53 protein-coding genes, 1 tRNA gene, 1 other RNA gene and 7 pseudogenes are annotated in these 52,767 nt (G+C 70.9%); 29 read left to right on the forward strand and 33 right to left on the reverse strand.

What is annotated here, in order from left to right:
• Nucleotides 1-55: 55 nt before the first annotated feature.
• From ACRWND_RS17900 to ACRWND_RS17915, 4 genes and pseudogenes are all read right to left on the reverse strand, one after another.
• Nucleotides 56-673 (reverse strand): YceI family protein, encoded by a 618-nt coding sequence (locus ACRWND_RS17900; protein ID WP_431950465.1) that lies wholly within the window; start codon nt 671-673, stop codon nt 56-58.
• Between the two features lie 26 nt (nt 674-699).
• The gene (locus ACRWND_RS17905; protein ID WP_431950467.1) at nt 700-957 is read right to left on the reverse strand and encodes a hypothetical protein; all 258 of its coding nucleotides are present in this window, start codon (nt 955-957) and stop codon (nt 700-702) included.
• A gap of 82 nt (nt 958-1,039) precedes the next feature.
• A pseudogene (locus tag ACRWND_RS17910) lies at nt 1,040-1,525 on the reverse strand (HhH-GPD-type base excision DNA repair protein); the annotation flags it as partial.
• Between the two features lie 39 nt (nt 1,526-1,564).
• Complete coding sequence (locus tag ACRWND_RS17915; RefSeq protein WP_431950469.1) at nt 1,565-1,822, reverse strand: GntR family transcriptional regulator; 258 nt, start codon at nt 1,820-1,822, stop codon at nt 1,565-1,567.
• Between the two features lie 442 nt (nt 1,823-2,264).
• Between ACRWND_RS17915 and ACRWND_RS17920 the strand changes: the two genes are divergently transcribed.
• Nucleotides 2,265-2,717, forward strand: coding sequence for a hypothetical protein (locus tag ACRWND_RS17920; protein ID WP_431950471.1), 453 nt, complete (start codon nt 2,265-2,267; stop codon nt 2,715-2,717).
• A 312-nt stretch (nt 2,718-3,029) separates the two neighbouring features.
• Here ACRWND_RS17920 and ACRWND_RS17925 read toward each other — a convergent pair whose 3' ends face one another.
• Nucleotides 3,030-3,407: a hypothetical protein gene (locus ACRWND_RS17925; RefSeq protein WP_431950473.1), complete on the reverse strand. Its 378-nt coding sequence runs from the start codon at nt 3,405-3,407 to the stop codon at nt 3,030-3,032.
• A gap of 149 nt (nt 3,408-3,556) precedes the next feature.
• Here ACRWND_RS17925 and ACRWND_RS17930 point away from each other — a divergent pair, with 149 nt between their 5' ends.
• Nucleotides 3,557-4,117, forward strand: coding sequence for a hypothetical protein (locus ACRWND_RS17930; protein ID WP_431950475.1), 561 nt, complete (start codon nt 3,557-3,559; stop codon nt 4,115-4,117).
• Between the two features lie 498 nt (nt 4,118-4,615).
• On the opposite strand, the gene ACRWND_RS17935 is transcribed toward ACRWND_RS17930, so the two are convergent.
• From ACRWND_RS17935 to ACRWND_RS17975, 9 genes and pseudogenes are all read right to left on the reverse strand, one after another.
• Entirely contained in the window at nt 4,616-4,948 is a 333-nt protein-coding gene (locus ACRWND_RS17935; protein WP_431950477.1) for a phage head closure protein, read from the reverse strand.
• Entirely contained in the window at nt 4,945-5,517 is a 573-nt protein-coding gene (locus ACRWND_RS17940) for a hypothetical protein (RefSeq protein WP_431950479.1), read from the reverse strand. The genes ACRWND_RS17935 and ACRWND_RS17940 overlap by 4 nt, the downstream gene beginning before the upstream one ends.
• Before the next feature lie 65 nt (nt 5,518-5,582).
• Nucleotides 5,583-6,425, reverse strand: a complete 843-nt coding sequence (locus ACRWND_RS17945; RefSeq protein ID WP_431950481.1) for a P22 coat protein - protein 5 domain protein — start codon at nt 6,423-6,425, stop codon at nt 5,583-5,585.
• Nucleotides 6,426-6,458: 33 nt separating this feature from the next.
• A complete protein-coding gene (locus tag ACRWND_RS17950) occupies nt 6,459-6,893 on the reverse strand; it encodes a hypothetical protein (RefSeq protein ID WP_431950483.1) in 435 nt (144 codons plus the stop codon).
• A complete protein-coding gene (locus ACRWND_RS17955) occupies nt 6,890-7,108 on the reverse strand; it encodes a hypothetical protein (RefSeq protein WP_431950485.1) in 219 nt (72 codons plus the stop codon). Before ACRWND_RS17955 ends, ACRWND_RS17950 begins: the two co-directional genes overlap by 4 nt.
• A 129-nt stretch (nt 7,109-7,237) precedes the next feature.
• Nucleotides 7,238-7,813 carry a hypothetical protein gene (locus ACRWND_RS17960; protein WP_431950487.1) on the reverse strand — a complete coding sequence of 192 codons (576 nt, stop codon included), beginning with the start codon at nt 7,811-7,813 and terminating at the stop codon, nt 7,238-7,240.
• A gap of 529 nt (nt 7,814-8,342) precedes the next feature.
• Nucleotides 8,343-8,858, reverse strand: a complete 516-nt coding sequence (locus ACRWND_RS17965) for a hypothetical protein (RefSeq protein WP_431950489.1) — start codon at nt 8,856-8,858, stop codon at nt 8,343-8,345.
• Nucleotides 8,859-8,936: 78 nt separating this feature from the next.
• The gene (locus tag ACRWND_RS17970) at nt 8,937-10,457 is read right to left on the reverse strand and encodes a recombinase family protein (protein WP_431950491.1); all 1,521 of its coding nucleotides are present in this window, start codon (nt 10,455-10,457) and stop codon (nt 8,937-8,939) included.
• Between the two features lie 92 nt (nt 10,458-10,549).
• Nucleotides 10,550-10,678: pseudogene (locus ACRWND_RS17975) on the reverse strand (HhH-GPD-type base excision DNA repair protein); the annotation flags it as partial.
• A 140-nt stretch (nt 10,679-10,818) separates the two neighbouring features.
• Here ACRWND_RS17975 and ACRWND_RS17980 point away from each other — a divergent pair.
• The 3 genes from ACRWND_RS17980 to ACRWND_RS17990 all read left to right on the forward strand — a co-directional run bounded on the left by ACRWND_RS17980 (nt 10,819) and on the right by ACRWND_RS17990 (nt 15,457).
• Complete coding sequence (locus ACRWND_RS17980) at nt 10,819-11,244, forward strand: DUF7144 family membrane protein (protein ID WP_431950493.1); 426 nt, start codon at nt 10,819-10,821, stop codon at nt 11,242-11,244.
• Nucleotides 11,245-11,374: 130 nt separating this feature from the next.
• Nucleotides 11,375-13,597, forward strand: a complete 2,223-nt coding sequence (locus ACRWND_RS17985) for a family 2 encapsulin nanocompartment cargo protein terpene cyclase (RefSeq protein ID WP_431950495.1) — start codon at nt 11,375-11,377, stop codon at nt 13,595-13,597.
• Between the two features lie 612 nt (nt 13,598-14,209).
• The gene (locus tag ACRWND_RS17990; RefSeq protein WP_431950497.1) at nt 14,210-15,457 is read left to right on the forward strand and encodes a serine hydrolase domain-containing protein; all 1,248 of its coding nucleotides are present in this window, start codon (nt 14,210-14,212) and stop codon (nt 15,455-15,457) included.
• A gap of 54 nt (nt 15,458-15,511) precedes the next feature.
• Here ACRWND_RS17990 and ACRWND_RS17995 read toward each other — a convergent pair whose 3' ends face one another.
• On the reverse strand, nt 15,512-16,963 hold the full coding sequence (locus tag ACRWND_RS17995) for an amidase (RefSeq protein WP_431950499.1): 1,452 nt from the start codon (nt 16,961-16,963) through the stop codon (nt 15,512-15,514).
• 98 nt (nt 16,964-17,061) lie between these two features.
• Complete coding sequence (locus ACRWND_RS18000) at nt 17,062-17,619, reverse strand: cysteine hydrolase family protein (RefSeq protein WP_431950501.1); 558 nt, start codon at nt 17,617-17,619, stop codon at nt 17,062-17,064.
• A 302-nt stretch (nt 17,620-17,921) separates the two neighbouring features.
• On the opposite strand from ACRWND_RS18000, the gene ACRWND_RS18005 reads away from it, so the two are divergent.
• Nucleotides 17,922-19,217 (forward strand): ferritin-like domain-containing protein, encoded by a 1,296-nt coding sequence (locus ACRWND_RS18005; RefSeq protein ID WP_431950503.1) that lies wholly within the window; start codon nt 17,922-17,924, stop codon nt 19,215-19,217.
• A 398-nt stretch (nt 19,218-19,615) separates the two neighbouring features.
• Here ACRWND_RS18005 and ACRWND_RS18010 read toward each other — a convergent pair.
• Nucleotides 19,616-19,822 (reverse strand): annotated as a pseudogene (locus ACRWND_RS18010) (hypothetical protein); the annotation flags it as partial.
• 233 nt (nt 19,823-20,055) lie between these two features.
• Entirely contained in the window at nt 20,056-20,487 is a 432-nt protein-coding gene (locus ACRWND_RS18015; protein WP_431950505.1) for a hypothetical protein, read from the reverse strand.
• Between the two features lie 703 nt (nt 20,488-21,190).
• On the opposite strand from ACRWND_RS18015, the gene ACRWND_RS18020 reads away from it, so the two are divergent.
• The 3 genes from ACRWND_RS18020 (at nt 21,191) to fmdA (ending at nt 23,588) form a co-directional block, all read left to right on the forward strand.
• Entirely contained in the window at nt 21,191-21,487 is a 297-nt protein-coding gene (locus ACRWND_RS18020) for an FmdB family zinc ribbon protein (protein ID WP_431950507.1), read from the forward strand.
• Between the two features lie 132 nt (nt 21,488-21,619).
• Nucleotides 21,620-22,261 (forward strand): AmiS/UreI family transporter, encoded by a 642-nt coding sequence (locus tag ACRWND_RS18025; protein WP_431950509.1) that lies wholly within the window; start codon nt 21,620-21,622, stop codon nt 22,259-22,261.
• A gap of 79 nt (nt 22,262-22,340) precedes the next feature.
• Nucleotides 22,341-23,588 carry a formamidase gene (fmdA, locus tag ACRWND_RS18030; RefSeq protein ID WP_431950511.1) on the forward strand — a complete coding sequence of 416 codons (1,248 nt, stop codon included), beginning with the start codon at nt 22,341-22,343 and terminating at the stop codon, nt 23,586-23,588.
• 82 nt (nt 23,589-23,670) lie between these two features.
• On the opposite strand, the gene ACRWND_RS18035 is transcribed toward fmdA, so the two are convergent.
• From ACRWND_RS18035 to ACRWND_RS18050, 4 genes are all read right to left on the reverse strand, one after another.
• Entirely contained in the window at nt 23,671-24,342 is a 672-nt protein-coding gene (locus tag ACRWND_RS18035) for a hypothetical protein (protein WP_431950513.1), read from the reverse strand.
• A 74-nt stretch (nt 24,343-24,416) separates the two neighbouring features.
• Nucleotides 24,417-25,010, reverse strand: coding sequence for a hypothetical protein (locus tag ACRWND_RS18040; RefSeq protein ID WP_431950515.1), 594 nt, complete (start codon nt 25,008-25,010; stop codon nt 24,417-24,419).
• A complete protein-coding gene (locus ACRWND_RS18045; protein WP_431950517.1) occupies nt 25,003-25,554 on the reverse strand; it encodes a SigE family RNA polymerase sigma factor in 552 nt (183 codons plus the stop codon). The genes ACRWND_RS18040 and ACRWND_RS18045 overlap by 8 nt, the downstream gene beginning before the upstream one ends.
• 137 nt (nt 25,555-25,691) lie before the next feature.
• A complete protein-coding gene (locus ACRWND_RS18050; RefSeq protein ID WP_431950519.1) occupies nt 25,692-26,192 on the reverse strand; it encodes a MarR family winged helix-turn-helix transcriptional regulator in 501 nt (166 codons plus the stop codon).
• 197 nt (nt 26,193-26,389) lie between these two features.
• Here ACRWND_RS18050 and ACRWND_RS18055 point away from each other — a divergent pair.
• Nucleotides 26,390-27,239, forward strand: a pseudogene (locus ACRWND_RS18055) (alpha/beta fold hydrolase).
• A gap of 86 nt (nt 27,240-27,325) precedes the next feature.
• Here ACRWND_RS18055 and ACRWND_RS18060 read toward each other — a convergent pair.
• Complete coding sequence (locus ACRWND_RS18060) at nt 27,326-28,192, reverse strand: hypothetical protein (protein ID WP_431950521.1); 867 nt, start codon at nt 28,190-28,192, stop codon at nt 27,326-27,328.
• Between the two features lie 21 nt (nt 28,193-28,213).
• The gene (locus ACRWND_RS18065; protein ID WP_431950523.1) at nt 28,214-28,747 is read right to left on the reverse strand and encodes a SigE family RNA polymerase sigma factor; all 534 of its coding nucleotides are present in this window, start codon (nt 28,745-28,747) and stop codon (nt 28,214-28,216) included.
• A gap of 70 nt (nt 28,748-28,817) precedes the next feature.
• On the opposite strand from ACRWND_RS18065, the gene ACRWND_RS18070 reads away from it, so the two are divergent.
• Both ACRWND_RS18070 and ACRWND_RS18075 read left to right on the forward strand, forming a co-directional pair.
• Nucleotides 28,818-29,102: a hypothetical protein gene (locus ACRWND_RS18070; protein WP_431950524.1), complete on the forward strand. Its 285-nt coding sequence runs from the start codon at nt 28,818-28,820 to the stop codon at nt 29,100-29,102.
• Nucleotides 29,084-29,405: pseudogene (locus ACRWND_RS18075) on the forward strand (DNA-binding protein); the annotation flags it as partial. The gene ACRWND_RS18070 and the pseudogene ACRWND_RS18075, both read left to right, overlap by 19 nt.
• Nucleotides 29,406-29,435: 30 nt before the next feature.
• Here the strand turns inward: ACRWND_RS18075 and ACRWND_RS18080 are convergent.
• The 3 genes and pseudogenes from ACRWND_RS18080 to ACRWND_RS18090 all read right to left on the reverse strand — a co-directional run bounded on the left by ACRWND_RS18080 (nt 29,436) and on the right by ACRWND_RS18090 (nt 30,861).
• Nucleotides 29,436-29,879: a cytidine deaminase gene (locus ACRWND_RS18080; protein ID WP_431950526.1), complete on the reverse strand. Its 444-nt coding sequence runs from the start codon at nt 29,877-29,879 to the stop codon at nt 29,436-29,438.
• Nucleotides 29,880-29,914: 35 nt separating this feature from the next.
• Nucleotides 29,915-30,097 (reverse strand): annotated as a pseudogene (locus tag ACRWND_RS18085) (PIN domain nuclease); the annotation flags it as partial.
• A gap of 134 nt (nt 30,098-30,231) precedes the next feature.
• On the reverse strand, nt 30,232-30,861 hold the full coding sequence (locus ACRWND_RS18090; RefSeq protein ID WP_431950528.1) for a TetR/AcrR family transcriptional regulator: 630 nt from the start codon (nt 30,859-30,861) through the stop codon (nt 30,232-30,234).
• A gap of 68 nt (nt 30,862-30,929) precedes the next feature.
• Between ACRWND_RS18090 and ACRWND_RS18095 the strand changes: the two genes are divergently transcribed.
• Nucleotides 30,930-31,574 carry a peroxiredoxin-like family protein gene (locus tag ACRWND_RS18095; RefSeq protein ID WP_431950530.1) on the forward strand — a complete coding sequence of 215 codons (645 nt, stop codon included), beginning with the start codon at nt 30,930-30,932 and terminating at the stop codon, nt 31,572-31,574.
• Nucleotides 31,575-31,897: 323 nt separating this feature from the next.
• On the opposite strand, the gene ACRWND_RS18100 is transcribed toward ACRWND_RS18095, so the two are convergent.
• Nucleotides 31,898-32,470 carry a GNAT family N-acetyltransferase gene (locus tag ACRWND_RS18100; protein ID WP_431950532.1) on the reverse strand — a complete coding sequence of 191 codons (573 nt, stop codon included), beginning with the start codon at nt 32,468-32,470 and terminating at the stop codon, nt 31,898-31,900.
• A 96-nt stretch (nt 32,471-32,566) separates the two neighbouring features.
• Between ACRWND_RS18100 and ACRWND_RS18105 the strand changes: the two are divergent.
• From ACRWND_RS18105 to ACRWND_RS18115, 3 genes and pseudogenes are all read left to right on the forward strand, one after another.
• A pseudogene (locus ACRWND_RS18105) lies at nt 32,567-32,790 on the forward strand (site-specific integrase); the annotation flags it as partial.
• Nucleotides 32,791-33,124: 334 nt separating this feature from the next.
• A complete protein-coding gene (locus tag ACRWND_RS18110) occupies nt 33,125-33,409 on the forward strand; it encodes a hypothetical protein (protein WP_030973973.1) in 285 nt (94 codons plus the stop codon).
• Nucleotides 33,391-33,804: a DNA-binding protein gene (locus ACRWND_RS18115; protein WP_431950535.1), complete on the forward strand. Its 414-nt coding sequence runs from the start codon at nt 33,391-33,393 to the stop codon at nt 33,802-33,804. Before ACRWND_RS18110 ends, ACRWND_RS18115 begins: the two co-directional genes overlap by 19 nt.
• A gap of 139 nt (nt 33,805-33,943) precedes the next feature.
• On the opposite strand, the gene ACRWND_RS18120 is transcribed toward ACRWND_RS18115, so the two are convergent.
• Both ACRWND_RS18120 and ACRWND_RS18125 read right to left on the reverse strand, forming a co-directional pair.
• Nucleotides 33,944-34,348, reverse strand: a complete 405-nt coding sequence (locus ACRWND_RS18120; RefSeq protein WP_431950567.1) for a plasmid pRiA4b ORF-3 family protein — start codon at nt 34,346-34,348, stop codon at nt 33,944-33,946.
• A gap of 327 nt (nt 34,349-34,675) precedes the next feature.
• Nucleotides 34,676-34,954, reverse strand: coding sequence for a hypothetical protein (locus ACRWND_RS18125; protein WP_431950537.1), 279 nt, complete (start codon nt 34,952-34,954; stop codon nt 34,676-34,678).
• Between the two features lie 113 nt (nt 34,955-35,067).
• Between ACRWND_RS18125 and ACRWND_RS18130 the strand changes: the two genes are divergently transcribed.
• Entirely contained in the window at nt 35,068-35,790 is a 723-nt protein-coding gene (locus ACRWND_RS18130; protein WP_431950539.1) for a hypothetical protein, read from the forward strand.
• Between the two features lie 38 nt (nt 35,791-35,828).
• A complete protein-coding gene (locus tag ACRWND_RS18135; RefSeq protein WP_431950541.1) occupies nt 35,829-37,160 on the forward strand; it encodes a helicase-associated domain-containing protein in 1,332 nt (443 codons plus the stop codon).
• A 232-nt stretch (nt 37,161-37,392) separates the two neighbouring features.
• Here ACRWND_RS18135 and ACRWND_RS18140 read toward each other — a convergent pair.
• A tRNA-Ser gene (locus ACRWND_RS18140) sits at nt 37,393-37,480 on the reverse strand.
• A 73-nt stretch (nt 37,481-37,553) separates the two neighbouring features.
• On the opposite strand from ACRWND_RS18140, the gene ffs reads away from it, so the two are divergent.
• The 9 genes from ffs (at nt 37,554) to ACRWND_RS18185 (ending at nt 46,149) form a co-directional block, all read left to right on the forward strand.
• Nucleotides 37,554-37,650: signal recognition particle sRNA small type (ffs, locus tag ACRWND_RS18145), an RNA gene on the forward strand.
• Between the two features lie 122 nt (nt 37,651-37,772).
• Nucleotides 37,773-39,983 carry a DNA polymerase III subunit gamma and tau gene (locus tag ACRWND_RS18150; protein ID WP_431950543.1) on the forward strand — a complete coding sequence of 737 codons (2,211 nt, stop codon included), beginning with the start codon at nt 37,773-37,775 and terminating at the stop codon, nt 39,981-39,983.
• Between the two features lie 156 nt (nt 39,984-40,139).
• Nucleotides 40,140-40,472: a YbaB/EbfC family nucleoid-associated protein gene (locus ACRWND_RS18155; RefSeq protein WP_431950545.1), complete on the forward strand. Its 333-nt coding sequence runs from the start codon at nt 40,140-40,142 to the stop codon at nt 40,470-40,472.
• 27 nt (nt 40,473-40,499) lie between these two features.
• Nucleotides 40,500-41,099, forward strand: coding sequence for a recombination mediator RecR (recR, locus tag ACRWND_RS18160; RefSeq protein WP_431950547.1), 600 nt, complete (start codon nt 40,500-40,502; stop codon nt 41,097-41,099).
• Nucleotides 41,092-41,739: a DUF5063 domain-containing protein gene (locus ACRWND_RS18165; RefSeq protein ID WP_431950549.1), complete on the forward strand. Its 648-nt coding sequence runs from the start codon at nt 41,092-41,094 to the stop codon at nt 41,737-41,739. The genes recR and ACRWND_RS18165 overlap by 8 nt, the downstream gene beginning before the upstream one ends.
• 259 nt (nt 41,740-41,998) lie before the next feature.
• Nucleotides 41,999-43,273, forward strand: coding sequence for an aspartate kinase (locus ACRWND_RS18170; protein ID WP_431950551.1), 1,275 nt, complete (start codon nt 41,999-42,001; stop codon nt 43,271-43,273).
• Between the two features lie 291 nt (nt 43,274-43,564).
• Nucleotides 43,565-44,227: a SigE family RNA polymerase sigma factor gene (locus tag ACRWND_RS18175; RefSeq protein WP_431950553.1), complete on the forward strand. Its 663-nt coding sequence runs from the start codon at nt 43,565-43,567 to the stop codon at nt 44,225-44,227.
• Nucleotides 44,224-45,246 carry a hypothetical protein gene (locus ACRWND_RS18180; RefSeq protein WP_431950555.1) on the forward strand — a complete coding sequence of 341 codons (1,023 nt, stop codon included), beginning with the start codon at nt 44,224-44,226 and terminating at the stop codon, nt 45,244-45,246. The genes ACRWND_RS18175 and ACRWND_RS18180 overlap by 4 nt, the downstream gene beginning before the upstream one ends.
• A gap of 48 nt (nt 45,247-45,294) precedes the next feature.
• Entirely contained in the window at nt 45,295-46,149 is an 855-nt protein-coding gene (locus ACRWND_RS18185; protein WP_431950557.1) for an SURF1 family protein, read from the forward strand.
• On the opposite strand, the gene ACRWND_RS18190 is transcribed toward ACRWND_RS18185, so the two are convergent.
• The gene (locus tag ACRWND_RS18190; RefSeq protein WP_431950559.1) at nt 46,105-47,895 is read right to left on the reverse strand and encodes a prolyl oligopeptidase family serine peptidase; all 1,791 of its coding nucleotides are present in this window, start codon (nt 47,893-47,895) and stop codon (nt 46,105-46,107) included. The two genes, ACRWND_RS18185 and ACRWND_RS18190, sit on opposite strands and share 45 nt — an antisense overlap.
• 379 nt (nt 47,896-48,274) lie before the next feature.
• On the opposite strand from ACRWND_RS18190, the gene ACRWND_RS18195 reads away from it, so the two are divergent.
• Both ACRWND_RS18195 and ACRWND_RS18200 read left to right on the forward strand, forming a co-directional pair.
• Nucleotides 48,275-48,739, forward strand: a complete 465-nt coding sequence (locus ACRWND_RS18195) for a GNAT family N-acetyltransferase (protein WP_431950561.1) — start codon at nt 48,275-48,277, stop codon at nt 48,737-48,739.
• Nucleotides 48,740-48,944: 205 nt separating this feature from the next.
• On the forward strand, nt 48,945-50,519 hold the full coding sequence (locus ACRWND_RS18200; RefSeq protein WP_431950563.1) for an alpha/beta hydrolase: 1,575 nt from the start codon (nt 48,945-48,947) through the stop codon (nt 50,517-50,519).
• 128 nt (nt 50,520-50,647) lie between these two features.
• Here ACRWND_RS18200 and ACRWND_RS18205 read toward each other — a convergent pair whose 3' ends face one another.
• Nucleotides 50,648-52,669, reverse strand: a complete 2,022-nt coding sequence (locus ACRWND_RS18205; RefSeq protein ID WP_431950565.1) for a hypothetical protein — start codon at nt 52,667-52,669, stop codon at nt 50,648-50,650.
• Between the last annotated feature and the right edge of the window lie 98 nt (nt 52,670-52,767).

The raw sequence follows: 52,767 nt of genomic DNA on the forward strand, positions 1-52,767 counted from the left end.
ATCCGCCCTCTGCCGCGCCGTCCATCGCGGCCGGGGACAGCCGACGTCAGCGGTTTCAGGCCGCCTTGATCGCGGAGATGTCGAAAGTCAGCTTGACCTTGTCGCTGATCAGGACACCGCCGCCCTCGAGAGCCGCGTTGTAGGTGAGGCCCCAGTCGCCGCGGTTGACGGTCGTGGAGCCCTCGAAACCGACGCGCAGGTTGCCGTAGGGGTCGGTGGCGGAGCCGTTGTAGGTGAAGTCGATGGAGACCTGCCGGGTGGTGCCCTTGATCGCGAGGTCACCGTGCATGCGGTAGGTCTCGTCGTCGACCTGCTCGGCGGAGGTGCTCCGGAAGCTGATCTCGGGGTAGGTGGCGGCGTCGAAGAAGTCACCGGTGCGCAGGTGCTCGTCGCGCTGGGCCTGGTTGGTGTCGATGCTGGCGACCTTGATGGTGACCTCGGCAGAGGAGTTGGCGGGCTTGCTGCCGTCCAGCCGCAGCACGCCCTCGTACTCCGCGAACTGGCCGCGCACGGTGGTGACCATCGCGTGGCGCACGGCGAAGCCGATCTCGCTGTGGGTCGGGTCGATGGTGTACTCGCCGGTCAGGTGCGTCAGGTCGGCGGACGGCGTGGCGGCGACGGCGGTGGTCGCGGCGGTCTCGGTGGTGTCGCTCTTGCGGCTGAACAGGCCCATGGTGAACTCCTCGGGGACGATTTGGTTTACGATTCAACCTCCTTCACTATAGCGGCATTCCCTTGAACCTTCAAGGAGTCTTGTGGCGCGGCCCACTTTCGAGGGACGGGGATGAAGCGCCGGAGGTCCCGACCGCGGGGCCGTCGGCAGCGGATCGCGGCGGCGCAGTGTGCGACGAGCGCGTCGATGCGGTGCGCCAGCTCCGGGCTGAACAGCGCGATGAGCAGGCCGAGGGCGGCCAGGAACACGCCCACGGCGAAGAGCAGCGGAGTCTCGGACATCACGCCGCAAATCTGACTATCCGACGTATGGGCGTCAGGGGAGCAGGGCCGCCCGGGCGGCGGAAGACCACCCGGGCGGCTTAGGTTAGGCTGAGGACCCCTTCGCGGCCTTCGCCTCCTTGGCGGCCCGCTTCTGCTCCTGCTTGAAGGCCCGCACCTTCTCCAGCGACTTCGGGCCGGTGATGTCGGCGACCGACCGGTGGGAGCCCTGCTCCCCGTAGGGGCCCGCCGCTTCGCGCCAGCCCTCGGGCGTCACGCCGAGCTGCTTGCCCAGCAGGGCCAGAAAGATCTGCGCCTTCTGCTTCCCGAAACCGGGCAGCTCGTTGAGCCTGGCCAGCAGCTCGCGGCCGTCGGCGGCATCGCGCCAGACCGCTTCGGCGTCGCCGTCGTAGTGCTCCACGAGGTACTGGCACAGCTGCTGCACCCGCTTGGCCATCGACCCCGGGTAGCGGTGGACGGCGGGCTTGCGCGAGAGCAGATCGGAGAAGGCCTCGGGGTCGTACGCGGCGATCTCGCCGGCGTCGAGGTCGTCCTGGCCCATGCGCTGCGCGATGGTCCAGGGCCCCGAGAAAGTGGACCCTACACCCTGGTATCTGTGTCTGACCAGCCGTTACAACGTCTCAGCCGGCGGCAGCGGATCGGCCACGAAGGTGCCGCGCGCCGGACGGGTGACCACCAGACCAGCGTCCCGCAAGATGCTCAGCGCGCGCCGAACCGTGCCCGGACCGACTCCGAAGTCATGCGTCATGGCTAGCTCACCCGGCAGGCGCGAACCGGGCGCGTACTGACCAGTGCGGATCTTGCGTTCAAGAATCGCCGCAAGTTGCTCGTACACGTAATCGGGGGAGTCGGGGTTGATCCTGTCCACGCGTCGACCGTAAGCCGCTACCCGCCACCACGCATTACCCAGCACCACCACCAACCACTACCCACCACTACCTACTACGCGCTACGCTCGTTTACCCGAGAAACAAAGCGCCCCGGCAGGACGCGGCTACGTCCGTACCGGGGCTTACCGAAGATGGAGCTTCGGCTATGTCGAACCTTATCGCTGCGCTGCTCGCGTGGCTCTTTCCTGCCCGTGGTCGACGTCGGGCCGTAGCGCCCGTGCCAGCCCAGCGCACAGCACCCAGCGCGCTGCCCAACCACCGTTCCCCGCGTCCGGCGGCGGTGATCGAGTCTGACGACCTGCCGCTAGTGCCGCTGTATCTCGTCCACCATGAACGCGCGGAGGAAGCGCGCCGGCAACGGGAACGGCGACGGGCGCTCGCGTTGGCAGCGCTGGGGCAGGACATGCCGGGGGCTGCGGCATGAGCACGGCGGTAAAGACTTGCGACCAGCACCGGCCCGGATACGAGCACGGCGGCACCGGACGCGGCTACCTCCGCTGTGCCCTACCCGCCGACCACGAAGGGCACCACCAAAACATCTTCCGCGACACGTGGTCCGGCTACCTGCCGATCATCGACGCCGAGCCAGCGCGCGACATGACGCGGCGTCTCCTGCCATGGGGCGGTAAGCCCGCGTACGTGTCAGCGGGAGGTGCGATTGCCCGCATCGCTGACCGCATAGAGGCTGTGCAGCTCAACACAGCGGCGGAGCTGCTGACTCACGCGCGCCTCATGCTCGCGGACGACGAGCCCTTAACGCCGGAACAGTCGCGCTTCGTCGTCATGCGCCTCAGCGAGGCACTGTCGGACACGCTCCGCGTCGCCCAGTCACGGGGCATGCGCCTTCCGGGGGGCGGGCACGATGCTGAGTGACGAATGGCAGTACGCACCGCTTGCGCGCCTGTACGCCGAAATGCTCGCTACGGACGCTGCCGCTGGCCCGCGCACGCTGCTCCGGATGCGCACGAGCACGGACAGCGGGGAGACGTGGTCGGAGCCCGTTGACGTGGCCAGCAACGAGAACTTGCCGCCGCTGTATTCGCATCGGTGGCCGCCGTGTGAGTGTCCGCGCTGTGGGTCCGCGAGTAGGTGGCGGTAGACAGGCTGAACGCGACAGAGCCCCGCACAGACCACCATGCAGGCAGGTCAGTGCGGGGCTCACTCGTGTGGTGGTCTAACGGGTCATTAGCTGTGGCCAGAGTTCTCCCAAGCCCACCACTCGCCAAACACCACTTCCCAATCCTTGCCGCTCTTTTCCACCGCTGTGTCCAAGTTGTCGGCTCCATAGTTAGTCTGGAACCAATCGAGTTTGCGTCGTTCGTAAGCCTGACGGTCCGCCTCCCGCTGCTTAGCGGCGCTTAGGTCACGTTGCCGCCTGACTTCGGCCGCATCGGCCGCAGCAGAGACGACGCTCCTGCTTTTCTGGACGAGCTTCGCAGCGCAGTCCGGGCCCACGTAGAGGGGGCCAACAATGACTGCCTGTTCGAGCACACGACCGCACTTGTCGCACGTGGCCACTTCACTCGTGATGCCCTTGATGTCCCTCACGCTGTACGTCGCCATGCTCCCGCCCCTTCACGCTGGTGCTCGCTGACAGTCTGCCGGGGGCGCTCTTCAGTTGTCAGTCGAAGGGCTCAGCGGTACTGGCGGTCTCCGACTAGCTAGGTCAATCCGCCCCCGTGCTGACCGTCCACTGAGGCACCATACCTGGCATGGACGCCGGAACAGCCGCCGTACTGGGGGCACTTGCAGGTTCGGTCGCGACGGTTGGCGCAGCGCTGGCAACAGGCTGGGCACAGAGGGAAGGGGCGCGCATCGCTGTTCGCGCTGAGCATCGCAGAGAAAGGCGAGAACCCCGCCTCGCGGCCTACAAGGAGTTCATATCCGTAGCCTCCGCGTTCCGTAGCGAATCCTCGCCGTACACCATCCCCGGACTAATTCCCGACGATCTTGAGGACGAAGCGGCTGATTCGATAAGCGAAGCGGCGGCGGAGCTAAAAAGGAGTGCGATGGACGTAGCGCTGGCTGGCCCGCGGCGAGTAAGCAAGGATGCCATAAGGATTGAGCGTCTCGGCAATCATCTGGCAATCAGCATTCGGCTATTCGTCCACTTTGCGCCACAAGCAAATGCGGCAATCGATGAAAAACTATTTCAGCGGATGCGGCGTAGAGGTGTAGTGTCACTAGCCAGGAAGGTGAACCGAGCGATAGACACCTTTCTGCTTCGGGCGCAAGCAGCGTTGGACGACGACGGCAGCCTGGGCAGGCGCTAGCACTGCTGGCCCACTGCGGGCATGTGCTCCGCCTCGCGCCATGGCCGATCACCTCCGCCGGCTGGTCACAGTGCGTGCGTGTGTCGCACGTCACAGACGGGTCTTTGAACCGGGCAAACCAGGCAGCGCCCTCCCCCGCGTTCTGTAGGTCCGGGGCCTAGGGGGTCCTACGGGTGGGGGTGGGGTACCCAGCGTGACGGTCCGAACGATCACGAGCGACCGAGCGACGCCCAGCAGACCAGCGCACGGTACGCACGCACGTCGGGCAGGTGGCCGGCACGCTGGGCACCCATGGCACGCAGCCTTCGAACGCACGTTCGTCTTCTCGCAGCTCGTCTGTCCGCTGGGCGCGCAGGTTGCACAGACTCCTCACGGTGAGTGGGTTGAGCCTGTGCAGCACCGCACAGCACCGCACCGCGCATGGGGGTCAGGGTGTCGCCGCTGTCAGCAGCCCCCCGGGGGGTGGTTTTCAAATCGCGGGTGCCCACCCCCTTAGCTTCATCCCGCTGCCTGCCTCACCACACAGTCCGCCCGCAGGTACGTGCCCGGCACGCTCGGCTCATAGGTCGCGGTCACGTCGAACACGCGCCCGTCCTGCCGCAACTCGTCCCCGCGCAGCACGTCAGCAGCCGCCGGCAGGAACACGACGTGGGATAGCTCGCTGCCGCTCTGCGCTGCCACCGTTCGTTCCGTGGCGGACGGCTGGGAGAACCGGGCGCGCACCGTAGCGACACGCGCCCACGCCTCCATCCAGCCCCCCATACCGTCCGCTGTGCGCGTGTACCTCCACACCTCCGCGGAGCCGTTCAGCAGCCGGCTAACACGACTCACCGCGACGTCACCCCAGCGACGGAAGCGCCGAAGCGGGCAGCGAGACGAGCGCGCAGGTACTTCGGCAGCTCCATGTCGGAGTACGACACGTCGTATCCATAGGTGACGGAGTAATCGCCTATGCGCTCCTGAATCACAGGCTTGGCCGCCGGGTCGCCGGACCGGTACGCGCTGAGCCCACGAGCGGCCATACGGCACACCAGGTCCACGATGTCAGCGGGCACAGCGGGCAGGCCGTGCGTATAGGTCACGCTGATCTCTGCGCCCCGTGCAAAGCCCGCGTCACGCACCACAGCGCCGGTACGCAGCGTCCAATCCGATACGGGCACGTCGTTCACTGCCAGCGCGACAACGGCCGTTGTAGGCAGACCAGGCAGCACAAGACGTGTCCCGCCGTTGCCCGGCAGCGTGACCGTGCTCGTGGTCTCGATGATCGGCGAGCCGGCAGCCTCGCGTACAACGGCCGAAGCGATCCCCAGCAGGGCTTCCGCTACCGGCTCTTCCGCTGAGTCGACCACAACGCCACGGGCGGCCAAATCGGCGGCAGTGGCAAGGTTGGGCAGCACCACGCGCCCGCTCCTTTCTGGAAAGCACGAAGGGGGCCGCCACCGTTACGGTAGCGACCCCCCAGCGATCACGCGCCGATTACGTCACGAGCAACGAGCGCAGTCGGACGGATGACCTTCGCGCCGTAGACGTGCAGCCCGCGGAGCCGGTCGGTGAAGCGGTCGGGGTGGCGCAGCGCCTCCACCTTGCTGATCTGGTCAGCGTAGGTAGTGGCCAGCGCGTGACCAGCGATGATGAGCTTTCCAGCGCCGGTACCCGGACCGTCCGGAGCCTGCGAACTCTCTAGCACGGCGAAGCCCGCAGCCTGCCCCACAACGCCACTGGAGCGCGTCACGTCGGCACCGCTGGAGCCCTGCACAAAGCGCGTGTCCTTGAGGAGCATGCTGTGCAGCTTGGGTGTGACCACGACCCAACGGCCATCAACCGGGACATCGGCTTCGCTCAGCGCGGTTCGCATGTCAACCAGCAGGTCGAACGCGTCGGCGGGGTCGGTGAGAGTCACCTCAGTACCGGGGGTCACCGCGGCGGCCATCTGAGCGGCAATGTACGCGTCCGCGCTCTTCGCCAGCAGGTGAGCCGCACGGTTCGACACCTTGCCGATGAAGTCAGCGTCGTCGCGAGCCTGAGCGGAGTCGACGTCGTCGATGTCGAGCGACCACGCCTTCCGCTGGTCGACAGGCATAGTCTGCTGCGTCGAAGCAGCGTTCCCGCCGGTCATGTTCGTGTACGGGACGTAGTCCTCAATGGTGGGATCGGCCACCGTGTTGATGACGACGCTGCCGCCGTACTCGGAGACGGTCCCCTCATATTCACGATTAATCACGCCCAGCGAGCCATACGCTAGCGTGGTGTCAAGCGCGGTGAGAGTGGCCGCAGCGTAAACGGCCGGAATGAAGTTGGTCAGTGCCATGGTTAGGCACTCCTTTCGTCAGAGAGACAGCGGCTAGTTCCAAGCCCGGCCGCTGAGCAAATCCCGCAACTGGCCGGCCTTACGCGCGGCCTCAATCGCTGCGGGAGACATCCCACGAAGGTCGTCATTCCCAAGCTGTCGGCGCATGCCGGTAAGGTTGTGGGAGTCGCCTTCGTGGACAGGCCCCGCGAATTGCGGTGCCTTCGGCTGTGACGTGTCAACGGGCGTCGCGCTCGCATCGTTGTCAGCGCCAGGAACCGAGTCGCTCGTGTTCTCTGACGTGGAATCCTCCGCGGGGGCGGCATCGCGCGCGCCTTCGCTGTTGGGCTCCATAGCCTTCAATTTGGCCTTGAGTTCCTTGACTTCGGAACGAAGGGCGGCCAGTGCCCTTTTGCCGGCGTCGCCCAGTGCCGCATCCGGCGTGGACTCCGGCGCGTCCGCCATAGCCTCAGAAGCCTGGTTGCTCACGCGCTCACCTCCGGGCGACGCGTGCGCATCTCGCCTACGTGGCGCGAAGCTTCAATGCACATGCGCCCGTAGTCGGCAGCAGCGTGTACAAGTTCGGCGAGCGCAGACACAGCCGCGGGTTCGTACTCGTTGTCTGCGAGCATCACCGTGGCGGCTGCGAACGTGGCTTCGTTTACGCGGAAGCGCAACGTCGTGTTTGTGATCCTGTCATCCATGCTGTTCACCTGTCGTTGTTGTGTGCGCTATGCGGAGGAGCCGGCGGGCAGTTGGCACAGGACTGCCACGCCGGCTCAACCCCTGGGAGGAGAGCAGCGGAAATGCCGCTCCCCTGCGGTTTGTGTGTGCTACACGGCGTCAGCAGTTGCGCGCATCATGCGTCGTGCGCGCTCTTTGCTCGCTGTGTTGCGCGTCGCGCGCTCGATACGCGCACGCGTCCATCCCGCGCATTCCATCTGCGCGACCAGTTGCGCATCGCGCTCCGCTGGCGTCAGTTGGTCGTCACGCTCGACTGCGCGCACGTTCGCTCGCTGGAAATCGCGTTCAGCGCGCAATGCGCGAGGAACCTTCGGTGCCGCAGTGGCGTACAGCTTGCGGTAAGCGCGTCGATCCGCCGCCATCGCGCGTTTTTCTGCCTTTGAAAGGCGCGCCGTTGCGCGGAAGTACCGCCACATAAACTCGTAGACGTCCGCACCGCGACGCTTCATCCCGTCGAACGCACGGTGGTCGCGCGAACAGAGCGGGCCGTAATGCTTCGGATCGTTGGAGTACACGAGTCCAGCGCTGTCAGTGAGCGCGTCCTGGTCGCTGTAGGCGTGCGCCCACTCATCGGCCTTACCGCCACACCACAAACAACAATAGAGGTGTGCAGGACCGTACTCAGCGCGGACGCGGGCATGAGCGGCTTTGTACTCGGCAGTCACGGGGGAAGTCCTTTGGTTGGCGACCAATACAAAAACCCCCGTCGGGGAGTGGTCTACGCCCGGTCGCCACCGGCATAGAGCACTCAACCCGACGGGGGTTAGTGGCGCGTTCAACGTGCGGCCCACGGGCAGCACCTAACGACGCGCGGCGTTAGAACAGGAAGCGGACCGGGGCGCTAGGCCACGTGGCGACTCCGCGGTGACAGAAACTGTCCTACATATAGTGGGAGAGTGGAAAGCCCGGCAGCGGGGAGCGTGTGCAGGAATGCAGATGTGAACTGCGTTTTACTTCGCTCTATAGAGCGCCTATAGGAATGTTGTTGTGTAGTAAAAATTACACTCACTACATAAGGGCAGGTCAGAGGCCGCGCCCCTTTCGCTGCTGGTGTAGGAGTGCCCGCGCTGGTCTGCCGCTGACTGCTGGCAGGCTTCACGCTTGTCACAGCTTGTGATGGCCGAACACTTTCCGTGACGGGTGTTGGGTATGGAAAAGGCCGCCCAGCGTGAACCGGGCGGCCCTCCCGCTGTCTCAGCGACTCAGCGCGGCCACGTCACCCACCAGCGCAGCCATGAGCGCATCCACGCGCCGAAGCTGCTCCCGAATGTGCAAGGTGTCGTCTGTGCGCAGTCGTGCCCGCAGCCCTTCCCAGCGCAGCGACAGCGCCCCGTACTCCTCTGCCCACCCGTGCGCGTCGTCCGCTAGCGCCCCTTCAACGACGTGCCGCGCGAAGGTGGTGAAGTCCCCTGCCGCGTACGCGGGCAGTGCCTCAGACAGCGCTGTGCGAGCTCGTGCGCGTCGCAGCTCGTCCCCGCCGGCGTACAGCGAGATGAGCGGTTCCATCGCGTCCAACACGGCCACGATCGCGCTGGCGTCCCCGCGCTGTGCATCCGAAATGTGCGCCGAAATGTTCGTCCAACGGTCGCCGAACGCGTTCGCATGCGCGCATTCGTGTCCAGCGCCCAACGCGCACGGGATGGACATGCGCCCGACAGGTGCGCGCAGTTCGTAGCCGGGTCGACGCGCTCCGCAAATGCTCTGTGACATGCTTGATCTGCCTCTTTGCTGAGGACAGCGGCCCCGGTTGATCCGCCAAGATGCTGCCGGGGCCGCTGCTGTGTGTGCTTAGTTGTCGTCGTCCTGCGCGGCCCACGTGATGTGCACGCGCTGCCGCCCGTCGAAGTACACGCCGCGCCGCCCCTGCTTCACTGTGATCCGGTCGACCGCCAGCAACAGCAGGTCACGCTTCAACGCCCAATCCGCGCTGTCCCACACGCGCTCCGCGTCACCGCTCACAAACAGCGAGATGTCAACCGCGCGAGTACCCAGCGCCGCTACGCGCTCTTCCGCGGCGTCTAGGCGCGCTTCGGCTTCCTGCTTCGCTGGCAGGCGAAAGCGCTGTGAGCGGCCCGCGTAGAAACCTGCCCGGTCGTCCTCATGGAACTTCTCTAGCGCCGCCTCAGCCGCCTTCAACGCTGCCATGGCGTCCCGCAGCTCCGCTGTCTCACCAGGGCGCGTAAGAGCCGCGTACCGCTCCGCGATGACCGGCAGCAGCGGGTCTTCCGGGTCGGATGCGTTCAGCCTCGCAGCCCACGCTTCCGCTACGTACCGCTCAATCGAACTGCGCTTCACCGACACGGGGGCAGGGCATGGCGCGCCCGCTTCATGCAGGTTGCAGCGGTAGGAGTTGCTGTTTGCGGTCAGCGCGGACCCGCAGCCGTCGCACCGCAGAACACCGCCCGTGAGCCAATGAGCGGCACGACCAGGGCGCGGCGTGCTGTCGACCATCTGATGCCCGCTGAGCACACGGCGCGCACGCTCGGCAAGGTCTGGCGGGATCAGCTCCACATCAGCGCAGCGGACGCGCTTCCCGTCCACCGTGTACGGCACCGGGTCTTTCTTTGGTCCGCTCGTGGTCAGCCAGCCTTCATAGACAGGGTGGACGACAACAGCGCGGATCGAGTCGCAGCGCCACGGTGCACCCACGGGACCGGGGATGCCCTCAGCGTTGAGCGCGCGGGCAAGGGCACGGCCGGACTGACCATCCGCTATCGCGCTGAAGATCCGGCACACCGTGTCCCATGGGGTCACCTCAGCGCGGGTACCCACCAGGCAGACGCGCGGTTCATTGTCGGGGCTCAGCCGTCGCGTCCCCTTATCGGCGCGCAGCCCGTACGGAGCCTTGCCCAGCCACCGACCTTCGTTGCGCTGTCGCTCTTTGGTCGTCCGCACGTTGTGCGCTAGCCGGTCGCTGAATTCCTTCGCGTCCTCGGCGCGCATGACGATGTAGCGGCGGTCGCGCGGACGGCTGGAGTCGAGTTCTTCGTAGTCGAAAACGATACGTCGACCGGCGTCAAGAATGGGCATCACTGCGCCCGCGCCGCGCCTGCTGAGTCGGTCCATCGCGTACACCCACAGCGCGGGTACCTCGCCGTCTTGCAGCGCCGACATAGCGGCGTCATAGACGGGGCGCACGGTGTCCGTGTACGCGCTGAGGTTCTCTCTCCACACCTTGCGCACCGTGTAGCCGTTGGTGGCTGCCCAGCGCCGGCCGCGCTCTTCCTGGGCTCGGATGCTCAGCGCGTGTTCGCCCTCGCGGACAACCTTGGACTTGCGCAACAGCAGGTCTACTTCTTGTGTGCTCACGTCTATCCGAGAGCGTGTCGAAGGCTCAGCCATGAGGCCACAACCCCTCTGACCAGGGGAAACGGCCCCAGTTCCGGCAGATCCTAGGGTGTTGGACCCGCGAAGGCCCATTCCATCGGGATCTGCTGGTCGAGCAGCATGCCGACCAGGGCCGCCAGCGGGCTGCGCGTCAGCAGGGCGTCGGCCTCGGGCTGCTGGGCCAGGTGGAGTGTCGTTGCCATGCCCCGATCATCGCGCCTGTCGGGCGCCGCCGCGCGGCTCACCCGGACGGCGCAGCGCGGATGGCCGTACCCGCCGGCCGGGCGGACCGTGTGGAGTGTCCGGGCAGCGCGCCCGGGCGGCGAGGGACAGGAGCCATCTCATGACCCAGCAGACGCAGTGGCGCATGGAGCGCCCGCACTCGGGGCTGGCCGCGGGCGGTACCACCTTCGCCGGGGTGCTGCTCCTGGTCTCCGGCGTCGTGATGATCTTCGAGGGCATCTCGGCCATCGCCCAGGACGACATCTGGGTCGGGCTCGGCGACTACGTCTTCAAGTTCAACCTGACGGCGTGGGGGTGGATCCACCTCGTGCTCGGCGTGCTGGTCATCGTGGTCGGCGCCGCGCTGCTGCAGAACGCCCCCGACTGGGCCCGGGTGGTCGGTGTCGCCCTCGCGGCGTTCAACATCATCGTGAACTTCGTGTGGCTGCCGTACATCCCGGTGTGGGCGGTCATCGTCATCGCCATCGACGTCTTCGTCATCTGGGCCCTGTGCCGCAGCTGGGGGGAGCACCCGGGGCGCGAGTGAGGCCCGGGGACGACGGGGACCGGCCCGGGACAGGGGCCGGTCCCGGCGGTTCCCGGGAGCGTTTTCACCCGTTCGTATGGGTTGCCCGCCATGCCGGATAGCGCCCCCGGGCCCGGGTAGCGCTGAATGAGTGACGCAGCCATTTGAACTGCCCGACTTCTACCTGCCGTACCCGGCGCGACTGAACCCCCACGTGGAGCAGGCCCGGGAACACTCGCGCAGCTGGGCACGGGACATGGGGATGCTCGAAGGCTCGGGCATCTGGGACACCGACGACCTCGACTCGCACGACTACGCGCTGCTGTGCGCGTACACGCACCCGGACTGCTCCGAGCCGGCACTCTCCCTGGTGACGGACTGGTACGTGTGGGTCTTCTTCTTCGACGACCACTTCCTGGAGGCGTTCAAGCGCACGCAGGACCGCGAGGGCGGCAAGGCCTACTTGGACCGGCTCCCGGCCTTCATGCCGATGGACCTGGCGCAGGGCATGCCCGAGCCGCGGAACCCGGTGGAGGCCGGCCTCGCCGACCTGTGGACGCGCACGGTCCCGGCGATGTCCATGGACTGGCGCAGGCGCTTCGCCGAGAGCACCGAGCACCTGCTGGGCGAGTCCCTGTGGGAGCTGTCCAACATCAACGCGGGCCGGGTGCCCAACCCGGTGGAGTACATCGAGATGCGCCGCAAGGTGGGCGGCGCCCCCTGGTCGGCGGGGCTCGTGGAGTACGCCGCCGGGGCCGAGGTGCCGGCCGCCGTCGCCGGGGCGCGGCCGCTGCTGGTGCTGCGGGACGCCTTCTCCGACGGGGTGCACCTGCGCAACGACCTCTTCTCGTACCAGCGCGAGACCGAGGAGGAGGGAGAACTCAGCAACGGTGTGCTGGTTCTGGAGACCTTCCTCGGCTGCACGACGCAGGAGGCGGCCGAGTCGGTCAACGACCTGCTGACCTCCCGGCTGCAGCAGTTCGAGAACACCGCGCTCACCGAGCTGCCGCCGCTCTTCGCCGAGCACGCGCTCGACCCGGGGGAGCGCGCGCGGGTGCTGGCGTACGTCAAGGGCCTGCAGGACTGGCAGTCCGGCGGCCACGAGTGGCACATGCGCTCCAGCCGCTACATGAACGGCGGGGGGACGGGCGGCGCTTCCGGCAACGGGTGGTCGCCGTTCGCGCTGCCCGGCGGGCTCGGCGTGTCCGCGGGCACCGTGCGGACCACCGGCCGCGCCGAGGCCGCCCGCTTCCGCTCCTTCACCCATGTGCCGCGGCGCACCGGGCCCACGCCGCTGCCCGACTTCCTCATGCCCTTCCCGGCCGCGCTCAGCCCGCACCTGGACGCCGCCCGGCGCCATGTCGTCGAGTGGGCGCACCGGATGGGCATGCTGCTGCCCCAGCCCGGGGTCCCGCACTCGCACGTGTGGGACGAGCACAAGCTGGTCGCCTTCGACTTCCCGCTGTGCGCCGCCGGCATCCACCCGGACGCGACCCCCGAGGGGCTCGACCTCACCTCGGGCTGGCTCACCTGGGGCACCTACGCCGACGACTACTTCCCCGCGGTGTACGGACGCACCCGCGACCTGGCCGGCGCCCACGCGGCCAACGAGCGGCTGTCGGCCTTCATGCCGGTCGACGGTTCCGCCGCCCCGGCCCCGGCCACCGCCCTCGAACGGAGCCTTGCCGACCTGTGGGCGCGGACGGCCGGGCCGATGGAGGAGCAGGCGCGCCGCCGCTTCCGCACCGCCGTGGAGAACATGACGGCCAGCTGGCTGTGGGAGCTCGCCAACCAGGCGCAGAACCGCGTCCCCGACCCGGTCGACTACCTGGAGATGCGCCGCCACACCTTCGGCTCGGACCTCACGATGAGCCTGTGCCGGCTGGGCCACGGCCGGCAGGTGCCCGAGGAGGTCTACCGCAGCGGGCCGATGCGGTCGCTGGAGAACTCCGCCGCCGACTACGCCTGCCTGCTGAACGACGTCTTCTCGTACCAGAAGGAGGTCGAGTACGAGGGCGAGATCCACAACGCCCTGCTGGTCGTGCAGAACTTCTTCGACTGCGACGAGCGGACCTCGCTCGCCGTCGTCCACGACCTGATGACCGGGCGGATGCGGCAGTTCCAGCATGTGGCCGAGAACGAACTCCCCGTGCTGTACGAGGACTTCTCCCTCGGCGTGGAGGCGCGGGCGGTGCTGGACGGCTATGTGCGCGAGTTGCAGAACTGGCTCGCGGGCATCCTGGTCTGGCACCGCGGCTGCCACCGCTACGACGAGGCGGAACTGCGCCGCCCGGTGGGGGGACTCCGGCTGCCCACGGGCCCGACCGGGCTCGGCACGTCGGCGGCACGGCTGGCGGTTCTGGCCGCGCGCTGACGCGGCGCGGACGGGGGTCCGGCGCGGGGGCGGGGCGCCGGGTTCCGTGCCGCCCCCCGCGGTCGCGTTGCGGGGCCGTCCCGCCCGCCCGGGCGCCCGGGGTTCACCTCCGGCCACAGGCCGCGGAATCGCCGGGCACGGCGCGAGCGCGGTCGCCGTCGACGGCGCGCGGCCGGTGGGCGCCGCGGGCCGGGTCGTGCGGTTCCGCGACCCGGCCCGCGGCGTCGCGTCATCCCCCGTCCTCGCCGCGCGGGCGTACGGAGCGGGGCCGTGGACGCTCGCCCGAGACCTCTGTACGGCGGCCGTCGGGTGCGCGTGCGCCGCCTGGGTTCTCCTCCACCCGGCCGGCGAGCCGACCCACCGTCAGAACCCCTTGCGGCAGCCCCCGTCACCTGTCGCGGGCTGTCGTCACCCGCCCGGCCGCGCGGCGCGCGCGTCCGCTCGCCGGGTCGGGGCGGTCGGCTTATGTTCGCGCAAGGCGTGCTCTCGCCCAGCACCGTCCCCACGGCCGAAAGGCACCGAGAAATGATGCACCCGTGCGCCCGCCCGCCCAGGCTCCGCAGCGCTGTGCGGAGGGCCGTCGCGGCGGCCTACGCCGCCACCGTGCTCCCCATGGCTCTGGCGTGCGGCGGGCCCGCGGACACCACCCGGTCCGCCGAGGGCACGAGGACGGCGGCGTCCGCGCCGGCCTCGCCGCGCGCGCAGGCCTCTCCCGTGCAGGCCTCGCCCGTGCAGGCCTCGCCCAGTGGTTCTCCGGGCGCCGACGGCGACTTCCCGGCGCTCTCCGGCGAGATCGTCAGGAGGCTCGACAACGCTCTGGACGACACCCTGCGCAGGACCGGGGTGCCCGGCGTCAGTGTCGGGCTGTGGGCCGAGGGCAAGGGCTCCTACGTACGCGCCCTCGGCGTGGCCGACCGGAAGTCGAAGGCGCGCATGGAGCCCGGCCTCTACATGAGGGTCGGGAGCGAGACCAAGACCTTCACCGTGACGGCGCTGCTCACCCTCGTCGACCAGAAGAAGGCCGGGCTCGACGACCCCGTCTCCCGGTATGTGGACGGCGTGCCCGGCGGCGACGGCATCACCTTGCGGCAGCTCGCCGAGATGCGCAGCGGGCTCTACAACTACACCGACGACCCGAACTTCCAGAAGGCCCTCAAGGCCGACCCCGAGCGGGAGTTCGTCCCCGCGGAACTGCTCGCCTACGCCTTCCAGCACCCCTCGCCGTCCGCCCCGGGCTCCCGCTTCCAGTACTCCAACACCAACACGGTGCTGCTGGGCCTGGTGGTCGAGAAGGCGAGCGGCCGGCCGTTCGGCGAGTACCTGCAGCGCGACGTGCTCGACCGGGCAGGGCTGAAGCACACCGTCCTCCCCGCGGGACGTGCCTTCCCCAGCCCCCACGCCCGCGGCTACACGCGGCAGACCGAGGACGGCAAGGAGGCCGACGCCACCGACTGGAACCCTTCCTGGGCCTGGGCCGCCGGCGCCATGGTCTCCGACCAGCAGGACCTGCGCGCGTGGGCCCGCATCGTGGCCGAGGGCACACTGCTCGACAAGGCGACCCAGGCGCAGCGCACGACCTTCCGCCCCACCGCGTACGCGGGCATCGGCTACGGCCTGGGCCTCTTCGACAACCACGGCTGGATCGGCCACAACGGCTCGCTGCCCGGCTACCAGAGCACCGCCGTGTATCTGCCCGACGCCAAGGCGACCATGGTCGTGCTGCTCAACAGCGACACCGCCGTGGGCGGCAGCGAGCCCAGCAGCCTGTTCGCCGAGGCGATCACCAAGATCGTCACTCCGGACCACGTCTACGCGTTCCCGCCCGCCAGCGGCACGGGCACCAGCCCGAGCAGCAGCTGAGCGCCGTCCGCGCCGTCCGCGCCGTGCGCTCCGTCAGCGCCCCCGCCGCGGCGGTCAGCCCACCAGGAACGGCGGCCGGCGGTCCCGCCACGGGACGGCCTGTTCCAGCTGCGCGGCCACGCCCAGCAGCAGGTCCTCGCGGCCCTGTGCGGCGACCAGTTGCACACCGATCGGCAGCCCCTCGCGGCTCTGGCCGAGCGGCAGGCTGACCGCGGGGTGCCCCGAGACGTTGAAGGCCGCCGTGAACGGCCCGTACGCGAACAGCTCGCCCAGCCAGGAGCGCACCGTGTGCCGGGGGTCGTCGTAGCCGAGGGTGCCGTGCGGGGCGGGGAGCGCCCCGAGCGTCGGCGTGACGAGCAGGTCGTAGGCGGTGAGGAAGCGGCCCACCTCGCGGGTCACGCGGTGCTGCGCCTCGGTCGCCGCCATCAGCTCCAGTGCGGTGCACGCCTGGGTCTCGGCGAGCACCGCCCGCGACACCGCCTCCAGCAGCGAGCGGTCCATACGCGGCGCCGCCCGCAGCAGCGCACCACCCGCGGCGAACGCGGCCAGCGCGGCCGCCTCCACGAGGTCGTCGGCGTCCAGGCGCGGTGTGTCCTCGGTGACACGGTGCCCGATCCACTCCAGCACCTTGCCCGCGTCGACGGTGACGCCTGCGACCTGTCGGTCCACGGGCGTTCCCGACCACGCCGCGGTGGTCAGGGCGACGCGCAGCCGGCCGGGGTCGGAGCGCGCGGCGTGCGCGAACGGCACCGGGGGCGCCGGGAGGACGTGCTTCTCGCCGTAGGAGGTCCCGCTCACGGCGTCCAGCAGCGCCGCGGCGTCCCGGACCGTCCTGGTCACGGCGAACTCCACCTGGAGTCCGAACGCCGCCTCGCCCGCGGGCGGCCCGCACGGGGTGCGCCCCCGGCTCGGCTTGAGCCCCACCAGCCCGCAGCAGGACGCCGGGACGCGGATCGAACCGCCCGCGTCGTTGGCGTGCGCCACCGGCACCGCCCCCGCGGCGACCAGCGCTGCGGAGCCGCCGCTCGACCCGCCCACCCCGCGCGCCGTGTCCCAGGGGTTGCGCGTCGGGCCGTACCGCACCGGCTCGGTGGCGAAGCTCAGGCCGAACTCCGGCGCCGTGCTCTGGGCGAGCGCCACCAGCCCGGCGCCCCGGAACCGGGCCATCAGATCGTGGTCGGCCTCCGCGACCGCTGCGCGAAGGGCCCGGCTGCCGAGGGTGAAGGGCACACCCCGCGCGAACGGCCCGCCGTCCTTGATCACGAACGGCACGCCTGCGAAGGGTCCGTCCGGCCGGTGCGCGGGCGCGGGGTCGAACAACGGCAGCGTCAGCGCGTTGAGCTCGGCGTCCGCCACCTCCAGGGCCCTGCGGGCGACGGTCTCCACCTCGCCCGCGGTCACCTCCCCGGCGCGGATCAGCGCCCGCAGTCCCGTCGCGTCCCGCTCCGCGTACTCGTGGAGCTCCAGCGTTCCACCCTCCCGCGCCCGTTCGCGTGCCCCGTGCACTCGTTCCGCGGCCAGCGTGGCACGCGCCGCCCGGCCGCCACCACGGGGTTTTCGCCGGTGGGGCGGCGGCCGCCCGCTCCGCACGCGGCGTACCGTGCTCAGCCGCGGCGCAGTGCGATCCCGGTCGAGGGCGCGACGAGGGTGCCCATGTTGCGCTCCATCATCCGCAGCGCGGCGTCGGCGAGGTCCTGGTGGATGTGCGCGACCGCGTCCGGCGCGACGACGGTGGGCAGGTGGCGGATGTGCGCGTCCAGCGCCGAGTAGAGCACGCACTGCTCGGTGACCTGCCCGCACAGCACCAGGCGGTCCACGCCCAGTTGCCCCAGCAGGTATTCGAGCGGGGTCTGGAAGAAGATCGAGTGCCGGGCCTTCACGACGAACAGCGAGTCCGCGTCGGGGCGCACCGGGTCCACCAGGTCGGCGTGCGGGCCGTCGAGGGCGATGCCGAGGATCTCGTCGTGATGCGAACGCCAGCGGCCGAAGTTGTCGTTGACGTAGATGACGTCCACGCCCTCCGCCCGGGCCCGGGAGATCAGCCGCCGCACCCCGGGCAGCGCCTGGCGCACCGAGGGGAGCAGCAGCTCGGCGTCCTCGTGGTCATAGGTGTTGATCATGTCGATGACGACGAGCGCGGTGGTGCCGCCGGTGTCGCGCATACCTGGACGTCCTCGGGTGGGTGGTGGGGGGCCGCCGGGCAGCGTATGCCCGCGAAGGGCGCGCCCGGCGGAGCCCGCGCCGCAGACGGCGCGGGCGTCCGGCGGTCGGTGGCGCCGGGCCGTGGCCGGTGGTGGTGACGGGCGGCGGGCCGTGTCGGGCCTCGTTGCGCCGCACGGGCGGCATGGCTCGGCGCGGCGGCGTCGCGACCCCGGGGCGCCGGACCGGGCTGGTAGCTTCGCCAGCCTCGCGGGTCTGCCCGGTGCCGTGTCCCGCGCCAATCTTCTCGGGGACGGAGACCTGGGTGACGGAACAGGTGGACGACCAGGACAGCGGGCGCGGGAGCGCCGTGACCCCGCCGGCGGCCCTCGACCGCCGGGGCTTCGTCAGGTCGGCGGCGCTGGCCGCCGTGACCCCCGCAGTCCTCGGCACCACCGCCCACGCGGCCCCGCTCGCCCCGTCGTCACCGGCGGCGGTCCCGGCCACCGTGGCCGCAGCGGCCACCGCCGCGCCGGCGGCCGCCCCCGGCGCCGCGGCAGCGGCAGCCCGAGGCATGGTCGCCCGGCTGCTGGCCGTTCCCCCGCCCTCCCGGGGCACGCCGTGGCTGCGGCAGGCGCTGCAGGTGGCCGTGGAGCTGGAACTCGCCACCATCCCGCCCTACCTGTGCGCCTGGTGGTCGGTACGGGACCGGTCCGCCACCGTCGCGCGCCTGTTGCGCGGCATCGTCACCGACGAGATGTTCCACATGGGGCTGGCCTGCAACATGCTGGTCGCCGTGGGCGGCCGGCCGCGGATCGCCTCCGTCACCCCGGACTACCCCTGCCACCTGCCCGGCGGCGTGCGCAGCGAGCTGACGGTGTCCCTGTCGGGGCTGACCCGCCCGTACGTACGGGACGTCCTCATGGCGATCGAGACCCCCGAGTCCCCGCGCCCCGAGCCGTCCACGGGGCCGCCGACCATCGGGGACTTCTACAACGGCGTCGTCGCCGCCTTCCTCGAGCACCGCCCCGAGCTCAGCGTCCGCGGTCAGCTGGGTCAGCGCATCGGGCCCGACGAGCTGCGGCCGATGCGGACCCTGGACGACGTCGTCGCCGCGATCGAGATCATCAAGGAGCAGGGCGAGGGCAGCGCGAGTTCCCCCGCGGCGCCGGTCGGCGAGGCCACCGGGGCCAACCGCGACCTGGCCCACTACTACGCCTTCGCCGAGATCTACCACGGCCGCACCCTGCGGGAGACCGACGGCCAGTGGGAGTTCAGCGGCCCGCCCATCCCGTTCCCGGAGGTCCACCCCATGGGCGTCGTCCCCCGGGGAGGCTGGCCCCACCCGCCCCGCGAGGCCGCGGCTCTGCTGCGCCGCTTCGACACGGCCTACGGCGGACTGCTGCGCGACCTGGAGGCCGCCTGGTCGTCCGGGGACCACGGTGCGCTCAACCGCGCGGTCAGGACGATGGGGCACCTGGAGGAGCCCGCGCTCGCCCTCATGGAGATCCCGCTCGGCGACGGGCGCCACACCTACGGCCCCCAGTTCCGTCCGCTCGCCCCGGCGGGGGCCCAGCCGCCCGCCGTCCCGATCACCGGTCCTCCCGGACGCCGTCCGTAGAAGGCGCCCGCCCCCCGGCCGCCCCAGCCCGGTGCGGTCGGGCGACAAGCCCTCGGGCCGGAGCCCGTCGGGGACCGCCGCCGCTACGCGTCCGCGCCCCGGAACTCGTGGACGACCTCGATCCGTCCCACGATGTGCCGGTTGAACTCCGGCAGTTCCTCCGCCGGCACCCACAGTTCGAGGATCGTCCGGCCGCCCGCCTGGCGCACCGGGTAGCGGGCCGCGAAGGCGGCCCTTGGAGGCCGCGCGGATAGGCGGGCCGGCGTCGCGGGTCGATGGCTCTCGCCTGGCGGCGTTGTCGTCGGTCGCCGCAGCTCCGCTGCGTCTCCCTTCTCCGCCTTGCCAAACTCGGCCCTCGACTCGATCCTTTCTCCACCCCGCCTATCCGCGCGACCTCTTACCTGGAAGCGGGTCACATATCCGACGCCGGAGGCGGGGACGTTCCAGTCACGGGCGATGCGGATGGCGTAGTCCTCGTCGAGCACCGGGTAGAAGATCGGCTGTTCGGGCAGGCGCGGCGGCCACTCCCGCCAGTCCGCCGCCTCGACCAGGGCCAGTTCCTCCGGCCCGGTGGGGCGCCAGAGCGTCGTCGTCTCCGTTGGCATCCGCCCGTCCTCCCTTTCCTCGTGCTCGGCGTTCCCGCGGCCTTCCCCCCGTACGTCCGTCGTTCCGCGGCCGCCCGGCCGCTCACCGTACGGGCCGTCGCTGTCCCGGCCCACCGGTTTTCTGGCCGGCGCCGGCAGTGCGCGGACCACCTTCCCGCACGACCGGGGCCCCGGCCTCGTCGGAGGCCGGGGCCCAGCTGGCCGCCCGGAAGGCGGTCGCGAAGCGCGGCGGATCAGGCCAGGACGGGCTCGCCGCCGATCTGGCAGGCCTGGCAGGGCGGTTGGCCGCAGGTGCACTGGGTGATCGCTTCGAGCACCCCGCGGTCGTGGTAGAGGCACTCGTCGCGGCACGTGTGGCGGGGGATGAAGCCGGCTTCGATCTCCCCGGGCCAGGGCTCGTGGCCCTCGCGACAGCGGACGAACCGCTCCGGGTCGGTCGCGTGCAGCTCGCGCATCGCGGACCGCGCCTCGTCCTCCAGCTCCCGTACCCGGGTCACCAGGGACTTGAGCTCGGCGGCGAGGCCCTCGTACCGCTCGGCACCGGTCCGCACGTGGGCGGCCCGCAGGGCCATGGCTGCGTTGCCCAGGAACCTGACTGCGTCCTGGAGGTCGGTGACGTGGTGCATCTGAAGGCCGTTCACGCCACGGACCCACACGGCGTCCATGCTCACTTCTTCACCTCTCCGGTGTTCGCCTCGTCCCGGCGAAACGTTGTGTGCCGTCCGATGGAGCGCGGCGCCGTCGCCACTGCATTCACGGAAAGGCCGATGCACATGAACGCTAAAGCCGCGAGTGGTATCCGTCCAGGAAAACTGCAGTGAACCCCCTCACAGCGGTCATATCATCCGCAACATGCACCCCATGGTGCTCACCCGTGACGCGGTCCGTGGGTCTGGCGCACGCCGGTCACGAGGCGGATTCCCTGCGCGGCCTGCCCGCGGCGCGTCCCGGGCGCCCCGACATGCGTTCGCGGCCGGTGCGGGGTACAAGCGGCGACGGCGCGAGGGAGAGAGCTGGCTGAGAGGTCGCACGGATAGGCGGGGTGGAGCAAGGAGCGGGTCGAGGGCCGAGTCCGGCAAGGCGGAGAAGGGAGACGCAGCGGAGCTGCGGCGACCGACGACAACGCCGCCGGGCGAGAGCCGTCGACCCGCGACGCCGGCCCGCCTATCCGCGCGACCTTTTCATGTGATCCGGTGTTTCCCGGAGTGCCGGAAAGGGAACTCGGCAACTCCCTTCCGAAACACCCGGGGCGCCTTCTGCCGACCTTGACAACTGTCTTGCGGTGGCGTCTCCTTGAAATAGGGATTTGTCCCCCGGCGTGCGCTCAACGGGGTGTGTGCAGACGTCGAGGTTGACCTGGGTGCGCCGATGACCGGAGGCAACTTCATGGCGACCTACGAATACCTTTGCAGCGACTGCGGGCCTTTCGACGTCAGGCTGGCGATAGGCTCGGCGCCCGCCACCCACGACTGCCCCCTGTGTGCGGGCGAGTCCCGGCGGGTGTTCTCCTCGCCTTCCTTCGCCGTCACCCCGCACGCGCTCGCCGTCTCCCGTGAACGGGAGGAGAAGTCCCGTGAGATGCCGGACGTCGTGTCTGCCCTGCCGCCGCGCGAGAGCCCGGCGCCGCGGCCGCATCCGGCGCTGTCTCGGCTGCCCAAGCCCTGAACCGAGGGTGGCGATCGGGGAGTCATAGCTGTTCAGGGGGTCTGCGCCGGAGCGCGGACGCCGTTCCCGCCGCCGCGGGAACCGGGCGTCCGGTGCGGCCGGTCCCCTTGCGGACTTAGGAGGTGCGTCCCCGTGGCGAACGTGGGACTGCTCTTCGTCGGTGCTGTGCTGTTCATGAACGGCCTGCTGCTGCTGGGGAAGGTCGATCCCAAGTCGGCGGCGGTGTTCAACCTCTTCGTGGGTGCGCTCCAGGTGCTGACCCCGACGTACCTCATCTTCACGGCCGGCGGGGATCAGGACAAGATCCTGGCGGCATCCGGGCTTTACCTCTTCGGATTCACCTACCTCTATGTGGGGATCGTCCTCCTCGCGGGCATCGACAACGTCGGCGTCGGTTGGTACTCGCTGTTCGTGGCGATTGCCGCCCTCGGCTACTCGTTCGTCAATTTCCATCTCTTCAAGGACAACGCGTTCGGTGTCATCTGGCTGTACTGGGCGTTCCTCTGGGCTTTGTTCTTCGTGGTGCTCGGTCTCAAGAAAGCGGAGCACACCATCTATACGGGCTGGGTGACGGCGATCGAGGGCTGGGTCACGGGTGTGATCCCCGCGGCGCTGCTGCTGTCCGGCTACTGGAAGCACGACACGGAGATCGCCATAGCCCTGGGCGTCTTCGGCGTGGTCGTGTTCGCGGCGTTGTGGCCGCTGACGAGGGGGGCGCGGGAACGGGCCCGGGCCGAAGCGGTGGCCGCCGCGGCGTCCGGCTCGCCGCGTTAGGCGCCGGACGTGCCGGCTGCCCGGAAGTGCCCGAGGTGCGGGACCACCGTCCTGACCGGATCAGAAAAGAGAGGCTGTCATGCCCGACGTAGTTTTCAGCGTGGACCAGACCAAGTCGATGCGCGATCAGGACACCCCAGGTCACAACCGGTGGCACCCTGACATACCCGTCGTCGCCATGGTGAAGCCGGGAGCCGAGTTCCGCGTGGAGTGCCGGGACTGGACCGACTGCCAGATCGGCAACAACGACTCCGCCAACGACGTCCGCGACATCGACCTCACCGTCCCCCACATGCTCAGCGGGCCGATCGGTGTGGAGGGGGCCGAGCCCGGCGACCTGCTCGTCGTCGACATCCTCGACCTCGGCCCGGTGCCCCAGCAGGTCGGGGACGCCCCCGGCCAGGGATGGGGCTACACGGGCATCTTCGCCAAGGCCAACGGCGGTGGCTTCCTCACCGACTACTTCCCCGACGCCTACAAGGCGGTGTGGGACTTCCACGGCCAGCAGGCGGTCTCCCGGCACCTGCCCGGGATCCGCTTCACCGGCATCACCCACCCGGGACTGTTCGGGACAGCGCCCTCCGCCGAACTGCTGGCCCGGTGGAACGCCCGCGAGAAGGCGCTCATCGACACGGACCCCGGTCGCGTCCCGCCGCTGGCCACACCCCCGGACTCTGCCAACGCGCTCGCCGGCACGGCCACCGGGGACCTCGCCTCGCGCATCGCCGCGGAGGGCGCGCGCACGGTGCCGGCCCGTGAGAACGGGGGCAACCACGACATCAAGAACTTCACGCGCGGTTCCCGGGTCTTCTTCCCGGTCCACGTGAAGGACGCCAAGCTCTCCGGCGGCGACCTGCACTTCAGCCAGGGCGACGGGGAGATCACGTTCTGCGGCGCCATCGAGATGGGCGGGTTCATCGACTTCCACGTCGACCTGATCAAGGGCGGCATGGAGACGTACGGCATCTCCACCAACCCGGTGTTCATGCCCGGCAACGTCGAACCGCGCTACTCGGACTTCCTCACCTTCATCGGGATCTCCGTGGACCACGACACCGACACCAACTACTACCTCGACGCGACGCTCGCCTACCGCCGCGCGTGCCTCAACGCCGTCGAGTACCTCAAGAGGTTCGGCTACAGCGGCGAGCAGGCCTACCTGCTGCTCGGCTCGGCCCCCATCGAGGGACGCATCAGCGGCATCGTCGACATCCCGAACGCGTGCTGCTCCCTGTACCTGCCGACCGCCATGTTCGACTTCGACGTGCGGCCGTCGGCCTCCGGACCGACGCGGGCGGACCGCGGCCAGGCGGCGCTGACCTCCTGACCTCCCCACCTGTCCGACCGCATCGCGCCCGCGGCTCCCGTCCTCACCGGACGGGAGCCGCGGGCGGTCGCGCGGCGCGGGATCAGGATCGGTAGAGCGACTGGATCCTGACCACCTCGCCGTCGGCGTCGAAGCTGAGGTCGAAGCCCACCCAGGTCCGGACCGAGGCGGATTGGGCCCACCACCGGCTGATGAACTGCGACTGGGAGTAGGTGTGGGGAATGGAATCGTCGCCCAGCGGGACCGAGAGCAGGATGCGGCAGTCCGGTGCCAGGCGGACCGTCGTGTAGGGGCCCTTGCCAGGGATGATGTCCCACCCCTCGTAGGGTCCCGTGAGGGGTTCCTTGCGGGCGGAGCGCGCCGAGAGGTAGGTGCGTCCGTCCTTGCCCCAGACGTTCTCGAGCAGTACGAACTGCTTGCTGCCGGCCCAGTGGGTGGGGGTCCGCGGCGACGGCGGGGCCGACGGGACGGCCGACGGGCCGTCCGGTGCCGGGATTCCGGCGGGGTGCGAGGGGGAGGACGCGCCGGAGCGGCTCGCCGAGGGGGACGCCGAGGGGGCGCTTGAGGGCGGGGTGGAGGCCGGCGACGTGGCGGGGGAGGAGGCCGGGGCGGCCGCGCCGGCACGGCCGGTGTCCCCGTCGTCCACCCCCGCGCCGGAACAGGCGCCGAGGACGAGGGCGGTGAGGGCGAGGGCGGTGAGCCGGGCGGCGGCGCGGCGGCGCGGGGAAGGCGAGACGAGCACGGTGGGTCCCATCGGGTCGGTCGGGTAGGAGGTGCACAGGCTCTACGCCCCACGACCACAAGCGGGTTACACCGAAGATGTCATGGTCAGGTAACAGCCTCCCGCCGCGACCCGGCCTCCCGCAGGGACGCCACCCGCCCGTCATCGTCGTAGTCGATCTGGAAGGTCCACCGCGGCCCGCCGGCCAGTCGGCCGACCAGCTGGCCGAGTTCCCGGTCCGCGGGGCGCCCGCCGGAGAGGCGGCGGGTCTCGACCAGCGTGGTGCGCGGCAAGGTCAGCGTGTGCACCACGCCGGTGGGCTGCGGCGCTCCGCCGGCGACCGCCCGGAGCTGCAGCACGGTGACGCGCACCATGTCGCCCTGGACCACCGCGTCGTGGACGTAGCCCAGTTCGCCGGCGTACTCCTCGCCCGGCGCGGGAGCCGGGGGGACGAACGCGGCGGGCGGCGAGGTGACCGCCGCCGGCTCCGGCACCCGGGTGGTGGTCCTGGCCAGGGCGATCCCGCCTCCCAGCAGCGCGCAGCCGAGCACCGCCACGGCGCACACCCGTACCGTGCGGGCGCGGCGGCGGCGCTGGTCGCCGCGGGCCCGCACCCGGTGCGCGGCCACCGGCACGGCCCTGCTTCGGCCTGACTCGGCGAGTTCGGTGAGGAGCCTGCCCAGCTCGGTCCCGTCAGCCATGTCTGCCCTCCGGAAGTCGGCCCGCTCCGGGCTCCGGTTCCGTGTGCGCCAGCAGCCGTGCGAGCGTCGCCCGCCCACGGCTGAGGTGCACCTTGACGGTGCCGACCGGCGTGCCGGTCTCGGCCGCGACCTGGTCCACCGGCAGATCGCACAGATGGTGCAGGACCACGGCGCGCCGCTGGGCCTCCGGGAGACGCCGCAGCGCCTCGACCAGCACCACGTGGTGCGGCTCCGGCGGTGGGACGACCGGGGGCGGTCCCTCCCGGCGGGCCAGTGCGAGGGCGGTGCGCACGCGTCGCCACCGGCTGACGGCCAGACGCCACGCCACGGTGCGCACCCAGGCCTCGGGCGCGCCGTCCAGATCGATGTCGGCACGGTGCTCCCAGGCCCGGGCGAAGGCCTCCTGCACCACGTCCTGAGACTCCGCGAGGTCGCCCGTCATCGCGTACAGCTGTCCGACGAGGCGGCCGACGCTCGCACTGTAGAACGCGTCGAACTCACGCTCCCCCGTCGCGCGCCCAGAAGGCTCCTCGGGCAGCCGCATTCCTCATCCCCCGCCGGACGCCTGTGTGCCCCGGCGCACACATGGTCGATGCCGCGGGTCCATTGTGTTGCCTGAGGCGACCATGCTCAAGCGGTGGCCCCACGGCGTCGCGGCGGGCCCGGTTCCCTCGGGCCGGGCTACGCCCTCGCGGCGGGCTCGGCGCCCGCGGTGTGGCGGTCCACGTTGGCCGTCAGCCGGCGCAGCAGGTCCTGGGCGGTGGCGACCTCTTCCTGGGTCAGCCCCATGGCGTCCCAGATCGCGAGGGGCACCGTGCGGATCTGCTCCCGCAGCGCGGTCCCCTCCGGTGTCAGCGCCACCTCGACGACGCGCTCGTCGTCCACCCGGCGCCGTCGTTCGAGCAGGCCGCGCCCCTCAAGGCGCTTGATCAGCGGAGTGAGCGTCCCGTAGTCCAGGTGCAGCGCGGCCACCAGGTCCTTGACGGTCACGGTGCGGTGCTCCCAGAGCACGACCATGACCAGGTACTGGGGGTAGGTCAGGCCGACGGCGTCCAGCAGGGGCCGGTAGACGCCGGTGACCGCGCGCGAGGCCGCGTACAGCGTGAAGCAGAAGTGGTCGTCCAGCAGCGGCGAGGGCTCCGCTTGGTCGCCGGCGCCGGGTGCGCGGGTGTCGTCGTGCACGATCCTCTCCCTTCCTTGGTCGTCGGTCGGTCTCCGGTGGCCATTGTCCCACCAACCGCGTGAGCCATGGACTCGTGTACGATTGACTTGTGCACAACTTAAATGGACGCTAGGTTTTCGTCATCGGCCGGAGCGGGACGCCCCGGACCGACCACAGGTCCGGCACGCCGCCGGGCGCAGTCCGCCAAGGAGTCACCGTGAACCTCAAGACCGTCTTCCGCCCCACCCGCAAGAACGTCGCCGTCCTGGGCGCCGCCGCAGGCGCCGTGGCCCTCGCGCTGACGGCGACGGCCCCGGCAAGCGCCGCCAAGGCGACGCACCGCCCGCAGGAGAAGAAGCCCACGGTCGTCCTGGTGCACGGCGCCTTCGCGGACTCCTCGAGCTGGAAACGGCGTGGTGACCCGTCTGAAGCACGCGGGCTATCCCGTCGTCGCCCCGGCCAATCCGCTGCGCGGACTTGCGAGCGACTCCGCGTACATCCACAGCTTCCTGGAGAGCGTGCAGGGCCCGGTCGTGCTCGTCGGCCACTCCTACGGCGGCTCGGTGATCAGCGAGGCCGCCGCCGACTCCCCGAACGTCAAGGCGCTCGTCTACATAGCGGCCTTCGCCCCGGACAAGGGTGAGAGCCTCGGGCAGCTCTCCGACAAGTTCCCCGGCGGCACCCTGGGCGAGACCCTCAACCCCGTGTCCTTCCCGCTCCCCGGCGGCGGCACCGGCACCGACCTGTACATCAAGGCCGACAAGTTCCGCGCCCAGTTCGCGGCCGACGTGCCGAAGACCGTCGCCGAGCAGATGGCCGCCACCCAGCGTCCCCTGGCGGCCTCCGCCTTCGACGAGAAGGCCGTGAACGCCGCGTGGCACACCATCCCCTCCTGGGACCTCGTCACCACCCAGGACAAGAACATCACCCTGGCCGCGCAGCGCTTCATGGCCGAGCGGGCACACGCCCACACCGTCGAGATCAAGGCCTCCCACGCCGTCTCGGTCTCCCGCCCCGATGCGGTGACCCGCATCATCGAGCAGGCTGCCCGCTCCACCGTCCGCTGACCCCCCGGGCACGGCGCTCAGCCGGTCAGTTGACGACGAAGGCCCGACCGCGTCCCGGTCGGGCCTCGCGCCATACGCCGCGCCGTTCAGCCGCCGGCGACGGTGTTCCGCTTCTTCTGCATCGGGTAGGCGTCCGCGTACCGCACCAGGTCGAGGAAGCGCGGATCACCGACCGCCGCGAGCAGCTCCTTCTCGTCGACCGGCGCCGAGACCTTGGCCTTGTCGTCCGGGTAGAGGGCGAGCGCGACATCGCTGCGGCCGAGGACGAAGCGGACCTGGGTGTACGTGGTCTGCGGCCCTCCGGTGAACAGACGGACGGCCACCGCCTTGATGCCGCCCGGCAGCGTGCCCGCCGCGCAGGTTCCGCCCTTGAGGGCACCCGGGGCCTTCGGGCAGGAGGAGCCGGGACCGGTCGGCCCGGAGCCCTCGCCGGCGGAGGGCCGTACGGACAGAGTGATCGTGAACGATCTCCCGTCCTTCGTCTCGCCCTGGTAGCGGCTCACGTTCAAGTCGACAGGGCGCACCAGGCCGACCGCGTCCGGCAGGAGTTCGTCCAGGAGAACGGCCACCTGCTGCTGGAACCGCTCCTGCCGCTTCCGCTCGGCCGACGGGAGGTCGGCCATCGACTCCTCCGTGTCATTGCTGGGCTCCAGGTGGACCGGCGTCCGGTACGGCGCCGGCTCCTCGGACACGCGCGGAGCCGGGGTGGTGCTCGCGGCGGGAAGTACGGTCCCGCCTCCGCCGCCTCCGCCCGGCAGCGCAAGAAAGCCGAACGCCGCGGCCCCGACCGCGCAGGCGACCGCGACGGTGACGGCCACCCGCGCCCGTGCCGCGCGGCGCCGGCCCTGGACCACGGCGGCCGGCACCAGGTCGAGCACCGGCGGAAGGTCCGCCACCGCGTGCTCCATGGCGTCCCTGACCAGCAGGGCGCTCCCGTGCTCTTCCTCAGGCATGTTGTCTCCCACGCTGGTTCCTCAGCTTCCCGTGGCGTAGATGTGGGCCTCGCCCAACTGGGCGCGCAGTCTCGCCAGGGAGCGTGAGCACTGGCTCTTGACGGTGGACTCGCTGCACTTCAGCAGCGCGGCGACGGATTCGACGCTCTGGTCCTCCCAGTACCGCAGCACGACCATGGCGCGGGCCCTGTGCGGCAGTCCGGCGAGTGCTGACAGAAGCGTCACCCGCAGGTCTGCGTGGTCCGGCGCGGGTCCGGGTCCGGGGCGCGAGTGGGCCAGCAGATCCCGCAGCCGCCGCTTCCGCTCCGCCAGGTAGGTGCGGGTCAGCACGGTCCTGGCGTACGCGTCGATGTGGTCGGCGGCACTCGCCCTCCGCCAGTGCTGGAACAGCTTGGCCAAGGTGGTCTGCGTCAGGTCCCGGGCCGTGTCGGCGTCCCCGCACAGCAGGTACGCGGTCCGGTACAGCCGCTTCTGACTCGCCCGGGCGAAGTCCTCGAAGCTCTCCGGCGCCCGCGGACCCCCCACCGCACCCGGGCCCCGGCGGTTCTCCGGCATCTGGTCTCCTCTCGGGGCCCGTACGGGCCCATCCGTCACCCGTGTTCAGAGCGCCCCCGCGCGCCGGAGGTTGAAGCCTGATTCCACCGTGCTGCCTCGCGGTGCCGCGGAGGGGGCTCGGGGGAGGGGCAGGGGCGCTCAAGAGCGGGACGCTGGCCGGCGGGTCGGCAAGCGTGAGTTCTCCGCGTTCATCACCGCAGCGGTGGAGCGCGAGTTGCGCGGTCAGATCCTGGACGAGTACCTGGCCGACTACGAGCGCCGCCAGGGGGCGATCTCCGAGCAGGAGCAGGAGCGGGCACGCCGAGTCTTCGACGAGGTGTTCGCCGAGGAGGGGCAGTGGCCGGACGCAAGCTGAGCCACGAAGGCACCCTCGTTCTCGACTGCGAGGGCCTGTCGAAGTTCGGCGGTGCACCGTCGGACCGACAAGGCGCGGCTCGCCCGGGTCCTGTCCGGCGTGCGGATCGTGCACATCGGCGACGACGAGGCCAAGACCGCCTCAGCCATGCCGATCAATGCCGGGCTTCACGGTCACACATACGCCATTGAGGCCGTAGTGGCTGAGATGGCGCTGCGGCAGCGCCGCCCGGTCGTCATGCTCACCTCGGACGTCGACGACATGGCGAAGCTCTGCGGAGACACAGTGCGTCTCGTTGCTGTGCAGCCGACGCCGAAGACCCGCAGGCCGCGATCACTCGGTGTGCTGGGCCAGGGAAGGCCACTGCCCGTCGGCGAACTGCCGCCCCCAGTAGTAGGGGTGCACTTCCTCGAGGGAGCGCGCCTCCCACCGGGTCGGGTCGTCAGCCCGTGGGACGGCTACCTCCACGGACGGTCCCCACAGCGCGAGCCGTTCCTGGCAGACGCCGCAGGGAGGCAGGATCAGGATCCTGCCGCGTTCCACATCGCGGCAGACGCAGACGGAGGCGGTGACGGTCCGGTTCTGGGTGTAGGCCTGGATGAATGCCCCGGTCTCCTGGCAGAGCGCAACGGAACCGTGCATGTTGTCCAGCCCGACGCTCGTCAGGATGCCGCCGTCGGCGAGCCGTACAGCGGCGGCCCCGCCGGGTTCGCCGGTGGGCCAGCGCCGATCCATGAGTTCCACGGCCGCGTCCACAAGCGTCTGATCGAGTTTCATGCGCCGGAGTGTGGCACGGACCGAGGCCGTGAAGGTCACGTGCCGGCGTCGGGCCCGTACCACTGGAGGGCTTGCCCGGTGACGGCGGCGATGCACTCGAAGTCGCGGTCGGTGCGAGAGCGCGAGGCCCTGGAGTTCGGCGGCGGCTACCACCGGGTCGACCGCCCCTGCGCTGTGGTGCCGATCTCGTCTGGTCAGGCTTCCTGGACTTGCCAGGCCGGGCTCGCGCAGAGCGGTGTCGACCGTTCCCTCTCGGCGCACGCCCAGGGCCTGCGCATCGGCGAGCCTCGGCATGACGCGGCCGCCGAGGCGGGGCAGCGACTCGCAGATCTCTTCCATGAGGCCGTAGGGGTTATGGGGTGTCCGGTGACGCCTCGAGGCCGCGGAGCAGTAGGGCGAGGCCCCCGAGGAATTCATGGTCGGCGCTGACGTGCTGGGCGTGCCGGGCGGTCTCGATCATGTGCGGGAACTCGGTGGGCGGCAGCTGGGTGATGGTGATCGTGCCTGGGCCGGACAGGGCTCCGAGATGTTCCAACTGGATCGCTCCGATGACGTAGCTGAGCAGGCCGCGTAGAGCGACGACCCGCCGTTCACCCGTGATGCCTGCCTCGGTGAGGACTGCCAGCACGGTCTCCGACCAGCGCAGCACCCCAAGAGAGTGCTGCCGGTGGGCGATGGCGAGAGGGACGACCGCTGGATGGGCGCCTACGGCGTCTCGTAGGCGTCGCGCCATGATCTCGACCCGCTCGCGCCAGGACGCGTCGGGATTCGGCGGCTCGACGTCCACGGCGCTCAGTACCAGTTCGACGGTGAGTCTTTCGAGTTCCTCGCGATCGCTGACGTATCGGTACAGCCCCATCGTGCTCATGCCGAGCTGTTGGGCGACGGCGCGCATCGACAGCCCGGCGAGTCCGTCGCGGTCGATGACGGTGAGCGCGGCCGAGGCGAGCTGATGCGCGGTGAGTGAACGTGGGCGTGGCATAACGGTTGACAGCGTACGGTAGACGCCTACGCTGGTAGGTGTACACCATACGCCTATGGGGAGTGTCCATGGCCAATTCCCGCAAACCGATGGAGCCCGGCTCCCTCGTGAAGGAACGCCGTCTCAACGCGGTTGCCGGCAGCGAGCAGGTCGCCGTTCCCGACCCCGACCGGCTGATCCACCTTCAGTTTCGGCGCTTCGCCGGATGCCCGGTCTGCAACCTGCATCTGCGGTCGGTGGTACGGCGACACCGGGAGATAGAGGCCGCCGGTGTACGTGAGGTCGTGGTCTTCCACTCGCCCGCCGAGGAACTGTTACGCCACACCACCGACCTCCCGTTCCCGGTCGTCGCCGACCCGGCCAAGCGGCTGTACACCGAGTTCGGCGTGGAACGGTCGCCCCGCGCGCTGCTGAGCCCGCGAGTCTGGGGGGCGATCGTCTGGGCGGTCGTGTCCGGCGCGTGGAAGGTTGTCCGCGGGCGGGAGCACCTGCCCTCCAGCAGCCCGATCGGCGGCCGGCTCGGTCTTCCCGCCGACTTCCTCATCGCGCACGACGGCCAGGTCCTCGCGTGCAAGTACGGCGAGCACGCCTACGACCAGTGGTCGGTCGACGAACTACTGGAACTGGCAGCCCGTGTCCAACATACGCCGCCTGCGCATCCCGGCTCCCTCGGTGATCGAAATCCTCCCTCGGCGCCAGAAGTCCAGGAGTAGCCGTCTGCGGCCGAAGCGGACACGGCTGCACCGAGCCGCGCGGGCGCAAGGCAGGTCCACTGCTCGAGGCGAAGTCGGTCCAACGGCAGGCGAAGCCCACGATGTCCCGCGCTGGCTTTGTTCACCGGTTTCGACAGCAGTTGTGCAGTGCTTCGGGAGGCACCCGGGCCCCGGCGTGTTCGATGGTCACGAGAAGCGACAGCGCCGGTGCGCGTCGATGGGAATGGCGCCGCTCCAAGTGGCCCCTACGAGCTGCTGGATGCTCCGGCGGTGCGGATGGTCGGCTTCGGGTTGGGTGCGCACCGAAGGGCGAGGTCTCGGTCCTAGCGGCCGGCTGTCGGCGTGGCCGTCGGCTGCCACTCGCGGCGGAGGAGGCCGAAGACCCAGGAGTCGGAGACATCGCCGTTGACGACGCAGTCCTCGCGGAGGGTGCCTTCGCGGACGAAACCGAGCTTCTCCAGGACCCGGGCGGAAGCCGCGTTGCGGGTGTCGGCCTCGGCCTGGACGCGGTTCAGGTCCAGGGTGTCGAACGCCCACCGCAGGACTGCGTGCGCGGTCTCCGTGGCGTAGCCGTGGCCCCACGCGGCGGCGTCGAAGACGTAGCCCAGGGACGCGCTGCGGAAGTCCGGGTTCCATCTGGTCAGGCCGCACCAGCCGATGAACGCGCCGTCGGAGGCGCGGTCGACGGCCACCCGCGCTCCTGTGCCTTCCTCCTCGATCGTCCGGCTGGTCGCGATGAAGCGCTGGGCGCGAGCCGGCTCAGTCCACGGCGGGGAGTCCCAGTAACGCAGCACGTGGGCGCTGCTGTGCAGCATGTAGAGCGGCGCCGCGTCGGCGTCGGTGAACGGCCGCAGTCGCAGGCGGGCGGTGTGCAGCTCGGGGGTGGGCAAGGTCATGCGGAGCATGCTGCCGCGTCACGCTCCACCCTGACCATCCGATTGTTCTGGGGGTTCGGGGAGGGACGGGGGCGTCCTGACCTGCGGCGGAGAGGGGCATCGGGAGTACGGGACGGCCGACTGCACGACGCTCGCCACACCGCGGCGACGGTCCTCCTTCTGCTCGGCGTTCCCGATGTCGTCGTGGACGCGATGATGGGCTGGGAGCCGGAGGCTCGGCCCGGATGCGCTCGCGGTACATACACGTGACCGGACCCGTGCTGAAGAACGTGGCTCGCCAGGTCGGCGACGCGCTGTGGAGCGCACCGGATACCAACTGAGACGGAAACTGAGACGGAGAACGTCGAAGGGCCCCACCGCGACCGGTGGGGCCCTTCGACAACGTGCCCGGTGAGGCACTGGCGGAGGATACGAGATTCGAACTCGTGAGGGGTTGCCCCCAACACGCTTTCCAAATGGTCGTCCGTGGGTTCGGAGGTGGTCGTGGGTGTCCTGACCAGCCGTGGAGCGGACTGTTCAGCGGCGTCCGGACACAGCTGAACGTAGGTGAATGAGACCAGAACCGAGACCACGAGGTGACGGGTGGGCGGCTCGCGTCGTTCTACGGGTGCTGCACCCCGACCGAATTCCTACTTGTTTGATAATGTTGGTCCCATGAGCGAGATTCCCTACAGCGTCGGCGAAGGGCCGGCCACCAGGGTCAGCCTCTCCCTCCCCGAGGGGACGGCGGAGGCGATCCGCCGACGGGTCGGCAAGCGTGAGTTCTCCGCGTTCATCACCGAAGCGGTGGAGCGCGAGCTGCGCGGTCAGATCCTGGATGAGTACCTGGCCGACTACGAACGCCGTCAGGGGCCGATTTCCGAGCACGAGCAGGAGCGGGCACGCCGGGTCTTCGACGAGGTGTTCGCCGAGGAGGGGCAGTGGCCCGCCGCAAGCTGAGCCACGAAGGCACCCTCGTTGTCGACTGCGAGGGCCTGTCGAAGTTCGTCAGTGATCACGAGCCCGTCGTCGCCCTCATCGCCGAAGCCCGCAAGCGGGGCATGGAGGTGGTCGTCAGCGCACTCACCATCATCGAAGAGGTGCATCGCCGGACCGACAAGGCGCGGCTAGCCTGGGTCCTGTCCGGCGTGCGGATCGTGCACATCGGTGACGAGGAGGCCAAGGCGGCCTCAGCCATGCTGATCAATGCTGGGCTTCATGGTCACACATACGCCATCGACGCCGCCGTGGCCGAGATGGCGCTGCGGCAGCGCCGCCCCGTCGCCATGCTCACCTCGGACATTGACGACATGGCGAAGCTTTGCGGTGACAGAGTGCGCCTCGTCGCCGTGTAGTCGACGCCCCGCCCAGGACCTGAACGTCGGGATGCGAGGTCGGCCCGTACGTCTTGTCTCAGCGCGGCGTAGCGGGGTCGGTGGACCAGTCGGTAGGGCCCAGGGCCGTGAACGGTGGCGTGGCCGGACGGCTCGTCCTTCATGGTGCCGTGAGGCGCAGCAGCCGCGCGTTGGCCTCGTCCGGCGCGAAACGGTCCGGGGCGAATTCCGTGGCGGACCGAAGACCGAGCCACACCAGCATGGCGTGGTGTTCCTTATGCGCCGGGTCGGCGAGGATCACTTTGAGATCGCTGTAGCCGGGGGCGCCGCCGCAGTCCTCGGGCGGGCACGCCCCGGCACCGTCCACGCAGTACGGATAGTGAAGCCCGGCTGAGGCTGTCTGGACCTGCTCCACGGTGATGAGGTGCTCCCAGGAGTCCCCGAAGTCGTACGTGTACACGAAATGGGCGCCCGGTTTGAGTAGGGCGGCCAGTATGGCGGTGCGCTCGTCGCGGAATCCGAGTTCGCCGTCGGGGCGGCCGTACTGGACGCCTGAGATGGGCAGCGCCCAGGGAGACCAGGGCCTTCAGGACCCGTTGGATGTCGTGGTCGTTGGCGGTGCGCAGATGCCCCAGACGGTCGGGAGACAGGTCGTCGAGCACGTACAGCGGGCTGACCGCCTGCCACACCACCTCGTGCAGGTCACTGAGTGGCACCGGGGCGGTGGTCGCGTACAGCCGCTGCAGCAACGCCCGCAGACCCCGGTCGTACTCGTGCGAGAGCAGGGATTCCAGCCAGCCGGAGACCGTCACGGCCGGGCCGATGTGCGGCAGCGCTGCGAACAGCGCGCCACGCAGCTCGTCGGGGCGGTCCAGCAGCCTGGCGTTCTTCTTCACCGGCAGAGCAGGCGCCCGCCCGCGGTCCGCAGCAGTCGTGCCGCCTTCGCCCACTCGACCAGCAGTGTGAGGTGGTACAGCTCCTCGCTGGATTTCGTCTTGAACGTACGGTCTCCGATCACCGGGTCCATCCGGTCGCCGGTGTCCAGAACCTCCACCAGTGCTCGCGCGTCGGCAAGCGTCACACGGCCGGTCTGGGTCAGCTTGCGGCCCGTGCCGACCCAACCGACCAGCGCTCGCACCTGCTCGACGGTCCCGCCCACTGTCTCACCCATGTTGACCTGCCCGTTCCGGTTCGTGTCCCGACTCACCCGAACCCAGGATGGCAGCACCGCCGGCGCACCCTGTGCTTCGCATGGGGGCGACACGGAAGTGGCAGACTATGACGGTGACAACGCGCGACGAGGAACTGCTGGCCCGGGTCCAGGAGATGAGGGAACGCGGCAGCGCGCCGAAGCAGATCGCGAAGGCGCTGGGGCTACGCCCGGCCCAGGCGACCGCGCTGGTCAGACGGGTCGCCGAGGCGGCACTGGCGAACATCGCGCCGGATAAGCGGCCGGTGGTGGGCTGCTGGGTCAACGCGGGCTGGAGCGCGGGACTGGACATGGCCAAAGCCCCGGACTGGGCGGCGGCCGACCCCCTCGGCCAGGAGCCCGACCCGGGCACGGGCGGCTTCGCCCAGATTCTCCTGGCCCGCCAGGAACGTGCCAGCAGGGTGACCGTCACCGGGTTCCTGGTGGACGTCTACTGCCTGGGAGTCAAGAACGTCACCGACCCCGAGGTGATGGGGTCCGGATCCCTGACCACCTACGTACCGATGTACTACTCGGCCTTCGATCATCGGCCGCTGCCGATCGGCGTAGAGCAGGCGCAGACGATCGTGCACGATGCGGTCGCCTACGCCCGCGGTCTTGGCTTCGAGCCCGCGGGCGGCTTCGCCGACGCAGCAGTGCACCTGGGTGTCCCGCCCGGCGACCGGCCCGTCATCGGCTTCGGCAGGGACGGCAAGCCGCTCTACTTCTCCGGCCCCTACGACAACCTGCGCAAGGTGGTCCAGATCCTCGAGCGCACCTGCGGTCCGGGCAACTACGACTACGTTGCTCATCTGTAGGAACGGGACGCGAGCGGTACGAAGCGGAAAGACGAGCAGTGATACCGGTCGACCAGCAACAGGAGCCCACCGGCGCTCCACGGGTCCGGCGCACCGAGCACGAGGCGCAGGTCAACCTGCTGACGGTGCTGCGCCTGTGTATGACGCAGAAGCTGCGGTGCAGCGAAAAGACCCGCCGCCCCAGCACGGCCACCGTCTCGGCGGTCGCCGACGTCCTGGACGGCAGCGACTTCTATCCGGACGAGGCCATCGCGGCCTTCGCCTGGCCGATGCTGCTCCAGGCGGGCGGCCTCGCCCAGCTCACCGGCGGTCGGCTCGTGCTGACCACGTGCGGACGGGCCGCGCTGACCCGGCCACCGCACCTGACCCTTCCTCAGCTGTGGCAACGCTGGCTGAACAGCAGCCTCCTGGACGAGTTCTCCCGCGTCGAGGAGATCAAGGGCCAGCGCTCGGCGAACGTCCTGACCGCCGTTAAACCGCGCCGCAAGCTCGTCGGCCAAGCACTGGCCGGCCTCACCCCGGGCGAGTGGATATCCATCGACGGCCTGTTCACAGACATGCGCGCGGCCGGTCTGGATCCAGTCGTCCACCGCAGTGAACGCGCCCTGTGGAAGCTGTACCTGGAGGATCCGCAATACGGCAGCCTCGGCTACGACGGCCACCACGGCTGGTCCCTCCTCCAGGGTCGGTACACCCTGGCAGTGCTCTTCGAGTACGCCGCCACGCTCGGCCTCATCGACATCGAGTACGTCCCCCCGGCGGGCGCCCGCGATGACTACCGGGACAACTGGGGTGGCGACTACCTCGACCACCTCAGCCGCTACGACGGCCTGTCCGCACTCCGCCTCAATCCCCTGGGCGCCCACGCCGTCGGCCTCACGGGCGACTACGCCCCTGCCCAGGTCCCCGCCTCGGCCGTCCCGACGGGCAGGGTCACCGTCCTGGCGAACTTCGACATCGTCGCCCTCGACGGGCTGCCCTCCGCCGACACACTCCTCTTGGACGCCTTCTCCGACCGGAAAGCCGACCGGGTCTGGACGCTCACCACCGCTTCTCTTCTGCACGCCCTCGACCGCGGGCACACCCTCGACGAGCTCCGTGGCTACCTGGACCAGGCCGCCTCGCACCCCGTGCCCCAGACCGTCACCACCCTGCTCGATGACACTGGCCGTCGCACCGGCCGACTCCGCGATGCAGGACAGACCCATCTCATCGAGTGCGCGGACGAGACACTGGCAGCCCTCATCATCAGCGACCGCCGCCTGCGCGTGCTGTGTACCCGAATCGGCGAGCGCCACCTTGCGGTCTCCCCCGATCGTCTGCCGGCGTTCCGGAAGGCCGCCCTGGCCCTGGGCTACCCGCTGGCCTGATGGCACGAGAGAGCCGCTTCGGGGCCCCTCTGGCCGAGGCCGGGGCGCACGTCGTTGCGTGACCGCTGATTATCGGCAGAGGGCGCGCTCGCCGCATGGTGAAATGTCTTGAATGTCGGAAATGAATGAGACCGAGACTGAGACCAAGGCCGGAGTGTCAACTGAGACCACGAACGTCGAAGGGCCCCACTGCGAACAGTGGGGCCCTTCGACAACGTGCCCGGTGAGGCACTGGCGGAGGATACGAGATTCGAACTCGTGAGGGGTTGCCCCCAACACGCTTTCCAAGCGTGCGCCCTAGGCCTCTAGGCGAATCCTCCGCGGCAAACATTACTAGACCGGAGGGAGTGCTCGCGAACTCGTTCCCGGGTGATCCGATCGGGTACGCTGGGTCCCAGCCCCTCACGTGGCGCTATCTCGCTGAACCCCCCCAGGGCCGGAAGGCAGCAAGGGTAGGTGGGCTCTGGCGGGTGCGTGAGGGGTCTTTTGCTGCCTTCTACTCCCCGCTGACCTGCGAGAACCCGGGCGTGGGCGGTCGGCGGGCACCCCGGCTGTGGGGTCCGTCACATCCGCGGGGCCCGGGTGTCGGTGGGGGCCGATATCGTCGTAGGCGTGTCCCTCGCTCTGTACCGCCGCTATCGTCCCGAGACCTTCGCCGAGGTCATCGGGCAGGAGCACGTCACGGACCCGCTGCAGCAGGCACTGCGGAACAACCGGGTCAATCACGCGTACCTGTTCAGCGGGCCGCGCGGCTGCGGCAAGACGACCAGCGCCCGCATCCTGGCGCGCTGCCTGAACTGCGAGAAGGGCCCGACGCCGACGCCGTGCGGGGAGTGCCAGTCGTGCCGCGACCTGGCCCGCAACGGCCCCGGGTCGATCGACGTGATCGAGATCGACGCGGCGTCGCACGGTGGTGTGGACGACGCCCGCGACCTGCGGGAGAAGGCATTCTTCGGGCCGGCCAGCAGCCGCTACAAGATCTACATCATCGACGAGGCGCACATGGTCACCTCGGCGGGCTTCAACGCCCTGCTGAAGGTGGTCGAAGAGCCCCCGGAGCACCTGAAGTTCATCTTCGCGACCACCGAGCCCGAGAAGGTCATCGGCACCATCCGGTCGCGGACCCACCACTACCCGTTCCGCCTGGTCCCGCCCGGCACGCTGCGCGACTACCTGGCGGAGGTCTGCGAGCGCGAGGCGATCCCCGTCGAGGCCGGGGTGTATCCGCTGGTGGTCCGGGCCGGTGCCGGGTCGGTGCGTGACTCGATGTCGGTGATGGACCAGTTGCTCGCCGGCGCGGGCGAGGCAGGTGTGACGTACGCCATGGCGACCTCGCTCCTCGGCTACACCGACGGCGCGCTGCTGGACGACGTCGTGGACGCCTTCGCCTCCGGGGACGGCGCGGCGGCGTTCGAGGTCGTGGACCGCGTCATCGAGGGCGGGCACGACCCGCGGCGCTTCGTGGCCGACCTGCTGGAGCGGCTGCGGGACCTGGTGATCCTCGCGGCCGTGCCGGACGCGGTGGAGAAGGGCCTGATCGACGCCCCGGCCGACGTCGTGGAGCGCATGCGGGCCCAGGCCGGGGTGTTCGGGGCGGCCGAGCTCAGCCGCGCCGCGGACCTGGTCAACACCGGGCTCACGGAGATGCGCGGGGCGACCTCGCCGCGCCTGCAGCTGGAGTTGATCTGCGCCCGCGTGCTGCTCCCCGCGGCCTACGACGACGAGCGGTCGCTGCAGGCCCGCCTGGACCGGCTGGAACGCCGTGCGTCCGCCGGTGGTTTCGCACCGCCCGCGGGCGGCGCGGCCGCTCCCGTCGTGGAGTTCGGGGAGCCGCTCCCGCCCGGCGGCGGCCCTGCCGCGGCCCGGGCAGCGATGGGCGGCCCGACCCGGCCCGCCGAAGCCGTCCCCGCGCCGGCGCCCGCAGCCGCCCCGGCTCCCGCCCCGGCAGCGGCAGTCGCGGAGCCCGCGCCCGCCGCCCCGCCCGTGCAGCCCTCCACTGGCCAGCGTCCCGGCGCCTGGCCGACCGCCGCCGCCCCCGGCGGCGGGCAGCGCCCCGGCGCCTGGCCCACCGCGGCGTCGGCGCCGTCCCCACAGGCACAGGCACAGGCACAGCCCCAGCCTCAGGCACAGGCCCCGGCGCCGGCCGCCGCGCCTGCATCCGGCGCGCAGCCCATCGGCGACGCCTCCCGCGTCCACCAGATGTGGCCGACCGTCCTCGAGGCGGTCAAGCGGCTGCGGAAGGTGACCTGGATACTGCTCGACCAGAACGCCCGGCTCGTGGGCTTCGACGGGTCGACGCTGCAAATCGGCTTCGACAACCCCGGGGCCCGCGACAGCTTCGCCAACCGCGGCCACGAAGAGGTCCTCAAGCAGGCGATCAGCGAGGCCCTCGGCGTCCAGTGGCGCATCGAGGCGATCGTCAGCCCGGGCGGCGGCCCCGGCGGTGGCATCGGGGGCGGCGCGGGGCCGATGGGCCCGGCCGGCGGGCCCGCCGGGCCCCGGCCAGGCCCCGCCTCTCCGGTGCCGTCCGCGCAGCAGCCGTACCAGCAGCAGCAGCCCCCGCAGCAGCCGCAGCAGCAGTCCCAGAGCCCGGAGCCGTCCCCCGCGCCGCCGTCCGCGCCAGCGGCGTCCGCGGCCCGAGCCGCGGTGGGCGCCGCGCCGGCGGCGTCCGCGTATCCGCCGGTCGCCGACGAGCCCCCGCCCGTCGAGTACGACATGCCCGAGGACGACGACCCGGACCTGGACGAGACGGCGCTCAGCGGCCACGACCTCATCGTGCGCGAGCTCGGCGCCACCGTGATCGAGGAGATCGCCAACCAGTAGGCGCCTTTGCGCTGTTGCGCGCGCGGAAACGGCACGGCCGGAGTGGAACGGGCGACGCGCCCCGCTCGTTCCCTCGTACGGGTAGCGCGAGTCGGCGCCTGAGCACGTAGGCTCGCTCTACCCGCACAACCGACGTCGTGAGGCAGGAGCGAGACCGTGATCCCCGGTGGTCAGGCGAACATGCAGCAGCTGCTCAAGCAGGCACAGAAGATGCAGCAGGACCTCGCGGCGGCCCAGCAGGAGCTTGCCGAGACCGAGATCGAGGGTACGGCCGGCGGTGGCCTGGTGAAGGCGACCGTGACCGGATCCGGCGAGCTGCGGGGTCTGGTCATCGACCCCAAGGCGGTCGATCCTGAAGACACGGAGACGCTGGCCGACCTGGTCCTCGCCGCCGTGCAGAACGCCACCGCGAGCGCGCAGGAGCTGCAGCAGAACAAGCTCGGCCCGCTCGCCCAGGGGCTCGGGGGCATCCCCGGCCTTCCTTTCTAGTTACCCGGGCGACGAAGAGGGCACAGCGTGTACGAGGGCGTGGTTCAGGACCTGATCGACGAGCTGGGCAGGCTGCCCGGCGTGGGTCCCAAGAGCGCGCAGCGGATCGCCTTCCACATCCTGCAGGCCGATCCCGCCGACGTCCGACGGCTCGCGCACGCTCTCAGCGAGGTGAAGGCGAAGGTCCGGTTCTGCGCGGTCTGCGGCAATGTCGCCGAGGCCGACCAGTGCCGGGTCTGCCGTGATCCGCGCCGCGACCCGGCCGTCATCTGCGTGGTCGAGGAGCCGAAGGACGTGGTGGCGATCGAGCGGACCCGCGAGTTCCGCGGCCGCTACCACGTGCTCGGCGGCGCGATCAGCCCGATCGAGGGGGTCGGCCCGGACGACCTGCGCATACGGGAGCTGCTGGCGCGGCTCGCGGACGGCGCCGTCACCGAGCTGATCCTGGCCACCGACCCCAACCTCGAGGGCGAGGCGACGGCCACGTATCTCGCACGCATGGTCAAACCGATGGGACTGAAGGTCACCCGTCTCGCCAGCGGCCTGCCGGTCGGCGGCGACCTGGAATACGCCGACGAGGTCACGCTCGGGCGGGCCTTTGAAGGAAGGCGGCTGCTTGATGTCTGACAACGCCCTGGACCGCGACGACTTCGCGTCCTCGATCGCGGACCAGATCGAGAGCTTCATCCTGTCGGTGCGGGAGGTCGCCAAGGGCGACGACCCCGACAGCGCGGTGCCCTACCTGCTGCTGGAGGTCTCCCAGCTGCTGCTGGCCGGTGGGCGTCTCGGGGCGCACGAGGACATCGTCCCGGAGGAGCGCTACGAGCCCGACATCGGCCCGGAGCCCGACGCCGACGAACTGCGCCAGCGGCTCGCGGTGCTGCTGGAGCCGATCGACGTCTACTCCGAGGTCTTCGACCCCTACGTGCCGCACAGCACCCCGGTGGCCTGCCGGATCTCCGACGACCTCGCGGACGTGGTGACGGACCTCGCGCACGGCCTGGCGCACTTCCGGGAGGGCAGGGTCAGCGAGGCGCTGTGGTGGTGGCAGTTCTCCTACTTGTCCAACTGGGGTCCGACCGCCTCGGCCTCGCTGCGTGCCCTGCAGTCCCTTGTCGCGCACGTGAGGCTGGACAGCCCGCTGGACGCGCTGAACGGTCTGGACACCGACCACGGCGCGGACGACGAGGAGCGCCTCGCCGCCGAGGCCGGCCGGGTGATGGCCGCCGAGATCGCGAGGCCCCTGGGGCTGCGCCCCTCCCGCTGATCGGAAGGACCCGGCTCGAGGACGGAGCGCACGGGCGACGCGCGTATCTCGGCGCGTCTATGCCTCGGGGCCGCCATGGGCCGCCCATGGGGGCCTTGTCTCGGGGCAACGTGTATGCCTCGGGGCGTGCATATCTCGGCGCGTCCTGGGGGAGAGGTTCACGGAGTGGGCCCAGCGTCTCACCATATGATATTGAGGGGTTCGTCCCGGCCTGCTCGTTAGACTGTGCCGAACGCAGTACCGGACATTAGGAGCGCACGTGGGCCTTGTCGTGCAGAAGTACGGCGGCTCCTCCGTAGCGGATGCCGAAGGCATCAAGCGCGTTGCCAAGCGGATCGTCGACGCCAAGAAGAGCGGCCACCAGGTCGTCGTCGTGGTCTCGGCGATGGGTGACACGACGGACGAGTTGATCGAGCTCGCCGAGCAGGTATCCCCGATGCCGACCGGCCGTGAGTTCGACATGCTGCTGACCGCCGGAGAGCGGATCTCCATGGCCCTGCTGGCGATGGCGATCAAGAACCTCGGCCACGAGGCGCAGTCGTTCACCGGCAGCCAGGCGGGTGTCATCACCGACTCCGTCCACAACAAGGCGCGCATCATCGATGTCACGCCGGGGCGCATCCGCACCGCGCTCGACCAGGGCAACATCGCGATCGTGGCCGGCTTCCAGGGCGTTTCCCAGGACAGCAAGGACATCACGACGCTGGGCCGGGGCGGCTCCGACACCACCGCGGTGGCGCTGGCGGCGGCCCTGGACGCCGAGGTGTGCGAGATCTACACCGACGTCGACGGCGTGTTCACCGCCGACCCGCGCGTGGTGAAGAAGGCGCGCAAGATCGACTGGATCTCGTCCGAGGACATGCTGGAGCTCGCCAGCTCCGGCTCCAAGGTGCTGCTCCACCGCTGCGTGGAGTACGCCCGCCGTTACAACATCCCGATCCACGTCCGGTCGTCGTTCTCCGGCCTCCAGGGCACCTGGGTCAGCAATGAGCCCCGAGAGGACCAGAAGGGCATGGAGCACGCGATCATCTCCGGTGTCGCGCACGACACATCCGAGGCCAAGGTGACGGTCGTCGGTGTGCCCGACAAGCCGGGCGAGGCCGCCGTGATCTTCCGGGCGATCGCGGACGCCGAGATCAACATCGACATGGTGGTGCAGAACGTGTCGGCCGCGGCCACCGGCCTGACCGACATCTCCTTCACCCTCCCCAAGGCCGACGGCCCGAAGGCGATCGAGGCGCTGCAGCGCGTCCAGGGCGGCATCGGCTTCGAGACGCTCCGCTACGACGACCAGATCGCCAAGATCTCGCTGGTGGGCGCCGGCATGAAGACCAACCCGGGCGTCACGGCGCAGTTCTTCGAGGCACTGTCCAACGCGGGGGTCAACATCGAGCTGATCTCGACCTCCGAGATCCGCATCTCGGTCGTCACCCGCGCCGAGGACGTCAACGAGGCCGTGCGAGCGGTGCACTCCGCGTTCGGTCTCGACAGCGAGAACGACGAAGCGGTCGTCTACGGAGGAACCGGCCGCTGAACCCCGTCGTACCGGTCAAGTGATCAAAATCGGTGGTCCGTACCGCTTGATCGGATGCCTGTAGACGCCAGAGAATTTCAGCTCCCTGTGTGCCGCAACCACGCGGCGCGCAGGGAGCGTCCTTGTGTGTCAGTGCACTGCCCTACTTTGTGCTGCAGGCCGGGCGCGGCGCAACGGCGCCAGCGATAGGGGCATTGGGGAAGAGTTGGTACGCATGGGCATAGCTGCTGCACCGCCGAATGCGGTGCCTCGGGCGTACAACCCTGACGGGGGGACGCGTGTCCAACAGTCGTGGCAGAGGCACTCGGCATCGAAGCACCCCTCCTGGGGCGGGGCGGCGCTGCGGCGCGCCCGCTGGTCCGCCGGCCCTCGGGCACGGTCGGCGGCATTCCGGTGATCGCCCCCTGGCCTGTGGTGCAGGCGCCTTCGGACCGCGGCGACACTGACGCCGCGATGTCAGTCGGGACGACCGTCGACCACCTCACCGAGACCTACCGGGCCCACTACCGCTCGCTGCTCGGTCTCGCGGCGCTCCTGCTGGACGACACCGCGTCCTGCGAGGACGTCGTCCAGGAGGCCTTCATCCGCGTCCACTCGGCCCGCAAGCGGGTCCGCGAGCCCGAGAAGACCCTCGCCTACCTCCGGCAGACGGTCGTCAACCTCTCCCGTTCCGCGCTCCGCCGCCGCATCATGGGCATGCGGCTGCTGTCCAAGCCCATGCCCGACATGGCGAGCGCCGAGGAAGGCGCCTACGAGGCGCTGGAACGGGACGAGTTGAAGGCGGCCCTGCGCAAGCTGCAGCGGCGGCAGCGAGAGGTGCTCGTCCTGCGCTACTTCGCCGACATGACCGAAGCCCAAGTGGCCGAGACCCTCGCCATTTCCATAGGCTCGGTCAAGGCCTACGGCTCGCGCGGCCTCGCGGCGCTCCGCGTCGCGATGGAGGCCCCGGCATGATCACCCCCAACCCCCCCGGCGGCATGGAACCTGAGAACGACATCCACGGCGGCGCGCCCGAGGAGGGGCTGAGCCCCGACGAGCTGGCACTGCGCCGGCTCATGCGGGACGCGGTCAGCGGCATCCAGCCCGGCCACGAGGCGCTGGACCACCTGCGCCGCGCGGTTCCCGCCCGGCGGGCGCACCGCCGGCAGCTGCTGGTCGGTTCGGCGGCCGCGTGTCTGCTGGCGATGGTCGCGGTCCCCGCGGCCCTCCACGCGGCGGATCTGTCCGGTGCGTCCGGCACCGGGACCACCAACGCCTCCAGCGCCCAGAACACCGGCGGCGCCGACGGCGGCGAGCCGAGCAGTCCCGCCACCCGGGCGGGCACACCCAGCCCGACCGAGAACGGGGAACGTCCCGGCACGAAGCCCACGCACACCGGCAGTCCTCCCGTCCGGGCCACCTCCGGGGCCCCGCACCACGCCGACCCCTCGCGGTCCCGCACGGCCGCCGCCCCGGCATGCACCGCGGGCGACCTCGGCGGCGCGTCCGGTCACGCCGGACCCGCCGACGGCTCGGGCCACGTCAGCGGCTTCTTCCAGGTGGACAACGTCTCCCAGGGCCCGTGCACCGTCGGCGGCAGTGGTTCGGTGACCGCTGCCGCTCAGGGCGCCGCCGACCCCGCACGCATCAGCGTCGTCAGCCACACGCCAGGCGACGGCACCTCGCTGCCCGACTCCTCCGCGACGCCGCTGGTCCTCGGGCCGGGACAGAGCTACCGCGTCGAGTTCACCTGGGTCCCGGCAGCCGACGGCTGTACGCCCCCGTCCACGCCGCCGGCCACCGAGACCCCCACCGGCAGCCCGACCGGGGACACCTCCACGCCGCCCGCGGACGTGGAGCAGCCGCCCCCGAGCGCTCCCGCGTCCGTCGTGCTGAGCCACACCCCCGAGGCCGGGGCGCCGGTCGCCAGCACGACGATCGACGGCGCATGCGCCGGGACGGTGTACACGACCGGCGTCCTCAGCGCGCCGTAGCGGGGGGCGGTTCACGACCACGGCCGCAGGCCCCGTACCGTTGACGGCGTGTACCGGTTCCTGCTGTCCCCCCGCTGGCTGGGCGGGCACCTCTTCACGGTGTGCGCCGTGGTCGTCTGCACGCTCATGGGCAGCTGGCAGCTGAGCCGGTTCGAGGCCCGCGTCGACAGCCATCGGGCCGCCCAGGACATGCCCGCGACCGCCGCCCGTGACGCGGTGCCGCTGGAGCGCCTGCTGCCGCGGGCGACCTCCGCGGTCACCACCGAGACGGCCGGCCGCACGGTGGCGGCCACCGGCCGCTACGACCCCGCGCACCAGTTCCTCGTCCCCGGTCGCGAGCTCGACGGACGCACCGGCTACTACGTGCTCACCCCACTGCGCACCGGCGACGGCGGGGCCGTCCTGCCCGTCGTCCGCGGCTGGCTGCCCGGCGACGCGGACCGCGCATCGGCGGCCGACGTCCCCGAACCGCCCGCCGGCGAGGTCACCGTCACCGGGGCCCTGCAGGCTCCCGAGAGCGCCGACACCGACGGTGCGATCGGCCGCGGCGGCCTTCCCGCGGGGCAGCTGGGGATCATCAGTGCCGCGTCCCTGGTCAACCTCGTCCCGTACCAGGTGTACGGCGCGTGGATCACCCAGACCGAGGGCGTCGACGCCCCCCTGCGGGCCGTCCCTCCGGTCGCGCCGAGCGGCACCGGCCTGGACCTCAAGGCCTTCCAGAACCTCGGCTACACCGGCGAGTGGTTCGTCTTCGCGGGCTTCGTGGTCTTCATGTGGTTCCGGCTCGTCCGGCGGGAGGCCGAGGCCCGGCGGGACGCCGAGCTCGGCCTCGTCGCGCAGGAGGGGCCGGCCGGGCCGTCAGCCGCCGAGGTGGCGGCGGACGAAGTCCAGCTCCAGTCGTAGCTGCTTGATCCGCTCGTCGACGACGAGCGAGCCGTGCCCGGCGTCGTAGCGGTAGACCTCGTGCACCTTGCCCAGGCCCGCCAGCCGTTCGACGTAGTTGTCGATCTGCCGGATCGGGCAGCGCGGGTCGTTGAGCCCCGCCGAGATGTAGACCGGGGCCTTGACCCGCGCCACGTACGTGATCGGCGAGGACGCCTCGTAGCGGTCCGGGACCTCCGCGGGGGAGCCGCCGAACAGGGTGCGGTCCAGCGCCTTCAGCGCCTCCATCTCGTCCTCGTACGCCGTCACGTAGTCCGCGACCGGCACCGCCGCCAGGCCCACCGTCCACAGCTCGGGCCGGGTGCCGAGACCCAGCAGCGTCAGGAAGCCGCCCCAGGAGCCGCCGGACAGCACCAGCCGGGCCGGGTCGGCGAAGCCCGACTCCACCGCCCACGCCCGGACCGCCTCGATGTCCTCCAGCTCGATCAGGCCGACGCGGTGCTTGAGCGCGTCCGTCCACTCCCGGCCGTATCCCGTGGAACCGCGGTAGTTGACGCGGACCACCGCGTAGCCGTGGTCGAGCCAGGCCGCGGGGCCGGCCGCGAAGGCGTCGGAGTCGTGCCAGGTGGGCCCGCCGTGGATCTCGAACACCGTCGGATACGGGCCCTCGCCCTGCGCGGGTCGCTGGACGAGCGCGTGCACCGGCCCGCCGGGCCCGTCCACCCACACGTCCTCCACCGGCAGCGAACCCGGCGCCCGCTCGCCCGGCGCCTCCAGCACCACCGCGCCGGTCGTCGACCGCACCTCCGAGGGCGCCGCCGCCGAGGACCACAGGAACTCCACGGTGCCGTCGGGACGGGCCGTCGCCCCGCTCACCGAACCCGCCGGGGTGTCCAGCCGGGTCAGCTCCCCGTCCGCCAGTCCGTAGCGGTAGATCTCGCTGCGCGCGCGGTAGGAGTGCACCACCAGCAGCGCCGAACCGTCCGGGTACCACTCCGCCGCGACGTCACCGGGCAGGTCGATCGCCAGCGGGGTCTGCGTGCCCGCCGTGACGTCCCAGACCATCGGCTCCCAGCGGCCGCGCCGCTGGTGCGCCACCAGCAGCCGGGCGTCCCCCGGCACCGGGGCGAACCCCAGGCACTCCAGGCCCAGTTCCTTCGTGCCGCCCTCGCTGTCGTCCAGCTCGGCGACCGGCGTGCCGTCCGTGGTGAGCACGCGCAGCGCCGAGTGCATCGCGTCACCGTGCTCGGTGTGCTCGACGACGACCAGCGTGCCGTCCTCGGACAGCGCGCCGACGCCGCCCGACTCCTCGTGCCGGTAGATCTCCACCGGCTCCGCCCCGGGACGCACGACGTGGATCGTCGTGCCCTCCTCGTCGGTGGAGCGGCCGACCACCGCCAGCCCGCCCCGGCCCAGCGCCAGCCCCGCGGGGTACGAGGGCGCGAGGCCGGGCGCCGCCGGCTCGTCCGGGCCGCCCTCGAAGGGCTGCCGCATCCAGACCCCGAACTCGTCCCCGTCGGTGTCCGCGAACCACCACACCCACGCGCCGTCCGGCGTCAGCGTCCCGTCCGACGTGCCGTTCGGCCGGTCGGTGACCTGCCGCTGCGACCCGGTCGTCCGATCCCACGCGTAGAGCTCGTACGTACCCGTCGCATTCGACACGAACAGGCTGCGGTGGGGGGCGTCCTCCGCCCACTCCGGCAGTCCGACGCGTGGCGCCCGGAAGCGCTTCTCCCAATCAGGCATCCCAGCCGTGACGTCACTCATGCCACCATCAAACCCGATCGCGCGCCGCGGTGGACCGTGGCCGTCGTCACCCGCTGCGCCGCCGTTCGGATCGGCGGTCCGCGCCGCCCCTGCCGCGGGCCGACCGGTGACCGCGGGGCGCCCCGGAACCTTCCTCGTGCGGGGCTCCGGCGTCGTCCGGAACGCGTCCGACTCGGGCCGCCGTCCGGGACATGGCGCGCGTCCCGCCCGGGACGGGTCGGGCAGGACGCCCGCTCCGACCGGCGCCGTTCACCGGAACCGGCCCTGCCCGCACTCCGATACCGCCACGCCGGGACAGCCGCGACGACGCACCGCCATGACGTGGTGATGCCGCAGGCGCGACGGCCCCGGTGGCGCCCGCAGCCGCTACCCTCGCGCCATGACCGCCGCCGAACATCCCCTCGTCCCGGCCGACTTCGCCGTCCCGGACCCGCCCGCCACCGACCGCTTCCGCCTGGAACCCCTCGGCCCGCAGCACAACGCCGCCGACCACGTCGCCTGGACCACCAGCATCGACCACATCCGTGCCACCCCCGGTTTCGAGGGCAGCTCCTGGCCGCCGCCGGGGGGCATGACCCCCGAGGCCAACCTCGAGGACCTGCGCCGCCACGCGGAGGACTTCGAGCGGCGCACCGGCTTCACCTACACCGTCCTGTCCGTGCCCGACGGCGAGGTCATCGGCTGCGTGTACGTCTACGGCTCCCGCGCCGAATCCGGCACGATCGACGTCCGCTCCTGGGTCAGCGCCCGCCACGCCGCCCTGGACGCCGAACTCCACCGCGTCGTCGGCGACTGGCTCGCCCGCGCCTGGCCCTTCGAGCGCATCGCCTACGCACCCCGCTGAACGGCTCCCGGCCGGCGCCCCCGAGTTCACACGTCCGGCCCACCCGGGCCGCCGCCATGCGCGAGGTGTGATGGGGTGGTGACGCTGCGGAGCCGCGGGGGGCGCGTCGGAGCGCTCCGCGACACGACCGGACCATGACCGCCCCGGCCGGCCCGGGCGCACGCGTCCGGGGGCCGTCGTACGGGCGCACGAGGAAGGCGTGGCGATGATCGCTGTCCTGGACACCGACGACACCGACGACACCGACGGGATACCCCGGCGCAGGCCGCGCGGCCGGCTCGCGGTGCTGAGCGCCTGCGGGCTGCTGCTGACCGCGGCCTGTGCCACCGCCGTCCCTCCGCGTCCCGCGCCCGAGGCCGTCCGGCCCGCGCGCCCCGCCGCGGGCGTGCCGCCCGAGCTGCGGCGCTACTACCAGCAGCGCCTGCACTGGCAGTCCTGCCAGGACGTGCCGGGGTTCCGGTGCGCCACCGTCACGGTGCCCCGGGACTACGACCGCCCGGAGGCGGGCGACATCACCCTCACCGCCGCCCGTCTGCGGGCCACCGGCGACGCCGCCTCTCGCGTCGGCTCCCTCCAGATCAACCCGGGCGGCCCCGGCGACTCCGCCGTCGACTACCTGGTCGCCGCCGCCGGCACGTTCTCGCCGGCCATGCGCTCCGCGTACGACCTGGTCGCCGTCGACCCGCGCGGCGTCGGGTACAGCACCCCCCTCGACTGCGGCACCGACACCCCGGCCGTCCCCATGGGCCCCGGTCTGCGGGTCTCCGGTGACGCGGAGGCGATCGCCGACTCCTCCGAGGCCTTCGAGGAGATCTCCGCCGCCTGCGAGAAGCGGGCCGGTGGACTGCTGCCCCACCTCGGCACGCCCGACGCGGCCCGCGACATGGACGTCGTGCGCGCCCTCCTCGGCGACGAGCGTCTGCATTACCTCGGCTACTCCTACGGCACCTACCTGGGCGCGACCTACGCCGAGCTCTTCCCCGAACGGGTCGGCCGCATGGCGCTCGACGGCGCCATCGATCCCGCCCTCGACGGCTACCGGGAGAACCTGGACAGCACCGCCGGCTACCAGGTCGCCTGGGAGTCCTTCGCCGCCGACTGCGCGGCCCGCTCCGACTGCCCGGTCGGCCACTCCGTCGCGGAGGCCGGACGCGTCCTCGACGGCCTGGTGGACAGGCTGGACGCCGGTCCGCTGCGCCAGGGCAAGGACATCGCCGTCACCGGCGACGACCTCCTCACCGCGGTCATCACGGCCCTGCGCGAGGCCTCCTGGGCGGAACTGCGCACCATGCTGCGCCAGGCCCTGGCCGGCGACACCACGGAGTTGCAGCAGTTCGCCGGCACGAACGACGACTCCGGCAACGCCGTGGACGCCCTCCTCGCCGTCAACTGCCTCAGCGCCACCCTCGGCGCCCGCTTCTCCGCGGCCGAGGCGCAGGCAGCCCTGCCCGCCTTCCTGCGCGCCTCACCCCAGTTCGGCAACGCCCTGGCGCCGTTCCTGGTGCTCTGCACCCACTGGCCCGTCCCGCCGACGCAGAAGCCCCGCCCCATCGCCGCCCCCGGCGCGGCCCCGATCCTCGTGGTCGGCACCACCCGCGACCCCGCGACCCCGCACGCCTGGGCCCGGTCCCTCGCCCGCCAACTCGACTCCGGCCGCCTCCTGACTTACGACGGCGACGGCCACACCGCCTACCACCGCGGCAGCCTCTGCATCGACGAAGCCGTCGACGGCTACCTCGCCCATGGCGAACTGCCCGCTACGGGCACGGTGTGCGGCTGAACGCGCACCCCCGCGCACGTCCCCGGCCGTCCTGCAGGGCATCCCCGCCCCACACGCCACCACGGACGCGAAACGCCCGGCCGGGAAACCCCGGCCGGGCGTTTCGCAGGCCGGCGGCCTGTGCCGGACTAGCGCCCGGTGCGGGCGTTGGGCGGCGGGAGGTGCCGCCCGGGACCAGCCTCGGACAGCGCCGGCCGGGTGACCGGAGCGACCGTCCCGGCAGCCTTCCGCAGATTCTTCGGTGACGCGGCCACCGGTGGGGTGCCTGCCGCCGCCCACACGGTGGTGATCCAGGAGTTGCTTGCCGCGATGGCGTTGCCGATGGCCGTCCGGTTGGCCACCGAGTAGTTCTTGTAGCCGCCGAAGGTCTGCACGTTCTGGATGCTCGCGGACTCCTTGGTGAGGTAGGCCGCGGTCGGTGCCGAGAGCGAACTCACCTCGCTCCACAGCATGGGCCCGTACGTGGCCGTGGCGGCACCGCCGACGACGGCCGTCTGCCAGTTCCACCGGCTCTCGACCGAGGCCGAGTACGGCGCCGCCCACCAGAACTCCGCCAGGTTGACCGCGGTGGCCTCGTTGGTGGAACCGCTGACGTCCCAGAAGCTCCAGATCTTCTTCAGCGGCGCGTTCTCCAGCGCCTTCCTCGCGTTGGTCCCGACCGAGACCAGATTGGTCCTGTTCGGGTCCAGGGCGTCGAGGTACTTCAGGGTGGCGGCGGGGACCGTGGTCCCCTTGGTCACCAGCACCACACCGAGGCCGTGGTAGCCCAGCGAACCCGCGGCCGTCGAGGCGGCGATCGGGTCCCGGTACTGGTTGCCGTCGGCGACGAACACCCACGTCGGCTTCGTGGTGATCTGGCCGGCGACCCGTGCGGTGACCGAGGCGAGGTCGTTCCCGCCGAGCCTGAGCACCTTGAAGCCGAGCTTGGTCACCTGCTGGGCCACCTTGTCGGAGATCAGGTTGGTGCCGCCCTCCAGGTAGACGGTGCCGCCCTTGTACAGGGAGCGCTTCAGCTCGGTGGCCGCCGCCGCGTCGAGCGAACCGGGTGACGTCATCAGGACCGCGCCCTGTTTGTTGGCGGCGAGCGAGACCGCGGGGGCGGCGTAGGTGGAGACGTTCTTGTTGACCAGCACCGCGGACCGCTGCGCGAGCAGGCCGTTCACGTGGGGCTTCCCGATGGCGTCGAACGTCCAGCGGGAAGCGGCGCCATCGTCGCCGACCGCGCCGTCCGCGTAGACCCGGTCGATGCTGTTGGTGCGCAGCGGCTGCCACGCGGGGTGGATGCCGCCCCCGGGGATGGTGGCGATGCTCCCGTCGGAGAGGGTCAGGATCCGCGCCGTCGTGACACCGGTGGACGGGTCCACCGAGTCGTACGCGATCCGCCCGCCTTCCGGGTCCCACGACGCGCCTCGGTGGTCGGCCTCGTCGGTGGTGACCTGCTGGGCGCCGGTGCCGTCGGCCGCGGCGACGAACAGCTGCCGGAACCCGTTGACAACGCGGGAGAAGGCCAGCCGGCTGCCGTCGGCGGAGAACGCCGGGTAGGAGGCGGACTTGATCGTTTTCGCGACCTTGTGGGCGACCGGGTCGTACGTCCAGACGTCCGGGCCGGCCGAGTTGCCGCACGACGAGGTCCGGATGAACGCGATCGGGCCGTAGGGACTGACTGTCGGGCTGCCGTCGCAGTCCCCGGCACCCTTCAGGTCACCGCTGAACAGGGGCTCAGGAGAGTAGGAGCCGTCCGACGGACCGACGTAGAGTCCGTCGGTCGTGTACGTGCTGGTGATGATGGAGCCGCCGTCTGCCGAGAAGACCGAGGCGAGGTTGTTCCCGGGCCCCATGACGATCGGGGAGGTGGGGCCGGTGACACGGCCGCTGATGACACTGCCGGCCGATCCGGCCACCACCCGGCTGCCGTCGGGTGCCCAGTTGGGCGTGACCCCGTTGTTCGTGATGCCGGGCACCGAACGCCGCCCGGTGCCGTCGGGGTTGACCGTCACGACCCCGCTCCTGCCGTCGTACAGCGCGATCTGACCCCCCTTGGCGCTGACGGGCATGGCCTGTGCCGACGGCGTGGCGGCGACGAGTGCGCCGACCGCGACCGAGGCGGCCGAGGTGAGTGCCGCGAAGCTGCGGCGCGTCGAAGGTCTCACGTGGGAACCCCCCAAGGATTCGTGAACCATAGGCGCCGTCGAGCCATCCGACCGATCGGTCCCACCCGTGTCCTGCTCAACGGCCGCGCGCATCCTAG

Origin of the sequence: Actinacidiphila sp. bgisy167, from assembly GCF_965342175.1 — a bacterium.
Taxonomy (GTDB): Bacteria; Actinomycetota; Actinomycetes; order Streptomycetales; family Streptomycetaceae; genus Actinacidiphila.

What these genes read in the sequence shown, in the direction of transcription:
- ACRWND_RS18020 (WP_431950507.1), top strand. Translation starts at nt 21,191, where the DNA reads ATGACCGGAGGCAACTTCATGGCGACCTACGAATACCTTTGCAGCGAC.
- ACRWND_RS18000 (WP_431950501.1), bottom strand. Translation starts at nt 17,619, where the DNA reads ATGCGCGACACCGGCGGCACCACCGCGCTCGTCGTCATCGACATGATC.
- ACRWND_RS18080 (WP_431950526.1), bottom strand. Translation starts at nt 29,879, where the DNA reads ATGAAACTCGATCAGACGCTTGTGGACGCGGCCGTGGAACTCATGGAT.
- ACRWND_RS18090 (WP_431950528.1), bottom strand. Translation starts at nt 30,861, where the DNA reads ATGCCACGCCCACGTTCACTCACCGCGCATCAGCTCGCCTCGGCCGCG.
- ACRWND_RS18065 (WP_431950523.1), bottom strand. Translation starts at nt 28,747, where the DNA reads ATGCCGGAGAACCGCCGGGGCCCGGGTGCGGTGGGGGGTCCGCGGGCG.
- ACRWND_RS18180 (WP_431950555.1), top strand. Translation starts at nt 44,224, where the DNA reads ATGATCACCCCCAACCCCCCCGGCGGCATGGAACCTGAGAACGACATC.
- ACRWND_RS17930 (WP_431950475.1), top strand. Translation starts at nt 3,557, where the DNA reads ATGGACGCCGGAACAGCCGCCGTACTGGGGGCACTTGCAGGTTCGGTC.
- ACRWND_RS18125 (WP_431950537.1), bottom strand. Translation starts at nt 34,954, where the DNA reads ATGGGTGAGACAGTGGGCGGGACCGTCGAGCAGGTGCGAGCGCTGGTC.
- ACRWND_RS17945 (WP_431950481.1), bottom strand. Translation starts at nt 6,425, where the DNA reads ATGGCACTGACCAACTTCATTCCGGCCGTTTACGCTGCGGCCACTCTC.
- ACRWND_RS17955 (WP_431950485.1), bottom strand. Translation starts at nt 7,108, where the DNA reads ATGGATGACAGGATCACAAACACGACGTTGCGCTTCCGCGTAAACGAA.
- ACRWND_RS18035 (WP_431950513.1), bottom strand. Translation starts at nt 24,342, where the DNA reads ATGGGACCCACCGTGCTCGTCTCGCCTTCCCCGCGCCGCCGCGCCGCC.
- ACRWND_RS17965 (WP_431950489.1), bottom strand. Translation starts at nt 8,858, where the DNA reads ATGTCACAGAGCATTTGCGGAGCGCGTCGACCCGGCTACGAACTGCGC.
- fmdA (WP_431950511.1), top strand. Translation starts at nt 22,341, where the DNA reads ATGCCCGACGTAGTTTTCAGCGTGGACCAGACCAAGTCGATGCGCGAT.
- ACRWND_RS18190 (WP_431950559.1), bottom strand. Translation starts at nt 47,895, where the DNA reads ATGAGTGACGTCACGGCTGGGATGCCTGATTGGGAGAAGCGCTTCCGG.
- ACRWND_RS18095 (WP_431950530.1), top strand. Translation starts at nt 30,930, where the DNA reads ATGGCCAATTCCCGCAAACCGATGGAGCCCGGCTCCCTCGTGAAGGAA.
- ACRWND_RS18110 (WP_030973973.1), top strand. Translation starts at nt 33,125, where the DNA reads ATGAGCGAGATTCCCTACAGCGTCGGCGAAGGGCCGGCCACCAGGGTC.
- ACRWND_RS17925 (WP_431950473.1), bottom strand. Translation starts at nt 3,407, where the DNA reads ATGGCGACGTACAGCGTGAGGGACATCAAGGGCATCACGAGTGAAGTG.
- ACRWND_RS17900 (WP_431950465.1), bottom strand. Translation starts at nt 673, where the DNA reads ATGGGCCTGTTCAGCCGCAAGAGCGACACCACCGAGACCGCCGCGACC.
- ACRWND_RS18200 (WP_431950563.1), top strand. Translation starts at nt 48,945, where the DNA reads ATGATCGCTGTCCTGGACACCGACGACACCGACGACACCGACGGGATA.
- ACRWND_RS18195 (WP_431950561.1), top strand. Translation starts at nt 48,275, where the DNA reads ATGACCGCCGCCGAACATCCCCTCGTCCCGGCCGACTTCGCCGTCCCG.
- ACRWND_RS18165 (WP_431950549.1), top strand. Translation starts at nt 41,092, where the DNA reads ATGTCTGACAACGCCCTGGACCGCGACGACTTCGCGTCCTCGATCGCG.
- ACRWND_RS17920 (WP_431950471.1), top strand. Translation starts at nt 2,265, where the DNA reads ATGAGCACGGCGGTAAAGACTTGCGACCAGCACCGGCCCGGATACGAG.
- ACRWND_RS17990 (WP_431950497.1), top strand. Translation starts at nt 14,210, where the DNA reads ATGGCTCTGGCGTGCGGCGGGCCCGCGGACACCACCCGGTCCGCCGAG.
- ACRWND_RS18015 (WP_431950505.1), bottom strand. Translation starts at nt 20,487, where the DNA reads ATGGACGCCGTGTGGGTCCGTGGCGTGAACGGCCTTCAGATGCACCAC.
- ACRWND_RS18060 (WP_431950521.1), bottom strand. Translation starts at nt 28,192, where the DNA reads ATGCCTGAGGAAGAGCACGGGAGCGCCCTGCTGGTCAGGGACGCCATG.
- ACRWND_RS18045 (WP_431950517.1), bottom strand. Translation starts at nt 25,554, where the DNA reads ATGCGGCTGCCCGAGGAGCCTTCTGGGCGCGCGACGGGGGAGCGTGAG.
- ACRWND_RS18100 (WP_431950532.1), bottom strand. Translation starts at nt 32,470, where the DNA reads ATGACCTTGCCCACCCCCGAGCTGCACACCGCCCGCCTGCGACTGCGG.
- ACRWND_RS18040 (WP_431950515.1), bottom strand. Translation starts at nt 25,010, where the DNA reads ATGGCTGACGGGACCGAGCTGGGCAGGCTCCTCACCGAACTCGCCGAG.
- ACRWND_RS17980 (WP_431950493.1), top strand. Translation starts at nt 10,819, where the DNA reads ATGACCCAGCAGACGCAGTGGCGCATGGAGCGCCCGCACTCGGGGCTG.